The following is a 57,106-nucleotide window of genomic DNA, read 5'->3' as shown; positions in this document are numbered from 1 at the left end:
TTCGAGTCCTTCATGGCTCACTCATGCAGGACCTCTAAGAATGATTTTTTCTTTATTTTTAGGGGTCTTTTCTAATATAATGAAATCATGCGGAAGTAGTTCAGTGGTAGAATACAACCTTGCCAAGGTTGGGGTCGCGGGTTCGAATCCCGTCTTCCGCTCCAAAATGGGGCCTTAGCTCAGCTGGGAGAGCGCCTGCCTTGCACGCAGGAGGTCAGCGGTTCGATCCCGCTAGGCTCCACCATCACACTACATAAATACCATATCAGCCATAAATCCATTTGGATTTATGGCTTTTTTGTGTGCTTCAAAGGAATAAAAGGAATAAATTCAGGCTATTCCAAACCGTATATATATTCATGAAATTGTCCAGTTGAGTCATGTGAATGTAAGCGTTTAAAATAGGAGGAGAGACAGAGAAGGCTAGGGGGAGAAGTTTTATGAAGAAGCTATCGATTATCGGCATGCCAATGGATCTGGGGCAGATGAGACGGGGCGTGGACATGGGGCCAAGTGCCATCCGTTATGCCGGCATCAATGAAAGATTAAGAGTGTTATTCGATGAGATCGAGGATTTGGGAGATATCGCGGTCGGAAGGCCTGAAGTGAAAATAGACCCTAACAGCAATCTTCGCAATCTGGAGCTGGTCGCTGAAAAAAATAGTTTGCTGGCGGAAGAAGTAGATAAAATCATCGAGTCAGGGTCTTTCCCGCTTGTTTTAGGAGGAGACCACAGTATTGCAATTGGAACGCTGGCTGGTGTATCCAGGCACTATCAAAACCTGGGTGTCATCTGGTATGATGCTCATGGAGATTTGAACACGGCAGAAACATCACCATCAGGCAATATTCACGGAATGCCGCTTGCGGCCAGCCTTGGTCTTGGCCATGATATGCTGACCCAATTAGGCGGATACGGACCAAAGGTGAAGCCTGAGAATATCGTCATTATCGGTGCCCGTGCACTTGATGAGGGCGAAAAGGAATTGATCAAGGAAATGGGGATCAAGGTTTACACCATGCATGAGATCGATCGCATGGGCATGGCAAGGGTGATGGAAGAAACAATCGATTACTTAAAGGACAAGACAGATGGTGTCCACCTTTCTCTAGACCTGGATGGCTTGGACCCTACAGATGCACCGGGTGTAGGCACACCGGTAATTGGCGGCATCAGCTATCGTGAGAGTCACCTGGCTATGGAGATGCTGGCCGAGGCGAAAATCATCTCATCTGCTGAATTCGTAGAGGTCAACCCGATTCTTGATGAGAAGAACAAAACAGCCATTGCAGCAGTAGCTCTGATGGGATCATTGTTTGGAGAGAAGCTTTTGTAATTTTACCGTTGCAAAGGGAATAGGATAACTATGTGGAAAAGAAAATAAGAGCAGCGGCCAATTGATGGCTGCTGCTCTTTTATCATGAATATAGAACTGTCTTTTATGACGATAAGTGGTAATATTTATTTAGTAAATGGTCGAGTCTTGTACTGATGTCTACCACACGTTGATTGGACAGCGAGGTTTTGGCAGCTAATTCAACCATTTCTTTACGGCAATTTTCAATATCCTTCAGCAACGATTCCGCACACATAAAAAATTTGCCTCGCTTTCAATGAATATAGTCTATTTTTACCCCTGTCCAAAACTTTTTAAACCAATATGGGAATAATTTGTTAAAATTAACTTATCGACTTTTTTCGCATGACATGAAAAACACGTCAGTTTTAGCAGGATTGTGTCAGATACATATATTGTAAAGATTTTTATCATAAAAACGAAACCTTTTCCGGAATCGATTCGTATATCGATTAGCCGCATAAAGCGCGGAGGTAAAATTAATGGAAACGATCGTAAAACACAGAATAAAACAGGTAATCAAGGGAGACCAGAATGCCTATGGAGAAATTGTCGAGGTATACAAGGACAAGGTATTCCAGCTTTGCTACCGTATGCTTGGGAATCGGCATGAGGCAGAGGATATTGCACAGGAAGCCTTTATCCGTGCATATATCAATATCAACAGCTTCAATCAGAACTTGAAGTTTTCAACATGGCTGTATAGAATAGCTACAAATCTATGCATTGACAGAATCCGCAAGAAGAAACCAGATTATTTCCTTGATGCGGAGGTGCCTGGAACTGAGGGGCTGACAATGTATTCACAGGTTCCTTCTGAAACTCCATTGCCAGAGGACGAAGTAGAAAGTCTTGAGTTGCAGGACACGATTCAAAAAGAAATTTCGAAACTACCCGATAAATACAGGTCGGTCATCGTATTAAAGTATATTGAGGAGCTCAGTTTGAATGAGATCAGCGAAATACTCGATCTCCCGCTTGGCACGGTAAAGACAAGAATCCATCGTGGAAGAGAAGCCTTAAGGCAGCAGCTGCGACACGTATAAGGTGAGGTGAACGTAAATGAAATGTCCCGAACAATTAATAGACTATATGCATGAATACCTAGACGATGAAATTACGGAGGAGCACGAGAAGATATTAAGAGAACATCTGCAAAGCTGTACAGATTGCCAGGAATACTTCAGGGAACTGAATAAGGCGATCGCTCTTGTGCAAAGTACCTCCCATATCCATGCACCCGATGATTTTACATCAAAGGTGATGGCAGGCTTGCCGAAGGAAAAGAAACGAACAGGCGTCCAGCGCTGGTTCCGAAGCCATCCGCTGCTGACGGCAGCCTCGCTTTTCCTGGCATTAATGGCAGGCAGCATTCTTACTACCTGGAACGAAGACCATCAGTTTTCGGTCTCCAAACAGCCTAACCTGATCGTGGAAAACGATACAGTCATCGTGCCTGAGGGTGAGGTCGTCAAGGGTGATGTCGTTGTCCGGAACGGCAAGGTGAAGATCGAGGGAGAGGTCCAGGGGAATGTTACCGTCATCAACGGAGAGAAGTATATGGCCTCAGCGGGGAATGTCACAGGAGAAATAACAGAAGTCAATGAAGTGTTCGAGTGGATCTGGTATCATATCAAAAAGACTGTCAAGAACACAGCCAACCTTTTTGATCATGATGAGAAGGAACAGTCATTCCAATAGGAATGGCTGTTTTTTAAAGTGGCCTGTATCATTATTAGTTTGAACAGGCTTATGTTATAATGAAAAAGTTATATTCAATTATAGGCAGAGTGACTTTTGCTTTTTATATTTTTTATAAAAGGGCTCTCCCGCATCCTTTACAGTTGCGGAAAAGCCTTACTAAACTATTGGAGGAAGTGCAATGTCGTTTGCGGAATTCGACTTTATAGAATATCTGGCCAATATTGTTGACGTTCTCCTGGTTTGGTTCGTCATTTATAAGCTGATTGCGATCATCCGGGGCACAAAGGCTGTCCAGCTTTTAAAAGGGATCTTCGTCATCCTGATTGTAAAGTTTGTCAGTGATTTCTTCGGATTGAACACGCTCAGCTGGATGATGGAACAAGTGCTTACCTGGGGATTTCTGGCCATCATCATCATTTTCCAGCCTGAGTTGCGCCGGGCACTCGAGCAGCTTGGCCGTGGACGGCTTTTTTCAAGGTCTGGCTTGCAGGAAGATGAAGATGAGGAGAAAATGGTGGAAGCCATTATCAAGGCGACCGATTATATGGCCAAGCGCCGGATTGGAGCGCTGATCTCGATTGAAAGAGAAACAGGGATGAGTGATTACATAGAAACAGGCATTCCGCTTCAATCAAAACTTTCCTCTGAATTGCTGATCAATCTGTTTATACCGAATACGCCGCTTCATGATGGAGCCGTGGTCATACAGAAAAATATTGTTGCTGCGGCAGCTTGCTATCTGCCGTTGTCCGAAAGTCCGTTCATCTCAAAGGAACTGGGCACGAGGCATAGAGCAGCGCTGGGGATCAGCGAAGTGACCGACAGCATTACTATTGTTGTGTCAGAGGAGACTGGAAATGTATCTGTTACCCGGAATGGTGAACTGTACCGGGATCTGAGCGGGGAAACGCTAAGGGAACTGCTCACCGCCGAGCTGATTTCACCATCACGAATCAAACAGGCAGCTTCTACCCGCTGGAATTGGAGGGGGAAGAAAAATGGATAGATGGATGGATAATCCGTGGTTCATTAAAGCAGTGGCTCTGGTTCTTGCGATTTTGCTTTTCGGATCTGTCCCGAAAAACGAGCCTGGCAAGCCAGGCGATGTAAGTGTCCCATCTGATGAAAAGGTGGAGACGGTTGAAGAAGTACCGGTAAAGAGGATTTATGATACGGATACACTGGTTGTTTCAGGTGTGCCTGAAACGGTGTCGGTCACGCTGCAGGGGCCGAAAAACCTCGTTCAGCAGGCGAAGACATTAAGGAACTTTGAAGTGTTTGTTGATTTGACAGATGCAGAAATTGGGAAACAGCGGGTACCCATCACCATCAAAGATATTTCCGAACGGCTGACGGTGACGATCGAACCTGGTTACGCCAACGTTTCCGTCCAGGAGAAGGTAACCAAAGAATTCAGGGTAGATGCAGAATTCAGCGGCAACATTGTTGAGGATGGTTATATAGCCGAGAAGCCGACAGTTAAACCGAACAGGGTGCAAATAACAGGTGCCAAGGATATGATCGATAAAATCACTTATGTCAAGGCGACGGTTAATTCATCAGGCAAACTGACAGATACCATCACGCGTGAGGCAAGTGTACTGGCACTGGACAAAGACATGAACAAGCTCGATGTAATCATTGATCCACAGACCGTTGATGTGACCATTCCGGTTAAAAGCTCAAGCAAAAAAGTCCCGATTGATATAGTCCGTAAAGGAAACCCGCCTGGCGGGGTAACAATCAATGACATTAAATTAGAAACGAATGAAGCAGAAATCCTTGCGCCGCCTGATGTTTTGGAAAAGACCGAGAATGTCAGGGTCGAGGTGGACCTGAGCAAGATAGATGAAGATACGGAACTCACCCTCCCGGTCATTATCGGAAATGGCGTTTTAAAGGTATCACCTGAGTTGGTGAAAGTATCTGTCGATGTCACAAAGGAATCAGAGAAAACAATCTCCAATATCCCGATTGAAATAGAAGGGGTGGAGGATGACTATGAAGTCGGCTTCCTTAACCCTTCCAATGGGCAGACGAATATAACTGTTGCGGGACCGAATGACCTTGTTTCCCCTCTTGCTGCAGGCGATTTTAAAATCCTGATCGATGTATCCGGATTGGATGAGGGAAATCACGAGGTCGACATGAAGGTGACCGCGCCTCAAAATATTACATGGAAACTGGTGAGGCAAAAAGCCAGTGTAACGATTGCAAAAAAAGACGCTTAATTGACTGTAATTTTTCATACAAGGAGAGATTTTAAGAATGGGTAAATATTTCGGTACTGACGGAGTTCGTGGTGTGGCGAACAGCGAATTGACTCCAGAATTGGCTTTCAAGCTGGGTCGTTTCGGAGGGTATGTCCTCACAAAAGAACATGACCGCCCAAAAGTGTTGATTGGCCGTGACACGCGTATTTCCGGACATATGCTTGAAGGAGCTCTTGTAGCGGGGCTATTATCGATCGGAGCGGAAGTCATGCGTCTCGGCGTCATCTCTACTCCTGGTGTAGCTTATTTGACAAAGGCTCTGGGCGCACAGGCTGGTGTCATGATTTCTGCCTCGCATAACCCTGTTGCCGATAATGGCATCAAGTTCTTTGGCCCTGATGGCTACAAGCTTTCTGATGAGCAGGAAAATGAAATCGAGCAATTGATGGACATGGAAGCAGATGAGCTGCCGCGTCCGGTAGGCGGAGACCTGGGACAGGTGAACGATTACTTTGAAGGCGGACAGAAGTACCTCCAATTCCTGAAGCAAACAGTGGATGAGGAATTCACAGGGCTTCATATCGCACTGGATTGTGCACACGGAGCGACATCCTCGCTGGCAACGCATTTGTTTGCTGACCTGGATGCTGATACTTCCACAATGGGCGCATCGCCTAATGGCTTGAATATCAATGACGGTGTTGGTTCAACCCACCCAGAGGCATTGGCAGCATTCGTCAAGGAAAAGGGAGCGGACATGGGTCTCGCATTTGATGGCGATGGCGACCGCTTGATTGCAATCGATGAAAATGGAGAAATCGTTGATGGCGACCAGATCATGTACATCTGCGGAAAGTACATGAACGAGAGAGGACAGTTGAAGCAGGGTACAGTCGTTTCCACTGTGATGAGCAACCTTGGCTTCTACAAAGGCTTAGAGGCTAACGGAATCCAGAGCGTCCAGACGGCTGTAGGCGACCGTTATGTGGTGGAAGAGATGAAGAAGAATGGTTACAACCTCGGCGGAGAGCAATCTGGCCATATCATCTTCCTTGATTACAACACAACAGGCGATGGCCTTCTGAGTGGCCTTCAGCTTGCCAATATCATGAAGGCAACAAAGAAACCTCTATCCGAGCTTGCGAATGAAATGAAGAAATTCCCACAGGTATTGGTAAATATCCGTGTGACCGATAAGCACCACGTTACAGATAATGAAAAAGTAAAAGCTGTGATCGACCAGGTTGAAGCGGAAATGAACGGAAATGGCCGCATCCTTGTCCGCCCATCCGGAACAGAGCCGTTGGTGCGTGTTATGGCTGAAGCTCCTTCTGCCGAGCTTTGCGAGGAATATGTAAGCCGTATCGCAGCGGTTGTTGAAGAAGAAATGGGTTTGAAAGAATAGGATAGACGATAATATGCATAAGGGTATCCCGCACATAAAGGAGCTCTTATGCATATTTATTTAGGAAGGAAAGTTTTAGCCGGACTGTAAAGGGGAAATGTACGGGAAGGCTGTTTTCCTTTGTTTTCTATTGACGGATGTATCAGTATAATGTATGATAATCCTGTTTTTGTAAAAACAATCTGTGGAAAGGTGGGCAGAGGTTCAAAAATAGGAAAACTTAAAGCGCCAGGGCTAATCCTTGATCGGAATTAGGGTTAGTTGACGAGGTGGAGGTTTATCGAATGTTCGGCGGGTGCCTCCCGGCTGAAAGCACAGCCGCGAATTCCATCTTCAAAACATTAGGGCAACTTAATGCACAAAAAGATGGGGATGCTAAAACTAATGTATAAAATTATATGAGATAAGGGGGCAAGCTGCCCCTGTTTTTAAGAGGCTTCTTGCCCCCTGTCATTCAGGAGGAAAAGAAGTTATGTGTGGAATCGTTGGATATATTGGAAATAACGACTCGAAAGAGATTTTATTAAAAGGCCTTGAAAAGCTTGAGTACAGAGGATATGATTCTGCGGGAATCGCAGTCATGAACGAAAAGGGAGTTCACGTTTTTAAGGAAAAAGGACGCATTGCGGATCTTCGCAACGCAGTGGACAACGATGTAATGGCGAACGCTGGTATCGGCCATACTCGCTGGGCTACTCACGGTCCTCCAAGCAAGGTGAACGCTCACCCTCACCAGAGCACAACAGGCAGATTGACTCTTGTTCACAATGGCGTCATCGAGAACTACGATCTATTAAAGCGCGAGTACTTGCAGAATGTTGAATTGAAAAGTGAGACAGACACAGAAGTCATCGTTCAGTTGATCGAGCTGTTCGTTAACGAAGGTCTGAGCCTTGAAGAAGCGTTCCGTAAAACGCTGACACTTTTACATGGTTCATATGCACTTGCCCTTATAGATGAGCAAAACGAAGATACGATTTTTGTGGCGAAAAACAAGAGCCCGCTTCTTGTCGGCCTTGGCGACAACTTCAATGTTGTGGCAAGTGACGCAATGGCGATGATTCAGGTTACAAGCCAATATGTTGAACTGATGGACAAGGAAATGGTCATTGTCACAAAGGACGAAGTGACGATCAAGAGCCTTGAAGGAGAAGTGGTGTCACGCGCTCCTTACACAGCTGAGCTTGATGCAAGCGATATCGAAAAGGGAACATACCCACACTATATGCTCAAGGAAATCGACGAGCAGCCGCTTGTGATGCGCAAAATCATCCAGAACTATCAGGATGGCGAAGGTGCGCTTGAAATTGACTCTGATGTCGTCGCGGCTATGAAAGAAGCAGACCGCATCTACATTATCGCTGCGGGTACTTCTTATCACGCGGGTCTTGTCGGCAAGCAGTTCATCGAAAAATTGGCGAAGATTCCTGTTGAAGTCCACATCTCAAGCGAGTTCGGCTACAACATGCCGCTTTTATCTGAAAAGCCATTGTTCATCTTCATTTCCCAGAGCGGAGAAACGGCTGACAGCCGCCAGGTTCTGGTACAAGTGAAGGAAATGGGCTACAAAGCATTGACGATTACGAATGCTCCAGGTTCTACGCTTTCCCGTGAAGCAGATTACACACTGTTGCTTCATGCAGGCCCGGAAATTGCGGTTGCTTCCACTAAGGCATATACAGCACAGCTTGCTGTCCTTGCGATTTTAGCTGAAGTAACAGCACGCGGCCTTGGCCATGATGTAGATTTTGACCTTGTACAAGAATTAGGGATCGTAGCGACTGCAATGGAAGCTCTTTGCGACGACAAAGAAGAATTCGAAAGCATCGCACGCGAATACCTGACTGTGACAAGAAACGCATTCTTCATCGGACGCGGAATCGACTTCTATGTAGGCCTTGAGGGCGCATTGAAGCTTAAGGAAATTTCGTACATCCAGGCTGAAGGCTTTGCAGGCGGAGAATTGAAGCACGGAACAATTGCTTTGATCGAAGAAGGCACACCGGTCATCGCCCTTGCTACACAGGAATTCGTCAACTTGAGCATTCGTGGAAACGTCAAAGAAGTCGTTGCCCGAGGAGCCAACCCGTGCATCATTTCCATGAGCGGACTGGAAACGGACGAAGACCGCTTCGTCATTCCAGAAGTGCACAACCTATTAACACCTCTTATCTCAGTCATCCCGCTGCAGTTGATCTCATACTATGCAGCGCTGCACCGCGACTGTGACGTCGATAAGCCAAGGAACCTGGCAAAATCAGTTACAGTAGAATAAATTACAGGCTGTTTCCAAGGTCACAACCACCTCTGAACAGCTGGAAGAATAAATAATCGAAAAGGATTGGGAGACGTAACAATTGTTGCGCTTCCCGGTCCTTTTTTACATTGAAGGGGTAGATTGTTGCATCCGGGAGGTCTGCCGTTTGCTTGTAAGCCCCCACTAAGACTGGCAGGTCTTTTCCATCATAAATTACTCATGTTGAGAGACAATAACTCTGTATAGAACAGAGTTTTTTACGGAGGTATTTGGATGGAAATAGATAAGCAAATGAGCTATGGTAGTGACTATAAATTCATACCTGCCACTTCTATTGGAAGTGGTGTGGGCGTGGAACTCTTGCCAGACCTCTTTAATTATACTGTGCAAATCGTCAATCTTCATTTGGTCGGAAATCCGGAAACAGGGGATTTTGTTTTAGTTGATGCGGGAATGCCGGGATCAGCAGAAGAGATTATTTCGGTGACAGAAGAACGGTTTGGAGCAAACAGCCGGCCGAAAGCGATTATTCTGACACATGGTCATTTTGATCATGTGGGTGCGATTATAGAGTTAGTGCAGCATTGGGAAGTTCCTGTTTATGCGCATGAATTAGAAATCCCGTTCCTCACAGGTCAAAGGAGCTATCCTGAACCGGATTCAACCGTTGAAGGTGGACTGGTTGCGAAAATGTCACCTTATTTCCCGAACGAACCAATTGACCTGGGAGATAATATTGAACAGCTCCCTCCTGATGGAACCATCCCGCATTTGCCGGAATTTAAGTGGATTCATACACCGGGACATACGCCAGGACATGTATCCTTCTTCAGAGAAAGAGACCGGGCATTGATTGTGGGTGACGCATTTGTTACGGTCAAACAGGAATCACTGTATAAAGTATTGACACAGGAATTGGAAATAAGCGGACCCCCAAGGTATCTGACACCGGATTGGAAATCCTCCAAAGAATCAGTCATTAAACTGGAGGCATTGAAGCCTTCGGTTGCCATTACCGGGCATGGACTGCCGATGTCTGGCGAATTATTGTCAGAGAGCCTGGAAAAGCTGGTCCAGGAATTTGACACAATTGCCATCCCGGACTATGGAAAATATGTGGACAGGAATACGCATTAAACCGAAGGCTGTTGCTTTCGGTTTTTTTATGCAATAAAGAAAGTGGCGCTGCATTTACTAGAACTTTTATACCTCAATTCTGGCAAGGGATGATAGCCAGTGAACCCTTATAGATAAAATAACCTGCCGAAGCGCACGGCAGGTTACTTAGATTTAAAAGTAGTGGTTTGAGTACCCGAACTCACTCCTCCACCACGGGCAGCACAATCGATGACGGATACTTTGAGTTTGTTAAAATTGTCGCTATGCCGCCAAGCTGGCTGAGCAGCTGGGGGGCTGGCGACATGGAGTGAGGGAAGTCGCTTGGACCTATAGATACGCGGAGTCTGTGTCCTTCTTTGATGACGAAATTGCTTGGGAAGATCTCAACGTCCAGCTCCATTACTTCGTAAGGGTTGACGTCTTTTACCGCTGCCCTTGTGAATGGGTGCCACGGCTGGATATTCTCTCCATCGAGGAAGCGGCTCTTGCTTTCGTCGACGGCCCGGTGTGAGGCAGCGAGCCAGCCTGCAGTGATTTCACTGGAGCTTCCATCTGGCGCGACATCGGTGACCCTCACAGACAGGACGAGTTCTCTGGCAGTTGTTTTCGCAAAAATCTTAGCGGCGATCGGTCCGGAAACGCGCAGATCTGAATTGGCTGGTGCTGTCGTATAGGTGAGCTCTGTCATTTCGGTCAGGCGGTTGTCCTTCGTACATGGCAGGGCGTCCGGTATGCCGGCCATCCATTGGTTCGTGCTGCCTGAGCAGATGCCATTCAGCGGCTGCTGAAGCATACTGCGCGATGGCTCAATAGAGGATGGGGTATCCTTCGTCAATTGTTTACCGCTGCGCAGGTAAAACTTTTGAGCGGACGTTTGCTGATGAGGCCAGCCAGGCTGGACTTCAAAGGAGTCCTTGCCGAGTACATACTGGGTGACATCAGGGATTTTATTGATATTTGTATTGATGCCCATCAGATATTGGTCAAACCATCTCAACGCAAGCTGGTCGAGTGCAGGGATATTGTCGGCGGGCAAGCCGCTGCCATAGTTTCCGTGCGTCCAGTTTCCCATCAGGAGCTTGGTCGTGACGCCATTCGCTTTTAATTTTTCATAAAGAAGCGGTGTGCCGCGCTGGAACAGGTCATGAAGTCCGCCGGTGAAAAAGGCGGGAGCTTCAATCTGGTCGGCAACCGCCAGTGGAGAGCGCAGCTGGGCGGCTGGACCGTCGTAGGCAAAATCCCCGCCAGTGATTGCGGAGCTCAAGGTGCTGACAGGAAAGCCAAGCAGTTGTCCTGTATGACCTAACAACACCGTCGTGCCCATGATTGGGTCTGATAACGTGTAGGAAGGCGGAAGCAGGCCGCTGCCTGTTACAAGCCCGAGCCAGAGCGGGATGAAGCCGGTGTTGACTAGCCCGCCGGACATGAGGATGTCACGGTACATATCGCCCATCGGCACGATCGGAAAAATGGCTTCCAGTCCATGAGGCTGTTGTGCTGCTGTCAGCAGCTGGTTGATGGCACGATAGGATGAGCCATATAAGCCGACCTTTCCATTGCTCCATTGCTGGCTTGCAGCCCATTCGACGAGCTCCTTGCCATCGGCCTGCTCTGCCTCGCCGAATGAATCCCAGGCACCCTGGGAAGCGCCGGTTCCGCGGACATCGACTGTGACATGCACATAGCCTCGTTTGATGAAATACTCATTGAGATTCTCAGTGCTTCTGACGTTCTTGTTATACGGGGTTTGTGTGAGGATGACGGGGAAAGGCCCTGGTCCATCTGGTCTGTGGACATCGGCAGCTAAAATAACCCCATCCCTCATCGTGATGAAGACATCTTTTTCGGTTATGAAATTCGAAAATGATTCTGCCCGTTCGTAAATGGTTTCTTCCCAGCCTTGCCTGGGCGGGGCGGCCAGTGCAGAAGCAGGACCTGTAAAAAGACTGAACATAATCATGAGCGACAGCGCAGCAGGAAATAGTTTTATTTTCATCGGCATGCCTCCTTAAGTGTTTATAATCCAAGCATACGAAAAGAGGCCAGGTATTTTATATACGATAAATGTCGTGTCCTTGAAAATGACCACAAAAAAGCAGTGTGATCCGCCAGGGAATCACACTGCTGATATGTTTATTCGTCTGCTTCTTCGTTTTGTCTGTTCGTCTGGTAAGGGAGGGTATCCCAGAAGCTTGTGTCTGCTGTTTCAATGGATCCATCAGCAATTGCGCGTACTGTTGAATCAAGGGTAGTGATGGTTTGCTTGATCAAGTAGCCGTTGCTCTTCTGTCCAAGTGCATAGGACTCGATGAAATGGTCGGACATGCCGCGCATTTCGAATAGCAGAGTCGAAATATCATAGCGGACAGCCGCTCCGTTACGGCCGATGTTTTCACCGTCCCCGCCACGGTATTTGCCGATATGGCCCCAACCCTTGCTTTCAAGAGCGTTATACACCACGGCGCCAAGCTTTTTGGAGCCTTCAAGGACATCAGGCTTCACGTCAGGGTTCGTCGGGTGAAGGATGGAGCCGGAAACGAGCTCGCCTTCCGTCTCGCTGAGTGTTCCCTGGTGATGTAAGTCAATCATATAGTCGATTTGGTACTTTTCAAACACATTTTCATGAAGGGCGCGTGCCTCTGGTTCCATCTCGCTTGTTGCCTTGTCATGCTCGCGGTTCAAGTCAACATAGTTTGCATTATAGCGTGTCAGGTGGCGGTCTCCGTCAGCATGGTAGTCTTCGAGGGAGAAGTCGACATCGCCCATGGCTCCGTCCGCGTTCAGCATCGGGATGACCAGGATGTTGACGTTATCAAGGACTCCCTTTGTTTTCGAAGTGCCTAGGTGCTTGATGAACTCAAGAGCGCCTTCTGTCGTCAGCTGCTCGTTCCCATGCTGTTGCGTCAAGAACAGGATTGTCGGGTTCTCAGGGTTTGAGACGTACTTCGCCATGTAAATATCGCGGCCCTTGACGGTCTGGCCGATCACTTCCAGTTCCATAGCGTCCTGTTTGGCATCCTGAGTATTCAGGTATTCTACTAAGCTTTCATATGTATGCAAGATCGAAGTTTGTACAGAACCATTTCCGGCACTCGGGCCATTGCCAACAGCACCTGCAGGCAGGGCCACCGCAGTCACCGCACCCAGAGCCATCATGCTTGATAAAGAGACGGAAAGAACCTTCTTTTTCAAATTCATCATCATTCCTCCTATAAAACTAGTTTCTCAATCATTTTACTGAATTTTTAAACTACATTTAATAGAGTATGCTGCCTATTTTTCAGACAAATTTCGAGCTGCGAAATAAGTAAATAGGATAGAGTTTAAAAGTTGAAAAAAAGGGTTAGATAGGAAAAAAGTAATTAATTTAAGCGGAAATCCAGGAGCCACCTTTATAGTGACACAAGAGATGGGGAAGTAGGCCCAGCGGAGGAGGTAGGCTTTTAAAACTGAACGGTTATTTCGAAAGCACATCCGAGTTTACAGACTTTTTCCAATACGGACCTTGGAAACCATAAAAAAAGAGCAGAGGGACCGTACCCCGTGCTCTAGTTTTTCTCCAGTTCTTCCTCAAAATAGAAGGTGCTTGGATATTCTTTTACGGTATAGGAATACCGCTTCATGTTTTTTACGTACTGGGACTTTGTGATCGTCACAGTTTCCCCGGTTTCTTTGATATTGACCGACTGTCCTGCTTTATAAAGGTTGCTTGCGCTTTTCAATTACCCACGCCCTTTCATTTGTATTCATTATATCACAGTTTCGCCTTATATAACCCGTCTCGCCCTGCACCAATACAATTTCCTGAGCTCCAGGAGTGGCGCATCCATCGCGAAATTTTTTAAAAAAGCAGGATTGGCCTATATTTGCCAAATGCCATAACGCTTGCACTCTGATATCATTTCTGTTATTCTTAGGAAGAATTATTTTTGTTCGGTATGTAAGGGAAGAACATGCACTGCTTGATTCGCCTGGATATCACTGAGAGCAAGAATAGTAACAAATTGTGTGGATATCACACTAGGAGGCAACAAAAATGGAAAACGGTAAAGTAAAATGGTTCAACGCAGAAAAAGGTTTCGGCTTCATCGAGCGTGAAGGTGGAGAGGACGTATTCGTACACTTCTCAGCGATCCAAGGCGAAGGCTTCAAAACTCTTGAAGAAGGTCAAGAAGTTTCTTTCGACGTAGAACAAGGCGCTCGTGGACCACAAGCAGCTAACGTTACAAAACTATAATAACGAATTAGCACATACAAACAAGCTCTGAGTGATCAGGGCTTGTTTTTTTATTGCATAAAATAAAGATCACAATAAAAAACCCCACTCGTCTGAATGGGGTTTTATTGCGGTAAAGCAATGGTTGTTTTCATTATAGCATATGTTTTTCGTTTGCCGTACAAAAATATGCAATTGTAAACGATTAACAGGATCTTTGAAAAATCTGAATTTTCCATTGAAGAATTGAAACAGACAGTAGATAATAAAACTTAGGTAGATCTTCATAATTCTGGTACCCCTGGGGGAAGCAAAATGATAGAGTTCACTAAAGATTTGATCCTGCATTTTTCGATAATATTATCGCTCGGCTTCATGTATAACTTTCTCTGGATGCAGAAGCGTTCGATTTACAAGAAGCAGGTTTTCAAAGCTGCTATTTTAGCTACTCTATTGCTGACGATGGCGCTGCCTGTCAGGTTTGATGGCGGAATTCAATTTGATTTGAAGCTGATTCCTGTCTTCATTGCCTTCTTTTATTTAAGCAGGACCGATGGCTTTTTGCTGGTCGCTGTTCTCCTTTTACTGCAGAGCCTTGTGGGCATTGAGAGGCTTCCGGTCACTGCAGTAAATTACACCGTCATTTTGATTTTGTTTATCTCGATTGAAAGAATATATAAAGACACTACAATCAATAAAAAAATTGCCCTCGGGCTCTTCGTTTATGCATTGATTACCTCCACAAGACTAGCGGCAATGATCAATTCCGGAAATGGCCAGGATTATCTCTATTTGCTCGTCTTTTCAGTCGTTTCTTTCGTTGCATTATCCGTGTCGATTTATATCATCGAAATGACAAACCTGCAGCTGAAAATGATGCATGAACTGCACAAGGCTGAAAAATTCTCAGCCATCAGCCAGCTGGCTGCTTCGGTTGCCCATGAAATACGCAACCCGATGACCACCATCAGAGGATTCATGCAGGTGCTGCAGGGAGAAAGAAACTTAAACGATAATCAGAATATGTTCATCTCTATCTCTCTTCAAGAACTCGATAGGACCCAGACGATCATCGATAATTTTTTATCGCTGGCCAAGCCGAATACCGGCAGCATGGCGAAAGTTAATTTAAGCGGCCTTTTAAAAGAAACCGTAGATTTCATGAGATCCTACTCCCATCTTGCCAATACGGAATTGGTGGAAGGAATCGACAAGAACCTTTGCGTCAAAGGTGATGCCCATGAAATCAGGCAGGTGTTTATCAATATCCTCAAAAATGGCATTGAATCCATGCCCGGCGGCGGAAGTATGTACATCATCGCCAAGCTGGACAGGGATTATGTAAAAGTCCAATTCAGGGATGAAGGAGTCGGAATGAACCAGGAGCAGCTCGATCGCCTTGGCCACCCCTATTACTCTACAAAAGAAAAAGGCACAGGACTCGGAATGATGATTTCCTACGATATCATTCAGAGAATGAGAGGCAGGATCCTCGTCGACAGTGAAGAAGGGAAAGGCACTACCTTCACCATCCTGCTGCCATTCGGGTGATATATGGAGCTAAGTGATTGGATATTAAAAGAGCTATGAAACGATAAATGTGACCACCACAGTACCTAGTGCTGTGGAATTTTTTATGTCAAAAGGGTTTAAGGGAAAACATACGATCCACTTCGGACAAAAATAGAGAGAGCAGCCGCGAAAATGTCCGAAGTTAGGACCACTTCGGACAAAATGAGAGAGAGCAGCCGCGAAAATGTCCGAAGTTAGGACCACTTCGGACAAAATGAGAGAGAGCAGCCGCGAAAATGTCCGAAGTCAGGACCACTTCGGACAAAATGAGAGAGAGCAGCCGCGAAAATGTCCGAAGTCAGCATCACTTCGGACAAAATGAGAGAGAGCAGCCGCGAAAATGTCCGAAGTCAACACCACTTCGGACAAAATGAGAGAGAGCAGTCGTGAAAATGTCCGAAGTCAGCATCACTTCGGACAAAATGAGAGAGAGCAGCCGCGAAAATGTCCGAAGTCACTCCATCGCATGCACGAAAAACGAGATTTCCTACGATTCTTTCGTTTTGGAAGCAGTTTTTAGTCCCTCGAAATACAATCTTAAGCTATAATAATTTTTAAAAGATTTCTATAATTGTTTTTTGGGGAAAGGGGTCAAACCATCATGACAGATTTTAATTCTTATTTTTTGATGAATGCCGATGAGGTTGTTCAATATGTAAAAGCAAAGATGAACTATTTTACAGAGAATGCGGATTTAACATGCGCTGAGATTGGCGACGGGAATTTGAATTACGTTTTCCGTGTGGTGGATGAAAAGTCAGGCAAATCGCTGATCGTTAAACAGGCTGGCGATACGGCAAGGATTTCAGATGAGTTCAAGCTTTCAACAAACCGCATCCGGATCGAATCGAATGTATTGAAGTTAGAAGGAGAACTCGCACAGGGGCTGGTGCCTGATGTGTATTTGTACGATGACGTCATGAATTGCTGTGTGATGGAGGATTTATCTGATCATACAATTCTCCGTACTGCATTGAACGAAGGCCGGATTTTTCCGAAGCTTGCTGATGATCTGACGACGTTCATGGTCAATACGCTGCTGCTGACTTCTGACGTGGTCATGGAGCATAAGGCCAAGAAGGCGCTTGTCCAGGATTATATCAACCCTGAATTGTGCGAAATTTCAGAGGACCTCGTATACTCTGAACCTTTTACCGACCATAATAACCGGAACGATTTGTTCCCGGCCAACAAGGAATGGATTGAAGAAAATATTTACGGTGATGCCAGGCTGCGCTTTGAGGCGGCAAAACTAAAGTTCGCGTTCATGACTAACGCTCAGGCGCTCGTCCACGGTGACCTGCATTCGGGTTCGGTTTTTGTGAAGGAAGATTCGACGAAGGTGATCGATCCTGAATTCGCGTTCTATGGTCCGATGGGCTATGATGTCGGAAATGTGATTGCCAACCTGATGTTTGCCTGGTCACGTGCCTATGTAACCGATGCGGACGAAAAGTATGTTTCCTGGCTGGAGAGCACCATCGTCGAGACAGTGGACCTTTTTAAGGTGAAATTCCTGGCAAGCTGGAAGGAAAACGTAACAGAAATCATGGCGAAGGAGCAGGGTTTCGACCAATGGTATTTGGACAGCGTCCTCCAGGATACCGCTTCTGTGACCGGGATGGAGCTGATTCGCCGTATTGCCGGTTTGGCGAAGGTGAAAGACCTGACGACCATTGCCGATGAGCAGCAGCGCGTACAAGCAGAAAGAACCTGTTTGTCTGCAGCGAAGGAGTTCATCCTGAATGCACAAGGTTTCAGGACAGGCGAACAGTTTTTACAAGGATTAAAGAATTCAGCTTCTAGCCATAATATGCGATAATAAGACGTTCCTGATCTAGATTTTAGAGAAAGAGAGGCGCAGATTATGTTGCTTCTGGAAGAACGGATGAAAGTCGTAGAATACGGCAAGAAAATCATCACGAGCGGCCTGACGAAAGGCACTGGCGGGAATATCAGCATCTTCAACCGCGAAAAAGAGCTGGTCGCCATCAGTCCGAGCGGGATTGATTATTTTGAAACGAAGCCTGAAGATGTTGTGATCATCAACTTACAAGGCGAGGTTGTCGATGGGAGCAGGAAGCCATCAAGCGAACTTGATATGCATTTGATTTTTTACCAGCGCCGCGAGGACCTGAACGCGCTTGTCCATACGCATTCGCCATATGCGAAAACCATTGCCACGCTTGGGTGGGACATCCCACCGATCACCTATTTGGTCGCTTTTGCCGGGCCGAATGTGCGCTGCGCGCCATACGCGACGTTTGGCACGAAAGAGCTTGCGGAAAAAGCGTTTGAAGGCATGGTTGACAGGAGAGCGGTGCTGCTCGCGAACCATGGCTTGATTGCCGGTGCCCATAATATTGAAACAGCCTTTACGGTAGCCGAGGAAATCGAGTTCAGTGCCCAGATTTTCTACCAGGCAAAAGCAATCGGTGAGCCGACCATGCTGTCGGAAGAAGAAATGACAAGACTGGCGAAGAAATTCGAGAACTACGGCCAGAGATGATAGAGAACCCTCTTCTTAGAGGGTTTTTTCTTTGTTAAGGAAATTATAGAATTATTGAGTTGTGGATAACTCCAAGAATTTTTCTTAATCCAGCTCCAGCGCCTAGCCCCTCGAGTCGCTTCGATCCGCCCACTGAAGTCAAAGAACGACTTCACTGATCGGCCCTACAGCGCTTGTCGGGGCTTAACGAGGCGCTTGCGCTTTTTGTTCTTTGGATGGCTCCTATTACTTTCAACCTAAATTATAGGGCACAAAATCAATAGATTATGCTATGATTATTTATAAGAAAAAACTGGGCTGGATGGATAGTTTTACTAAGGAGGACGGGCTGGCTATGAGAGCAAGAACAAGAAAGAGTGAACCTTTTTCGTTTGAGAAACTGAAGGATTTTTTCACCACCGTACTGCTGCACATCAGTTTTTATGCCTTCATCGTTTTTCTCGTCATTTTTTTCATCGATAATTTCAGTTAAAATACATAAAAACACAGCTGCCGGGTATGCAGCTGTGTTTTATTTTTTACGGATTCAACGGGTTATTTTCGTTTCGAGGATCCATAGGATCGTTATCATTTCGCGGATCCATCGGGTTATTATTCAGGTTGTTCATGTTCGGTGGTGTTGCCAGGTCAGGATTCACCGGCTTGTTGTTTTTCATTTTCTGCTGCTGGACTGCAGTTTGATCGATGCTTGTCTTTTCGATTTTTTCATCGAGCTTGGTCAGGTATTTTGAAGCAAAGTTCTTCCCGCCAAGACCAAAGGCAAGTCCGAATGCGAGTGCCAAGCCGCCCAGTGTCAGGATGAACGCGGCATTGACGATTGCCGGAGCAACCCCAAGCTGGTCTAGTGCCATGAATACTGAAATCGTGATGATTGCATATTTCGCAATCGTTGCCAGGACGTTTGAAGATTCCCCTCGTAGAATGCTGCTGAGCACCTTCTTCACAACTCCGCCGAGCCACAGGCCAACACCTAGGATGACAAGCGCAGCGACAACATGAGGCAAGTATGCGATAACGCCTCTTGCTAGGTCGACGAAGAAATCAAGGTTCACGACGTTCAAGGCTTCGGCTACGAACAACAGGACGACGATGACCTGGACGATATAACCGACTAGATCAGAAACGCTTAATGAGGTCGGACGCTTGGCTGCGGTGCCGATGCCCATACCTTTAAAATATGAGTCAAAACCAATTCTTCTTAATAAATCAGCTGTAAAGTTCTTAAGCCATTTTCCTAGCCACAGACCAATCATGACAAGGATGATCGCAACAGCGATGTTTGGAATCATCGTCAGGATATCGTTCAGCATCGCGATGGCTGGACCGGAAATCCCTTCGACATCAAGTCGCTCCAGAGCGGCGATGACTGTTGGAATCAAAATCAGGACGAATGCAACCGTACCGATCACTCGGGACAGGCTTGTACCATCAAATAAGCGGGTCAGCCCAAAACGTTCAACCAATCTTTCCGTTCCAAGGCTCTGTAAAAAGTTCGTCAGAATATCGCGAACGATTTTAGCTACAAAGTAACCGACTAGTAAGATGATAGCGGCTGCGAAAAGTTTAGGGATAAATGCCAGGATTCCCTGAAGCATATTTTCGAACGGCTCAGAAACGCCGCGCAGGTTGAGTGCAGACAATACAGCCGGCAATGCCATCAGCAATACGAGATAGAAAACGATATTCGCCACTTTGTCGACTGCGTTCGTCGTCTGCTGGTTGTCGTCCGTCAGCTTGTACTTGCTCAGTTTCTCATGGACGCCAAGTGTCTTTCCGCCTTTCTGGATGAGGAATTTCAGTCCAGAAGCGATCAGCCAGGCAAATAGCAGAATCAATCCTGCTTTTAAAATATTCGGGATTGCTGAGGTGATCGTTGAAATCATGCCAACGAGCGGCTCAGTCAGAATATATAAATCTAAAATATTCAGGAACATGATGAAGACAAATACGAGAATGAGAATATAGACAATCTTGCTCAGAATTTTTTCTGCAGAATATTTCTTATTGTTCATATTTGAGAAAAGCCTGTTATCGAGGCTCGTTTTCTGAAGCCCTTTGTAAACCGCCTTTTCAATCAGTTTCGCGACGAGCCATCCGACCAGAAGGACAGCGAGCGCAATCAGCACATTTGGCAGTTTGCCAAGGATGCTATTCCAGCCATTATAAAAATTATTGTACAAACTCCTCACTCCTTATTAAAATTGGATTTTATTCAAGTTGTGCTGCAGGTGCTAAAGTATGAGTGCATGGTTCCAAGCTGCAGTAAAAAATCATAGTTAGCCAGCAAGCATACTTTAATCTACCCAAAAGAAATGGAGATAAACAAAGTGGGGCACATCGATAGAATGGAATGAACAGGGAGGGGTGACAATGAGATTCTGAATCTGAAAAAGAAAAAAACCGCTGCTTTTATGCAGGCAGCAGATAAAAAACAAAACCGGGCAAAGGGCCCGGTCTGGTATTCTGCTATTATGCTTTCTTGGATTTCTGCAAGTATACGTAAATAAGGTAGCCGACAATCATGACGACGCCAAGGACGACCGTCAGAAGGGCAAAGTTTTCTTCAATGAATGGCATCGCTCGATCGCCTAGCGCTACAATGATCGCCGCTTCGAGGAAGAAGCGCAAGCCTCGTCCAATGATCGACCAAATAAGCAAAGTAGGTATCCTTACATTGGTGATTCCAGAAAAGATCGTAAATACTTTATATGGAATCGGCGTAAAGCCGGCAATCAAGATGGCCATCGCGCCATATTTTTCGAAGTATGCTTCGACTAGTGCAATTTTTTCCTCTTTTATAAAATATCGAAGGATGGGGCGGCCGACCTTCTTGCCGATATACCAGCCCAAAAGCGCGCCCAGTACAGATCCGGTAGTCGTGATGAACGCGTACCATAGCGCCCGGTCAGAGTTCGCAATCCCCATCGGTATCATCAAAACATCAGGCGGAATCGGAAAAAAGGAAGATTCCAGGAAAGACACAAAGAAAAGTCCCCAAGAACCAAATTCAAGCAGCCATTCTTCAATCGCATGAATCCATTCAGACATGAAAGTTTCTCCTTTAGCTTGTTGTTTCGTTTTTCAGTTGTCTTCTCATGGAAAAGCAACTAGTCAAAAGTATACCATTAATGATTCAACGAGAGCCAACTATTTCAAAAACAGAGGGACGGTTCTCCTGTTTTTGGAAATTAGCTTAAGGAGTTCGAATGAAGCCACCATTTCATTCCGGCACAAAAGTGGTATCCTATTAAAGACGACTAGATGAAAAGGATGTTATACAAATGGAATATATACTTTTTTTCCTGCTGGGAGGACTGATCAGTGTCCTTTCTGGATTTTTCGGGGTGGGCGGGGGCTTTATCCTGACGCCGATCTTGCTATTGATTGGGTTTTCGCCGCTTGAGGCGATTACAACGAGTTTGCTTTTTTCTGTAGGAACGTCTCTTTCTGGAATTGCTGCGCATATCCGCATGAAGAATATTCTGTGGAAAGAGGGGCTGATCATGGGGGCGAGCGGGATTGCTGCGACCCAGCTGGCCCGTCCGCTGGTTTATTCCCTTGAGGAGCGGGGCTGGGATGAAATCGTCATTCCGTTCCTGTACATTCTTCTGCTTGCGTATTTTGCTGTGACAATGATACGCCAGGGCAAAAAGAAAGAGGAAGAGATCACTACAGGTCATACTTTCTCGCTGGCTAAGTTATTGGGAGTAGGGTTCGTCGGGGGTTTTGCTTCGGCTTCAATGGGAGTGGGCGGCGGATTCATCATCGTTCCTTTGCTCATTGCCTTCCTCGGCTTCAATCCGAAAAAAGCAGTGGGTACAAGCTTGTTTGCCGTACTGATGATTGTCACTGTCGGCTTCGTGTCCTATGCGCTTCAAACACCAATCGATTATTTCATTGGCCTGTTATTGATCGGCGGCGCACTCATTGGGGCGCAATTCGGGGCGAGGATGACGAGTTATTTTAGAAACAAGGAAATGAACGCCATGCTTGGAATGCTCTATGTTGCGACTCTGACAGGCGCCGTAATGAAACTCTTCAATCTGAATGAACCGGGGTTGGCCATCATTGGTGTTTTCATCCTCTATTTCTTCATCAGGTCCATTTTAAAGATCACAAGAGCCAGGCAAGCAGCCCGGACCCATTAAAAAAGGAGCAGACTCTTCTGCTCCTTTTGCTTATGCCTCTGAAGTGACAGGATGCTTCACCCCAAAAGGAAAATCCATCCCCGATCCCTTTTTGACAAAAAAGGCTCCATCCCGCTTATAGGGACTAAGCTCAAAATCCATTCCATCCGGAGTAAGATGGAACACGACATCAGCTTCAGCATCTTCCAGGATGTTTTTAAGGTTTACTGGTGTCCTGCTGATGACATCGTAGAGGTGGAACACGTCGTTTTCCTTCGAGAACATAACCACCGCATCCTCTTCGTCATGATAATATAGATGCTCGTTAAAAACGTTGAGGACATGGTACATTGTAATTCCTCCGGAGTTGGCGGTGGAGAACTTCCTCGACACCAGCACTCGCTCATATACAAGTCTTTGAATGAGTTCAATGTCGCGTGCCACATTCAGTTTCCTTAAAGCAGACTCATTTACTGAAGCACCACTTGCTGTATATTGATATTCCTCAACAAGTTCAAACCCGAACTTTGGATAAAATTCGAGCACACTGCTGTTCGCGAACAAATACATGAAATCGTACTTGCCATGATACACATCCAGAACATGGTTCATCAGCCTGGCAGAAAGCCCCTGGTGCCGGTAATCAGGGTGGGTCATGACCGTGCCGATTTGCAGGGCCGTGGCTTTTTCCTTCCATGACCAAATCAAGCTCATTGACGGATACATTCGCAATGATGTTCCCGCCTTCCTCATAGGAAAAGGGGGTGTAGTGCTCTCCCCAATATCCTTTTGCATGCCAGCTTGTAAAATCAACCCCAAACACATTTGCGGCCAGCTGCATGAAGCTATTCCTTAATGATTCATTGTCACGATATTGGCTGACTAGTTTCATATACTAAAACTCCTGTCCTTAGAGGCAAACATATAGGTTTTATGGTGGAAACGGATGCCGTAAATGAGCCCCATCGCGAGCATGTTTCCCATCAATGAACTGCCGCCATAGCTGATAAAGGGCAGCGGGATGCCAGTGATCGGCAAAAGCTGGATCGTCATCCCGATATTCTGGAAGACGTGGAAGGTAATCATGCTGATGACACCGGTGCTGATATAAGTGTTAAAAGGATCATTCGTATCAAGGGCTGTCTTCGTTAAATGGTAGATTAACAGGAAGTACAGGCCGATGACAAAGCTGCCGCCCACGAAGCCGTATTCCTCCCCAATCACGCTGAAAATAAAATCCGTATGGCTCTCGGGAATGTAAACCTCGCTGCCATTGAGTCCTTTTCCGGTCAGCATCCCGGAGCCGATGGCGCTAAGCGACTTTAATAGATGGTAGCCGAACTCAGGATAACTTTCGGGATCCAGCCATGCATAGATCCGCCCAAACTGATAGGTTTTTACATTCAAATATTTCTTGAGAAGCTCAGGCTTCCAGATGACTAGATACAAAATTCCCGCTCCCAGTCCTGCACCGCCGCCGTATAAAGGCAATATGATTTTCCAGCTGATTCCGGACACCAGGATGAGACCGGAGAATATCGCGATCACGACGAGGGAGGTGCCCAGGTCAGGCTGCAACATGATCAATCCGAGCGGCAAGGCGGTCACTAAGCCAAGTTTGACCAGGAGAAGAAAATCGGTTTGAAGTGTCTTTCGTATGTATTTATTATGGTGGGCGTAGATCGTGCTGCTGAGGGCGAGAACGAGAAAGACCTTCATGAATTCAGAAGGCTGGATCGAGCCGAATGGTTCGATGAAGAACCAGCTTTTCGCTCCATTTCTTTCTTCAGCGATGCTCGAAGGTGCAAAGAAAAGGAAGACGAGCAGGAAGACTCCAAAGCCATATAAATACCAGGAAAGCTTCCGGTACTGCTCACTGTCGAACATCATCACAACCCCGATGATCCCCGACCCGACGACATACCAAAAAATTTGTTTATATAAGAAATTCTGTCCATATTGCCCGGTTTTTTGCGCACTGTAAATCGCTACGCAGCTTGTCAGGAAAAATAACAACAAGAGGAATGTCAGCGTCCAATCAAACCGGTCATGTTTTTTCATCGTTTTCGCCATCATTTTGCACCCTGTCCTAAGTGTTTTTACAAATTTATGCTAGCAAAGAAAATTTATCCTTACAATGCCCCTGCAGGAAACAAATTCCTCTTCTTTTATAGACGTAAAAGAGAGGGCTTTAGTTTCTTTTCGGCAGTCAGGATTCTTTTAATAGCGAAGGTTTATAATAATTATGTTTTTAAGATTTTGTGAAGGGATATTTTTGACGATATTTGTTAGAATGGAAAGAGCGTTATTCAGAACGGAAGCGGGGAGCCGTTGACCATATTTTTCAGCCGAGAAACTGTCCGGGAGGTTTTGTCTTTGAAAAAGCACCATCCTTATAGCCGGGATTTACTATATGTCCATTTGAACGACCGCGATCAGTATGTGCTCTCATATGGAATCGAATTCTTTGAGTTTGCAAGGTCATTGACTGACTCGCTCAATAACCTGCTGTTATTGAGGCATCGCTATGAAGATGGCGATTTCAACAGGCATACTTTATTTGACTATGTCCCGGAAGACAGCCTCGAAAAGCTTGTTGCGGACAATGTCCATGCCTACGGCGATTTTTGCTGGATAGATTTCGAGGAAGTGGAGGCGCTGAATGTGCTCTCAGCCCAGGAGATTGCCGAACTTCTATATCTTGGCCACATCAAGCATCATCTGAAGCTGCCTTTCTACAATCAGCTCAACAACCGCTTTGTCTACCTGGCCCATGAAGATGGCTGGTTCAATAAAACGTATTATCGCAATTTCAATGAATTCTTCCGGATGCTCGGGAATGTTTTATCCGGTAAGCTGGGCGAGTTAAAGCCGGAAAAAACGCTGCTTGGCATCAGGAAAAAGAAAGCGTATCCTCCCGTCAGCAAGGAGATTTTAAAATCCCTGACCCCGGCGTTGAAGGAAGGGGCCGTTTTTTCGCTGAAAAACATCCAGCAAAACCGTAATAAAATTGAAATTCCCATCTGGATCATTGGGGATTTCGCCAATATGGACGACATGTATGATGAATACAAAGAAGCGAGCCGCAGCCAGCCGGATGGTCGGATCATTTTTGATAAAAAGCTGAAGGAATGGAGTCTCATTGCCCAATAATGTCGAAACCGATAAAATTTTGAAGCAATTTTTGGCATATCGTGTATAATGGGATTTAGCGGAAAATTACATATCGAAGTGAATAGGTGTCTTTTAAAACAAGACTTAATAGGGAAGTTGGTTAAAATCCGACGCGGTCCCGCCACTGTAAATGGAAGCAAGCTGCACAGTGCCACTGTACAAAGTATGGGAAGGCGCAGCAAGCGATTGACCATGAGCCAGGAGACCTGCCTGTTCATTGCACCATCAAACCTACGAGGATAGGGAGGTGCCGACAGGCTCTATGTCTTTTCATTTTAAAAGTACATTTGCTTTTTCGGACATCTCCCCATCAGGTGGAGATGTTTTTTTATTTTAGTAACATGACGGAGGAGAAGCAGATGAAGAAAATAGTATGGTTAATGATAGCGGCTGCCATGATCCTGGCTGGCTGCGGTACAGAAGCACAGCCTGAGAAAAACGAAAATCAGCAGGCTGTAGAGGAGCAAAAATCGGATTTTCCGGTCACCTTGACTGACGCAATCGGTGAAAAAGTGGTCATTGATAAGAAACCAGAGAAGATTATTTCCTTAATCCCAAGTAACACGGAAGTGGTTTACGCCCTGGAAAGCGGTGATGCCATCGTCGGCGTGACCGATTTCGATAACTATCCAGAAGAAGCGGCATCGAAGGAAAAAATCGGCGGCATGGAAATCAATATTGAAAAAATGATCTCCCTGAAGCCTGACCTTGTCCTTGCCCATGAGTCAACGGCAGATACCGTGAAGGCCGGTCTCCAGCAGCTGAAAGATGCAGGAATCGATGTGGTTGTCGTGAATGATGCCCAGTCATTCGATAAGGTGTATGAATCCATCCAAATGATTGGAAAATCGATTGGTGAAACAGAAAAAGCAGGCAAACTTGTCGATTCGATGAAAGCCAGCTTTGCAGAATTGAAGAAACAGGCTGAAGCCATCAAACCGGAACAACAAAAATCGGTGTTTGTTGAAGTGTCACCTGCACCAGAAATCTATACGGCCGGTAAAAATACATTCATTAACGAAATGCTTGAACTGATTGGCGCCAAAAATGCGGCCGGCGATATGGATGGATGGGCAAAGGTGGACCCTGAAGCCATGGTCGAGCGTAATCCGGATGTCGTTGTGACAACCTATGGTTACTACACAGAAAAACCGATTGAGCAGGTGCTTGCGCGACAGGGCTGGAATAATGTGAAAGCGGTCAAGGACCAGCAGGTTTACGATGTCCACTCCGACCTCGTCACCCGTTCTGGCCCAAGGCTAGCTGAAGGAGCAGAGGAGCTTGCAAAAGCCATTTACCCGGACGTATTTAAATAAAAAGGGATTTGCCTATACAGCTGGGGCATCCTTCCTGGTCATTTCCATGCTGCTTGGCATATCGATTGGAAGTGTTTCCATCCCTGTACGTGCCATTGTTAACATTATTGGTTCTGAGATTTTCCGCTTACAGGGCGAGGGAATCGACCCGATGCATGCCAGCATTGTCATGGAGATCAGGCTTCCGCGCGTCTTACTTGCCGGCCTTGTCGGGGCTTCGCTCGCGATTGCCGGAGCAGCATTCCAGGGACTCCTGCGCAACCCGCTGGCGGACCCTTATACACTGGGCATATCGTCCGGTGCGTCAATCGGCGCGGTGATTACCCTGTTTTTCGGGATTTCACTTCCGGTTGCTGGTGCTTTTACCCTGCCCGTCTTGAGCATCCTGTTCGCCTTCGGAACCGTGCTGTTCGTGTTGTTTTTCGCGCGGAAAGTCGACAGGCTGCTCAAGGTGGAAACGATTATTTTGACGGGAATTATCCTAAGTTCATTTCTCGGCTCTTTTATCTCATTGATGATTGCCCTTTCCGGTGAAGAGCTGCGGCAAATCATTGGCTGGCTGCTTGGAAGCGTATCAATGCGCGGCTGGGAATATATCAAGATTATTCTCCCATTCTTCATCATCGGGCTGCTGATTTTGCTTACGAACACAAGAGAGCTCAACGCGATGTCGTTTGGGGAAGAGCGGGCACAGCATCTTGGCGTCAATGTCGAACGCCGAAAGCTGCTGATTTTATTGTCCGGCTCTCTTTTAACAGGTTCGGCAGTTGCTGTTTCAGGGACGATTGGCTTCGTCGGCCTGGTCATCCCGCATCTGGCACGAACCATCTGGGGACCGGACCATAGGCATTTATTGCCTTTATCGATCTTGATCGGCAGCGGCTTCCTGATTCTTGCCGATCTAGTCTCGAGGACGGTGATCGCTCCATCTGAACTGCCGATTGGCGTCATAACGGCATTGATCGGGGCTCCTGTTTTTGCGCTGATTTTAATGAAAAATCGTAAGGAAAGAAGTGCTGGCTGATGATTACAGTGAAGGACCTGACAGGCGGATATGCAGGAGGCGAGGTGCTGAAGAGCATCTCCTTCGAGGTTGGAAAAGGGGAGCTGTTCGGCATTCTCGGCCCTAATGGCAGCGGCAAGACGACTCTGTTAAAAATGATCAGCGGCGCTTTGAACTCCAGAGAAGGATTGATCGAGCTGGATGGCCGGCCGTTAATCCAGTATTCACCAAAGCAGCTGGCGAGGATGATGGCCGTTCTGCCTCAGCATGCGGACCAAGCATTTCCCTATACCGTCAAAGAAACTGTATCACTCGGCCGCTATGCCCATCAGAAAAGCTGGTTCAACAGCTGGAACGATGAGGACGAGCAGATTGTCCAGAAGGTGATGAAGCAGACAGGCATCGTGCATCTCGAGGAAAAATCGATTGTCGAACTGTCAGGAGGCGAGAAGCAGCGTGTGTTCCTTGCCCAGGCATTGGCACAGCAGCCGAAGATTCTGCTGCTGGATGAACCGACGAATCACCTGGATTTAAGCTTTCAAAAAGAGCTGCTGGATCTGCTGAAAAAATGGGCCGCTGAAGCGGAGTTGACCGTCGTCTCGATCTTCCATGACTTGAACCTGGCTTCTCTGTACTGTGACCGCCTGCTGCTGATGGAAAACGGCGAGGTATTGATCGTTGACACCCCTCTGGAAGTTTTAAAAGAAGAGCGGATCAGGAAAGTCTATAAAACAGAAATCAAGAACCATCCGCATCCGGAAATTGCCAGGCCGCAGCTGCTGTTGGTTCCAGAAACAGACAGCACGGCGCAGGTGAAAATTGACGAACGGTTTCTTGAGATAAGCAAGGAGAGGATTGTCCTTCAGACACCGCTGAAAATGCGCACGATGTCATCGGGAATTACCGGGGCCGGAATTGGCTGGCACCGTTCGTTCGTCAACCGGATTGTGCCGATGGATTATGATTGCAGCGACCATAAGGCAGAGATGGCAGATTACCTGGACTCCTACGGGTTCCAGCCTGGTGAGACAGTGGGGATGATGACAGCTGTTCCTGCCGATACCGCATGCTACCGGTTATTTGAAAATGAGGCACATTCGATTTTTGTCATCGTGTCAGCGGGCAGCACACACCGGGACAGACCGCGTAACATCAACACCTGGCTGTTCATAAATGGGCGGATTTCCGAAGAGGCATTTATCCAGAGCGCAATGACCGCGGCAGAGGCAAAGGCCAGCGTACTCCAGGAGCTTGAAGCGAGCGTCGTATCCTCAGGGGTCCATTCAGCGGGCATCTCGACTGACAGCATCTGCATCGCTGCCACCCAGCAGGGCGAGCTGATTTCGTATGCCGGAACCGCGACCCCGCTCGGAAAGCTGATCAGTGAAGGGATTTACAGTACTACTAAGGAAGCAATCATGAAATACCGTGAAATGCAGACTACATTAATCAGAAGGAATTAGCTGTTTCATCGCGAATGGTATATATACGAGGTGATGAAGATGGAACTGAAGATGGGCTACGTTATTTTATACGTTTCAGACCTGGAAAAAACGAAACACTTTTACGGAGAGCTGCTTGGCCTGAAGCTCCGCAATGAATTTGGCACCTATATCGAATACGAAACAGGAAACACCATCCTGTCGATGAACACCAGGGAAAGCGGCCGCGAAATCACGAAGCTTCCGATTCCCGATGGAGTCAGGAATGACCAGACATTTGAGCTCGGCTTCGTGACAGAAGATGTCAACGGCACTGTCGAAAAACTCCGGACAGCCGGCGTGCCAATTCTGCTCGAACCAACCGAAAAACCATGGGGCCAGGTCGTCGCCTACGCAGCCGACCCCGATGGACATTATATTGAAATATGCACCCCGATTGGGTGAACTAACAAGCCCTGCGCTATTGAACTGCAGGGCTTTTTTTTTTGCTGAGGAGAGCCTTTTTTAGAGTTTCTATAATGCCAAACAGCGAGGGAATTCTCAAAAAGGTCCTAAAAAAGCATTCGCTAAACCAAAACAGTGTGAAATTCTCTAAAATGTCCTATAGAGCGTGTGAAATGTAAATAATCCACTTAAGGCACATCAGGAAGAATAAGATATCAACCACATTCCTGAATATATCAACCACATTCCTGAATATATCAACCACATTTTCGAATATATCAGCGGATCCTCCAATATATTAACCACGTTTTTCCAATATATCTATTGCATTCAGCAATATATCGATCAAATCTAAATTCACGCGAGAGCAATGAGTTTCACTTCAGGGACTGAGGATGAAGGTGACTTCCGCCGTGAAAAAATCAGCAGCGACATATTCGTAGAATCAGGTCTTTTACATTATAAGGGTTTTTACTATATCTATATGAAAAATGGAGGAAAACGTCGATTTTCAAAGAAAAACATCTATTTCATCGCTTACAGTCGGAGTTGCTTGTTTTCGTAAATATGTTATGATAAATCCTGTTTTTATCGGACCCGGCTTGCTTGAGAGTAGGAAGCCACAAAAATATATTAAGGGGTGTTTCTTTGAATACAATGACAATTAAAGAACAATGGTTTGGCAACGTGAAAGGAGATATCCTTGCTGGAATCGTCGTGGCACTTGCTTTGATTCCTGAAGCGATTGCTTTTTCGATCATTGCTGGTGTTGACCCGATGGTAGGACTTTACGCATCATTCGCGATTGCTGTGACAATCGCTTTTGTAGGCGGCCGTCCTGGCATGATTTCAGCTGCGACCGGTGCGATGGCGCTGTTGATGGTGACGCTTGTTGCTGACCATGGTTTGCAATATTTATTGGCTGCTACGATTTTGACAGGTATCCTGCAGATCCTGTTTGGTGTGTTTAAATTAGCGAGGTTCATGAAGTTCATTCCGCGTTCAGTCATGATTGGCTTTGTTAACGCGCTGGCTATTTTGATTTTCATGGCACAGCTTGAACAATTTGTCGGTGCAACATGGGTAATGTATGCGATGGTAGCTGGTGCGCTGGCGATCATTTATCTGTTCCCGCGCATTACGAAAGCTGTTCCATCACCGCTTGTTGCGATTATTGTGATCACATTGATTGCAATTATGACAAGCAGCGGAGTCAAGACAGTTGGCGATATGGGTACACTGACGTCCACATTGCCTGCATTCCTGATTCCTGATATTCCTTTTAACCTTGAGACATTAAAGATTATTTTTCCGTATTCTATTGCTTTAGCGATTGTCGGCTTGCTTGAATCACTGCTTACTGCGTCAATCGTTGATGATATGACAGACACTGCTAGTGATAAAAACAGAGAAAGCCGCGGTCAGGGAATCGCGAATATTGTTGCCGGATTTTTCGGCGGCATGGCAGGCTGCGCAATGATCGGTCAATCCGTCATTAACGTTAAATCTGGCGGCCGAGGCAGACTGTCTGCGCTGGTAGCTGGTACCTTCCTAATGTTCCTGATCATCGTCCTGGGTAACGTCGTCGTCCAAATTCCGATGGCTGCACTAGTTGGCGTCATGATCATGGTTTCGATTGGTACATTTGACTGGTCATCGATCAAAGGAATGGCCAAGACTCCTGTAACCGATTCAATCGTTATGGTCGTTACTACCGTAACAACAGTGTTCACACACGATCTCTCTAAAGGTGTGTTTGCCGGGATTATCCTTAGCGCGATTTTCTTCGTCGCGAAAATCTCAAAAGTGAAGGTAACATCCACTCTCGATGTTTCTTCTGAACGCCGTACGTACTTTGTAACCGGGCAGGTATTCTTCGCGTCCGTTACAGACCTGATTGAATCATTCGATTTGAAGGAAACAGCGAAAGAAGTCGTAATTGACCTGACTCATGCCCATGTATGGGACGACTCAGCTGTCAAGGCTATTGATAAAATCGTCATCAAACTGAGGGAGAACGGAACTGTAGTCCGCCTGCATGGCTTGAATGAGCCAAGCTCTCACTTGATCGACAAGCTGGCTGTCCACAAGCAGGAGGGCGCCAAGCTTTCCGGACATTAATATATTTCTAAGGAGCACGTTGACTTGTCAGCGTGCTTTCTTTATATATAAAAGAAAGAATAGTTGCAGGGGGAAGAGTATGTTCAAAAGAATTTTGCTTGCTGCTGATGGTTCCGGCCACTCAGTAAGAGCGGCGAAAAAAGCGGTTGAGTTGGCTAAGCTTAGCGGTGACAGTGAAATTACAGTCGTTTATGTGGTCGATGGACAAACATCAAAGGAAGATGTTCTTCACAATGCAGATCGCACGGTAGTCGAGGAAAAAAGGAAGATGAGACTACAGCCAGTAACAAATTTACTTGAAGAAGCAAAGGTAAACTTTACATTAGAAAAATTGCTCGGAGAACCAGGACCGGAAATAGTAGGCTTTGCAAACAAGAACGACTTTGATGTCGTGGTAGTCGGCAGCCGTGGCTTGAACGGCCTTCAGGAAATGGTACTGGGCAGTGTCAGCCATAAAGTAGCAAAACGAGTGAAGGCACCGGTGATGATCGTAAAATAAATGGCACTCAGGGTAACCTGGGTGTTTTTACTATATCGAAATTTAAATAAACCGGGCTGCACAGACCGGTTTATTTAAATTTCACCTTTACCGCTGAGTTTGTCCGCGATTACGGTGAGTGCGCCGTCACCGGTGACATTTGTGGCCGTTCCAAAGCTGTCCTGGGCGAGGTAAAGGGCGATCATCAGCGACAGCATGGTGCTGCTGAAGCCCAGCATCGTTTCCAATAAACCAAGTGCGGCCATGACGGCTCCGCCAGGCACACCTGGGGCCGCAATCATCGTGATTCCCAGCATCAGGATGAACGGCAGCATTTCAGCGAAAGCTACTTCCTGTCCCTGAAGGAGCATGACCGCCATTCCGCAGCTGACCAAAGTGATCGTACTGCCGGATAAGTGGATCGTCGCGAGCAGCGGCACGGAGAAATCAGCCACTTTCTCACGGGCGCCAAGCATTTTCGCTTGCTTTAAGGTGACGGGAATCGTCGAAGCAGATGACTGTGTGCCAAGCGCTGTCATGTAAGCGGGCGCCATCGCTTTGAGCATTTTAAAAGGATTGCGCTTTGCCGCTGTGCCGGCAACACTGTATTGGATCAGCAGGTAGATTAGATGAAGAGCAATGATCATCACAAAAACTTTAATGAATACGCTCATGATCGCGGATACCTGGCCGCCTTTGGTCATGTTCGCGAAAATCCCGAAAATGTGGAACGGCAGTAAAGGGATGATGATCTTTTCGATGACCAGTTCAATAATTCCCCTGAAATCAATCAGGACGTGCTGAAGCGCATTGCCCTTGATGTAGGCCATACCAAGACCAAGCGTGAACGCAAGCAGGAGCGCTGTCATAATGCCCATAAGCGGAGGCATTTCCACTGTGAAGAGGGGTGACAGCAACGCTTCTTCCGGATTCTCGAATTCTTGCACGCTTTGTTTTTTCAAAAGAACAGGATAGAGCACAGAAGCGGCGAAAAACGCCAACAACCCAGCGGCGACAGTAGAGACGTATGCAATCGTGGCTGTGATGCCAAGCAGTTTCCCGGCGCCCCTTCCTAATGAAGCAATGCCTGGAGCAATGAAGCCGATGATGATGAATGGAATGGCAAATCCTAAGAAGTTGCCGAACAATCCATTGAAAGTAGCGAATACGCGGACCACTACTTCCGGAAAAATCAGGCCCGCAACGATGCCAAGGGCGATGGCCAGTATAATCTTTGGCAATAATCCAAATTTCCTCATGATGTCCTCCCTGATAAATCCTTTGTTTTATAGATGATCAATTGGTGTTAAATGGTTTTGGTATTCACGGAATGAACACTGAATTCATATGGTAAGATAGGCGGTATATTGGGTTGAATGCCTAGTGATGGCCCTTTTTTTAGTTATTCTTCCCTATGAAGGTTTCATCCAATCAAAACAGGAAATAGTATAGCTGGAGAATGAATATTAAAAATTGATAACAATTCCTTAATTAAAAAATAAAGTGGTAAAATAAAAAGCGGATTGAATTTTATTGGAGGTCTATTTTTATGAAGACAAGAATCGGGCTGCTGTACGGCGGCAAATCGGCTGAACATAAAGTATCGATGCAAACAGCACTGGCTGTAACGAAGGCATTGGATTATGAGAACTTTGAGATTTACCCTATATACATAACGGAGGAAGGAGAATGGGTCAAGGGTCAGCAGTTGAACGCGCCAGCTGAGAGTGTAAAGGCACTGGAATTCGCGGACACTACGAACCTGCCTGCCCCTTCATTCACACCAGCATTATTCCAGGCGGGCAGTGCGGAATCCAGCAAGACTCTTGATGTTATTTTCCCATTGCTTCATGGTCCGAACGGAGAAGACGGAACGGTGCAGGGCTTGCTGGAGCTCTTGAATTTGCCGTACGTCGGCAATGGCGTTCTTGCGTCAGCGGCAGGAATGGATAAAATCGTCATGAAGAATATTTTCGCACAGGCAGGACTGCCACAGGTGGATTACGTGTCAGCTCTTCGCAGTGAGTGGGAAAAGGACAGCGACACCATCTATGGTCTTGTTGAAGAAAGGCTTGGTTATCCTTGCTTTGTAAAGCCTGCAAACCTTGGATCAAGTGTCGGGATCAGCAAAGCCTCCAACAAACAAGAACTGGAAGAGGCCTTCAAGGAAGCGTTCCAATTTGACCGTAAAATCATCATCGAACAGGGCGTCGTGGCGCGTGAAATTGAAATCGGTGTACTTGGCAACAATGAGCCGGAATGTTCTGTAGTCGGTGAAATCGTCCCGAAGAAGGATTTCTATGATTACAAGGCGAAGTACGAAGACGGCGATACGGCGATGATCATCCCGGCAGAAATCACGGAAGAACAATACGAGGAAGTCAAAGAAATGGCGGTCAAAGCGTTTAAGGCGCTTGATTGTTCAGGACTTGTCCGTGCGGATTTCTTCCTGACAAAGGATGGCCAGCTGTTGATCAATGAAGTCAACACGATGCCTGGCTTCACGCCATTCAGCATGTTCCCGCTGCTTTGGAAGCATACCGGCGTCGAATATCCGCAGCTGATCGAGAAGCTCGTGAACCTCGGAATCGAACGCCATGCTGAAAAACAAAAAATTAAATATACTTTTTAACATCAGGTAAAAACCAACCAGAAGGAGAGACATCTCCTTCTTTTTTGATAATCACTCAGGGCCCAGGCTATCTTTTCATAGACGGCATGGGCTTCGGAGCAAATGTATCTCGTTATTTTTAGGAGGATCTCAGTATGATTCAAAAATCGTTAACAGAAATTGCCCAAATGGCCGGCGGCTTGAATGATGTGAGCAAGTTTGCTGACGTGTTGGTCAAGGGTGTTTCAATCGACACGCGTAAAATTGAACAAGGCAATCTTTTTATCCCTTTTAAAGGCGAAAGGACGGACGGGCATAAGTTTGTTGAAGATGTAATCAGGAACGGCGGCGCTTCAGCAGCGCTCTGGCAAAAAGATGTCCCGAACCCGCCGGAGGATTTGCCGGTCATCGTCGTTGAAAACACGACATCGGCCCTTCAGGAGCTGGCGCGAAGCTACCGCAACTCGCTGGATGTGAAGGTTGTCGGGATCACTGGCAGCAATGGAAAAACAACTACGAAGGACATGACAGCGAACTTATTGGCGCAAAAATACAAGGTGCAAAAGACAGAGGGGAACTTCAATAACCACCTGGGCCTGCCAATCACGCTTTTGCGCTTGCGTGAGGATACCGAAGTGGCTGTCCTCGAAATGGGCATGAGTAGCAAAGGAGAAATCGAGTTTCTAACCGAGATGGGCCGCCCGGATGCGGTGATCATCACCAATATCGGGGAATCCCACCTGCTTGACCTTGGTTCAAGGGAAGCGATCGCCGATGCGAAGCTCGAAATCATCAGCGGCCTGAAGGATAATGGGCTGATCATTTTCCATGGAGACGAGCCGCTTCTTCAGGAAAGGCTGAAGGACTACAAAGGAACCGGCGAGCTGAAGACCTTTGGTGTAAGCCATGACAATGATGTGTATCCAGTCAACGTCGAGCCGATGGAAAATGGAAACAAATTCACGACCAATCTTGGAGACCAGGTATTTGAACTCCCGGTCCTCGGGAACCACAATATTTTAAATGCGCTGGCCGCGATGCTGGCAGCGGACTTCTTCAGCGTGCCATTCGATAAAATGAACGACGGCTTCGCTGGTTTGAAGCTGACCAATATGAGGATGGAGCTATCAGAAGGAGCACACGGTGAGAAAATCATCAATGATGCCTATAACGCCAGTCCAACCTCGATGAATGCAGCGATCGACCTCGTTGCCAACCTGTCTGGCTACAGCCGGAAAATCCTCGTGCTGGGCGACATGCTTGAGCTCGGGCCGCTAGAGGAAGAATATCATTACAAAGTAGGCTCATCCCTGGATGCCGGAAAAATTGATTATGTGTTCACCTTCGGCAAGCTTAGCGAATCCATCGCAATGGGAGCGAAGGAGGTGCTCGGTGATGACCGAGTCTTCGCCTACCAGGACAAACAGGAACTGAGCAATGAACTGAAAAAACATGTTAACGCCGAAACCATCGTACTCGTAAAAGCATCCCGCGGCATGGCGCTCGAAGAAGTCGTCAACGCCTTGCAGGAATAGTAGATCCCACAAATAGATGTCCTGCAAATAGAGGGCATCTTTTTGTGTTTAAAAGAAGTGTATTATGTGATTATGTGGGTTAAATGATTTAAAATGGGGAAAGATTAAATACGAGAAAAACTAATGGGTGATAGGTTATGATAGGTTGTCTTTTAATTCATGGATTTACCGGGTCCCCATATGAAGTGGAGCCACTTGCCCAGTCGCTAAAAGAAAGAACCGATTGGAAAATTGTCGTTCCCACCCTGCCAGGCCATGGCGATGAACTCCGTTTGAAGGGGATCAAGCATAATGAGTGGATTGACCATGCCGAAAATCAACTGAAGGCGCTTCTGAAAGAATGCGACACCGTCTACGTCGTCGGTTTTTCGATGGGCGGTTTGATCGCCAGTTTTCTTGCCTCAAAGTATCCTGTACAGAAGCTCGTCCTGCTCAGCGCTGCGGCCTACTATGTCAATCCAAAGCAGCTGGTAAACGACATCAAGGAAATGATGAGGGATACCGTAAAAGGAAAGTTGAAGGAAAATGAAATGTTCAGGCGTTATACCCGCAAGTTCAAGGAAACACCCATGACCGCTACCTTGCAGTTTCGCAGGCTTGTCACCAAGATCAAGCCTATTCTCAACGATGTGAAAGTCCCTACGTTGATTGCCCAGGGAGAAAGCGACGGCATCGTCCCTCCAAAGAGCGCCCGTTATTTATATGAGAATATAGGCGCTGCAGAAAAACGGCTGATTTTTTATAAGAACTCCAAACATCTGATCTGTCATTGCGATGAAAAAGAGCATCTTTTTGACGAGGTGTATGACTTTTTGACCTCCAAGCCAAGGGAAAGGATCAGCAGCTAATCATTTGGCTCAAAAATTGCTTTTCTTTCCTAAAGATGGTATGATGAATATTGAGTGTCTAACTGAGAAAATCCTTTAAGCGGACATACTCCCGTGCTGGAGAATGTCTTTTTTTGCTAATATTTCAGGTTCTGTGCTTCAGCATGGGAACGCGATGCTGATTCAGCCCTGCTTAAAACACAAGGTGCAAACACCTATTTTGCCGCATAGGTACGATAAAATTGACCAGAATCAGAAATGGTTTGGATCCTTAAACAGCCACTTAAAATAAACGAAGCATCGGTGAGAAGCCGATGCGGGATAATAAATGTGAACATAAAGGAGAATGAGCAAAGTTGACAATGTTCCAAGACATGGGCATTAGCCCCGCAACATTAAAAGCTGTAAAGAATATGGGTTTTGAGGAAGCAACTCCGATTCAGGCAGAGACGATTCCAATCAGCCTTCAGAATAAAGACGTGATTGGCCAGGCGCAGACAGGTACTGGTAAGACTGCTGCTTTCGGTATTCCTCTAGTGGAAAAAATCAAGAAAGAAAATCATAACATCCAGGGAATCATCATCGCGCCAACTCGTGAATTGGCAATCCAGGTTTCCGAGGAATTATACAAAATCGGTGCTGGCAAGAGAGTCGGCGTACTTGCAATCTACGGTGGCCAGGATATCAACCGCCAGATCCGTGCATTGAAAAAAGGGCCTCACATCATCGTCGGAACGCCAGGACGACTTCTTGACCACATTAACAGAAAGACAATCCGTCTTGATAATGTCGAAACAGTAATCCTTGACGAAGCAGATGAAATGCTGAACATGGGCTTCATTGAAGATATCGAATCAATCCTTGCGAAAATCCCTAGCGAACGCCAGACACTACTGTTCTCGGCAACAATGCCAGGACCAATCCGCAAGATCGCTGAGCGCTTCATGAAGGATCCGGAAGTTGTTCGTGTAAAAGCGAAGGAAATGACAGTTCCTTTGATCGAGCAATACTATGTTGAAGTACAGGAGAAGAACAAGTTCGATGTGTTGACTCGTCTTCTTGACATCCAGTCTCCTGAGCTAGCGATCATCTTCGGCCGCACGAAGCGCCGTGTTGATGAGCTTGCTGAAGCATTGAACCTGCGCGGATACACTGCAGAAGGAATTCACGGAGACCTTACACAGGCGAAGCGTATGTCTGTTCTTAGAAAGTTCAAGGAAGGTTCAATCGACGTGCTTGTTGCGACAGACGTGGCAGCTCGTGGACTTGATATTTCTGGTGTAACGCACGTTTACAACTTCGACATCCCGCAGGATCCTGAAAGCTATGTACACCGTATTGGACGTACGGGCCGTGCAGGTAAAGAGGGTATGGCAATCACGTTTGTCACGCATAGAGAGACTTCATACCTTCATGTCGTGGAAAAAACGACTAAACGCCGCATGGAAAAAATGACTGCTCCAACCTTGGACCAAGCGCTTGAAGGCCAGCAAAGAGCAGTTGTTGACAAGATTACACAAACAATCGAGTCAAATAACCTTCAATACTACCGCCAGGCTGCAGATGAGCTATTAAAAAATCATGATGCTCAAACAGTTGTTGCTTCCGTATTGAAAATGCTGACTAAAGAGCCTGATACGACTCCTGTTAAGCTTACTGAGGAAAAGCCTCTTCCAAACAGAAGAGACAAAAAGCCTCAAGGCGACCGTAGAAGATACGATAACAGAGGCGGCGACGGACGCAGCAAGAAGCCTTACAAGCCAAGATCTGGAACAAAACGCACAGGTGGCGGCAGCAGAGAAGGCGGCGGCTTCAAATCAAGATCACCACGCTAAAAGAATGAACAAATCCCCGGTTCCGGAATGGAAACCGGGGATTTTTTTGTGCCTGGAGCACCAACTTGATGAATTTGCTGTTTAATGCGCATGAAATAAGGAGATGTAGTTCGCGTTTTGATGATAGATCGACCACATTTCGGAACATATCATCGACTTTTTGATTATATCGACCACATTTCATAATATATCAGCGGATTTTCCAATATTTCGACCACATCCCGCAATATATCGAACAGCCCGAGATTTTCTCCTATGCAAAACGAACTTGGGCATACTACCTGTAAAAGAGGGGGAGTGTGTGCAATGACAATCGTTAGGCTTGGTTATGTAGCGATGAGCGAGGAACTGAAAAATGCCTCTCCTTCGCAGACGATGACCTTTAAGCAGTTCCAGGCAATCAAGGACAGGGAAGGAGCCATCAACAAGCTCGAAAGGATCGCTATTTCCAATCTGGAAAATTGCCTTCGCCTCTTGAGACACAGCAAAGCGAACGAGATTCACTTTTTCAGGCTGAGCTCTAGGCTGATCCCGCTTGCGAACCATGAGGAACTTGCGGATTGGAAGTATATGCGGGCGATAAAAGAACCACTGAAAGAAATCGCCACCTTCTTAGAAGCCAATCCGATGCGAGTTGATTTTCATCCAGATCATTTCGTCCTGCTCAATACCCTGAAAACGGAGACGCTCAATAATTCAGTCAAAACCCTGGCGATGCACCATGCTTTGCTGAAGGGGATGGGAATCGATCCAGAGCATCGATGTGTTCTTCATGTTGGCGGTGTTTATGAGGACAGGGAGAAGGCGCTGGAACAGTTCATCCATAACTGGGGCCTGATTTCGGCCAGGCTGCAGAATATGATCATCCTTGAAAATGACGACACTTCTTTTACATTGCATGACACCTTGTACCTGTGCGAGAAATTGGGTATCCCGCTTGTATTAGATTATCATCATCACCTTGCCCACCATGATGAGATCAACTGGCAGGAACAGTGGGAGCGGGTCGTCGGAACCTGGGAGCATTCCAAATTGCCTGTGAAAATGCATATATCCAGTCCGCGGTCAGAAAAAGATTTCCGTGCACATGCTGAGTATGTTGATGCCGACATGTTCATGGATTTCCTCAACGGTATAAAAGGCTCGGTCCCGGAAATCCACTGTATGATCGAAGCGAAAAAGAAAGATCTCGCCCTGTTCAAGCTGGCTGAGGACCTTTCACAGCTTCCTTCCATTGAAAAAATTGACGGGAGCAGCTTCCTCCTACAATAATCAGTGCACTTTCGCTCGACAAAATTTGGGGATTGTTAAGCACCTGCCGAAATCGTTTCTTTTTCAATTTAATGCCTCATGCTGGCACTGTTGTTGTATACTAGAAGGTGCTATTAATTGGAAAAGAAAACGGGTGGGTGCTTTATGACGATTTCTGAGCCGCAAAAGCGGATTTCGGAGCGGGCGTTGACTGTCTGGAAAATAGCTGCCGGCCTCCATTCCCTTGTAGTCTGGGTTATAGCAGGTGGACTGGTCGCCCTGAAGATACTATTTGATTTTCCTTACTGGGTCATCGCCGCAGCTCTTGGTGCAGCTGCTTTATATAGTTATTTATTCATTTTTTTACTGCCGAAAATGCGCTGGAAACGGTGGCGCTATGAGGTGCGGGAGCAGGAGATTGAGCTGCAATACGGGGTGTTCATTGTGAAGAGGACGCTGATCCCGATGATCCGTGTCCAGCATGTTGATACCCAGCAGGGACCTCTTTTGCGGAAGTATCATCTATCGACAGTGACGATTTCGACGGCGGCAACAGTCCATGAAATACCGGCGCTTGATATGGAGGAAGCGGAGCATTTACGGACTTCGATTTCCAGATTGGCAAGGGTGGCGGATGAAGATGTCTGAGTCAAAAAGACTGCATCCAGTCGCGGCTGTCGTCAATGCGCTTCGCCAGCTGAAAGAAATGATCATCCCTTTCCTGATTTTCGTCGTCTTCGGAAGCAGGGGAACGAACTGGGATTTATTTTACCTGTTCGGCTCGATCGGGGTTGTTGTTCTCGTGCTTGTATATGGCGTACTGGCCTGGTACAGGTTCACCTACCGGATTGAACAAGGTGAGTTGAGAATCGAATACGGAGTGATCGTCAGGAAAAAACGCTATATTCCTTTTGACAGGATCCAGAGCCTGGATTTATCTGAGGGGATTTTACAGCGGCTGTTCGGTCTGGTAAAAGTTAAAGTCGAGACAGCGGGTTCCGGCGGAATGGGCCTCCAGGATGGCGAGGCGGTCCTGACAGCCATATCGAAGCAGGATGCAAAGGAAATCCATGAGTATTTGGTTTCCATCAAGAAAAAGGAAGTGCTTGAAGAGGATCTCAATGAACAGGAGATAAAGGAAGATCTGCTATATAAAATGTCACCTGGGGAACTGCTGCTGCTAGCGTCTACCTCAGGCGGTGTCGGCGTCGTTATCTCCGCCGTGATGGCATTCGTCTTTCAGTTCGAAGAATTCATCCCTTATGAACAGATTTTCGATGGAGTGGAGCATTTCGTTCAAAGTGGCGTTATTTTTGTCAGCATCGTTGTCTTTATCGGATTCTTGCTGGCATGGTTGATTGCGCTGCTTGGTACTATGCTGAAATACGCCCATTTTACCGTGAGGAGGGTGGATCAGGACCTTGTGATCACAAGAGGCTTGCTGGAAAAGAGGCAGTTTACGATCCCGCTGAAACGGATCCAGGCTGTCCGTATCAGCGAGAATCTGATCCGTCAGCCTTTGGGATTTGCATCTGCCTACGTCGAGAGTGCGGGCGGATCGGCGCTTGACCAGGAAAGCTCGAAGGTTATCATCCTGCCAATTGTTAAAAAAAGCAAAATACCAGGTTTGCTTGAACCCCATTTGACGGATTACCATTTTCGGGTTGATGTATCACCTGCACCGGCACGGGCGTACCGCAGGTATCTGCTGAGAGGCTGGCTGTTTGTGCTCCCTGTCATCATTGCTGCCATTTGGTTTTTAAGGCCGTGGGGCTATAGCGCTCTGGTCCTGCTGGCGATTTCGGCGCTCTGGTCATACCTGGTCTACAAAGACGCCGGATGGAGTCTTGATCAGGGAATGCTGACGTTGCGGTACCGGAACATTGTGAAGAATACAGTTTATATGAGGAAAAATAAAGTCCAGTCTTTCAGTGTCAAGGAGGGCTTGTTTCAAAGGAAGAAGAAGCTTGCAACCGTCGAGGCGATTGTGAAATCAGGCCATGGCGGAGCAGGCGGAAAAGTAGTGGACCTGGAAAAACAGCATGCTGGCCTGATTTATCAATGGTACTCACACGAGGAAAAAGGAAAAAGCGCCGAGTAGGGCGCTTTTTCACTTTCTATAGGCGGCGGTCCCGGCAAGAAAGCCGGCGAGCATGCCGAAGATATGGGCGGTAATATTGATGTTTGACTGGACGAAGGTCATGATGACGGCAATGATCGCGATGGTCATGATCGTCTGGGAATTTTCACGCGACAGCATCGCTTTGCGGAAGATGACGATTGAGATATAGAAACCGAACAGTCCGAAAATCGCTCCACTAGAACCGACATGTGTGTACGTCAGCGGTTCTAGGATCAGTGTCGCGAGGTTGGCCGCGATGCCTGTTCCAAGGTACAGCAGGATGAATTTTGTCCTGCCAAGCAGCCGTTCAAGTGCAGGACCGAACAAAACGAGCGAGAAGCTGTTGAACAGCAAATGCGCAAATCCGGCATGCATGAAGATTGGCGTTACGACCCGCCAATACTCGCCGTTGACAATGTACAAGTTCACACCTGACAGAAGCTCGAATGCAGATCGGCTCGGGAGAACTGGCATTGAAGTCAGCAAATATAATAAGATATGAATGGAGATAATCAATGAAATGACCGGATAGAATCGGATGAAATCGCGCAAGCTTTCGGTTCTTGTAAACATGCAAAACCTCCTGGGTACTAATACATAAAGGATAGCCCTATTAGGCAAAAGTTGTACACTATTTTGTATGCTGCATGCATCTTTTTTAGAAGGGAGCTGGAAAAATGATCATCGGAACAGGGATTGATATTGTAGAGATCGGCCGGATATCCAAGCTGGTACAGTCGCAGCCGCGGTTTCCGGATCGGGTTTTAACGGAAAAAGAAAAGGAAGTCTACAGCCGGTTTAATGAACGGAGAGGTATGGAGTTCCTTGCAGGGCGCTGGGCGGCAAAGGAAGCTTTTTCAAAAGCGAGAGGGACCGGGATCGGCAAGGAATTATCGTTCCAGGATATAGAGGTCGAAAACGATCCCCATGGACGCCCGATCATCACCAGACCGTATATGGAAGGGATTCATCTCTCGATTTCCCACAGTGAGCAATATGCGATTGCACAGGTGGTCATCGAAAAAATTTAAAATGCTTGTCAATCCCAAGGGCATATTCGCCCAGGTTGTCTCATATATTCATAATGCAGTAAGGGAGACAAGGTTAGGCGGCGGGAACATGGCTGCGCGGATTACACTTAAAGCAATATTGCAGCCAGTGTCTTAATCCTGTCCTTTCTTTCCCTTTACACGTTTAAATGAGACTAAAAGGGGTTGGAAGAATGAAGAAAAGGTTGTTGCTGCTTCTCGCCGGGCTCATGGTTATTTTTGCTCTGGCTGCCTGCGGTACGAAATCACAGGAATCTGTGGTTAAGGAGTTGGATGGAACGCTCAATGAGTTGAAGAGTTACAAGGCTAAGGCAAAGATGACGCTGCAGATGGGGACGGAGCCGCAAGTGTATGACGTGGAAATCTGGCACAAAGATCCGTCGTTCTACCGTGTGAACCTGAAGAATGCCCAGAAAGACCAGAGCCAGATGATCCTCAGGAATGAGGAAGGCGTATTTGTTCTGACACCTGCGCTGAACAAGAGCTTCCGCTTCCAGAGCGAATGGCCGAAAAACAGCAGCCAGGCGTACCTTTACGAATCTTTAATCACGGATATCCTCGAGGATAAGCAAGCGAAATTCTCGGCCACGAAAGAACACTATGTGTTCGAAACAAAAACAAGATACCAGAACAACAAAATGCTTCCGATCCAGGAAATCAAGCTGAACAAAAAGAACCTGGCGCCGGTCAGCGTCAAGGTAATGGATCCGGACCGCAACTCCCTGGTTACGGTCGAGTTCTCTGAAGTGAAATTCGACGCAAGCTTTGACAAAGACGCGTTTGATATGAAAAAGAATATGACGAGAGCACAGGTTGAGGTACCGGTAATGGCTGAAGTGGAAGATAATGAATTTACCGTTAAATACCCAGTCGCTGAAATCCCTGGTGTGACTTTGGTGGATGAAAAAGAAATCACCACAGAGAACGGCAAGCGCATCGTACTGACATATGACGGGGGAAAGTCCTTCACGCTGATCCAAGAAAAAGCAGACGCCATGCCTGCAATGTCCTCTTCGATCAACATGACAGGCCAGCCAGTTGACCTTGGCTTCACGATCGGCGCCATGAACGGGACATCGATTTCATGGACTCACCTCGGAGTCGATTATATGCTCGCTTCCACGAGCCTGACTCCGGAAGAATTGGAAATGGTTGCAAAATCGGTCCTCTCCGATATGGAAAAATAAGATTCCGAATGCAGGCTCAGTGTAACCTGGGCCTGTTTTTTTATTGCTTCTCGGCAGGAGATTTGGATTTTGGAATAAAAATCGATTTTAAGGAATATATACGGTTTTTACGGAATAAAATCATTTTTTAAGGAATATATTTAACTTTTAAGGAATATATCCATTTTTTAAGGAATATATATATAATTTCACCGTAAAATCAAGTCCGGCGCAAACGAGCATCAGCGGAAACATTGAATTACTGCGCTTCACCAATCAAAGGAAACACCAAACCCGTGCACATCACCAGCGTAAGCACCAAATTCCTGCACATCATCAAACAATAAACCCATTTCATAAACCCGCGCGCAACTTTCACCGACTCGAAATCCACGCAAATATTATCCATTTGACATTGAGTTCTTTCGGTTTGATAATAAAACAATAAAAAATGTTCGGATTGAAGGAAGTGGAGTTTCGTTGGAGGAGCAAGGATTTTTTTACCGTGATACATGGGCGGAGGTGGACATGGATCATATCGGGGCGAATGTGGAGGCGATCAGGTGCCATTTGCCGGAAGATGTCGAATTTATTGCAGTGGTGAAGGCGAATGCTTACGGACATGGGGATTCGCAGGTGGCGGAAGCGGCTTTGAAGGCGGGAGCATCAATGTTGGCTGTCGCGTTTATGGACGAGGCCCTGGCGCTAAGGAAGAAAGGGATCACCGCGTCGGTGCTCGTGCTTGGTGCCAGCAGGCCGGAGGATGTGAACATCGCAGCAGAGGAAGGAATCATTCTTACGGTTTTCCAGGAGGATTGGCTCGTTAAGGCCCGTGAAGTCCTGAAAGCAGATGCGCTTCTTTTGCTTCATATAAAAATAGATACAGGAATGGGCCGAATCGGGATCCGTACCGTAAGAGAATTGAAGGCAGCGGAACAATTGATCAACGAGGATGAAAGACTTCAGCTGCATGGAATTTATACCCACTATGCGACAGCGGATGAACGGGATGACACGTATTTTACCAAACAGCTCGCTCTCTTTAAGGAAATGATTGGCGCATTGGATAAGCTGCCCCCTGTCGTTCACAGCAGCAATAGTGCCGCAGCCTTGATGCACGCGGATGCCCGTTTCAACGCGGTGAGGGTAGGGATCGCCATGTACGGGCTGGCACCGTCGATGGAGATCGCGCCGGAATTGCCAGTCGAGTTAAAAGAGGCATTTTCGCTCCATTCGAGACTTGTGCATGTGAAAAAGCTCGAGAAGGGTGAAAAGGTCAGCTACGGTGCAACCTATGAAGCGCCCGAAGAAATTTGGGTAGGGACGCTTCCAATTGGGTATGCTGATGGATGGATACGAAAGCTTCAAGGACAGGAAGTGCTGGTCGATGGCAAGAGATCGCCGATTATCGGCCGAATCTGCATGGATCAGTGCATGATCAGGCTGCCGCAGGAGGTTCCGGTCGGTACGATCGCGACCCTGATTGGCCATCAGGACGGAGAGACCATCTCGATCAACGAGATTGCCAAGAAGCTAGAAACGATCAATTATGAAGTCCCTTGCATCATTTCGTCGAGGGTGCCGAGACTGTACAGACAGGACGGCGAGGTAGTAGGCCTTAATAATTCACTGTTATAAGCGGAGACTGCGAAGAGATATTTGTTATAAAACACATCCAGTAATTAACAATCCTGTTTATTTCGGCTAAAAACATGCATAAAACCCTATTTTTTTGGCCGATAATACTGAAGAATTGCTGATTTACCTTTGCATCTTGCAGAAATAGTGATAATATTAGTAATGGTAGAGAGATAAAGAATTTAATAACGGTATGTAGTGATGATGGTGGAGGTGTATGTTTGTGTCTGAATCCAGCGCAACAACTGAGATTTTGGTAAAATTACCGCAGCATCTATTGAGTGAACTTGATGGATTTGTCAAGCAGGAGAACGTAAACCGCAGCGAATTTATTTATCAGGCAACAAAAATGTTTTTGCGTGAGAAGAAAAAGAGACAAATTCGTGAATCCATGAGACGAGGCTATATGGAAATGGCCAAAATCAATCTGACTATTGCATCTGAGGCATTTCAAGCAGAATACGAGGCAGAACACACAGTCGAACGTCTAGTCAGCGGAGGATAATCCTTTGATTGTCAAACGTGGTGACGTCTATTTTGCGGACCTATCCCCAGTTGTTGGTTCGGAACAAGGCGGAGTGCGCCCTGTCCTGGTCATCCAAAACGACATCGGGAATCGGTTTAGTCCCACAGTCATTATCGCAGCGATCACAGCTCAAATCCAAAAAGCAAAGCTTCCTACCCATGTAGAAATCGATGCGAAGCGGTATGGTTTTGAACGAGATTCGGTTATCTTATTGGAGCAAATACGCACTATCGACAAACAGCGCCTAACCGATAAAATTACCCATCTCGATGACGAAATGATGGAAAAAGTGGATGAAGCCCTTCAGGTAAGTTTAGGTCTTATTGAATTCTGATAAAAGCACGCTCTATAAAAGAGCGTTTTTTTGTAACCGAAGCAAGCGGCCTGCCAGCAGGCCTTTTACATACCATAAAATAAAAACGGATGTGTTCTGTGTGGAGGCAAGCTAATCGCTTGCCTCTTTTATTTTTTTTGTGGATTGGACGAAATATGAAATCATACTTCGTATAGTATGTAGAAACAAGGGATGGACAGTCGTATCTTTCTTTTGCCAACTTGGAAGGAAAATAAACAGTAATATTCATCCTCTAAAATAGAAAATCGATTTGTAAGGAATATTAAAAATAGCTGGATGCGATTTTCGTGGAAACATGTCGATAAGTTGATTTTATTTGACGAAGAGAAACTGTTATCATTAAATGGAGTTAGATATATACAGGAAATTATGAATATTTATTTACAGTTTTAAAATTGGTTTACAACTGGACAGAAAAGGGTAATGTAAAATTTTGTTGTGATAGAATGGGGAGGATGGAATGAATAAAACAATTTCGAATTACATCCAGGCTCACAAACAGGATATCCTGGATCAGTGGATAGATAGAACAAAAGAAGAAGCAGATGAAAGGGTCATACGCCTTGTATCAGATCGGGTTTTCAATTCGACCAGCAAGGAGTTTATCGATCTGATCATTTCTAATTTCAAGGGCACGAACGAGGAATACACTGAAAGGCTGACGGATTTCGCGGAAAAAGTCGTCCGGCTTGGCTGGCCTCTGACCTTTGTCACAAAGGGTCTGCACACCTTTAACTTGATTGTTTTTGAAGGTATGCAAAAAGAAGGCCTGGTGAATGCCGAGAACCAGATGGACATGGTATATGAATTTGATCGCTGGTCAACTCCGATGAATAACGAAATCGTCAGTGTGTATTCATCAACATGGGAAAGGACCGTTTCCCTGCAAAAGATAGCCCTGCAGGAGTTGTCAGCCCCATTGATTCCAGTGTTTGAGGGGATCACCGTCATGCCGTTAGTCGGGACAATCGATACCGAACGTGCCAAGCAAATCATGGAGAACCTGCTGAAAGGCGCGGTGAAACACCGTTCCGAGGTTGTACTTATTGATATAACAGGTGTGCCTGTTGTAGATACAATGGTTGCGCACCACATCATCCAGGCTGCAGACGCGGTAAGGCTGATTGGAGCCAAGTGCATGCTCGTCGGAATCAGGCCGGAAATTGCACAGACCATCGTCAATCTGGGCATTGATTTGAACCAGTTTACCACGAAGAACAACCTGAAAAAGGGAATTGAAGCAGCGCTAGAGCTGACAAATAAAAAAATCGTTTCAATGGAGGGAGCAAAGTGAGAATACCAATCCTTAAACTGAATGATTGTCTGTTGGTTTCCATTCAATGGGAATTGGACGACCAAACGGCACTTCAATTCCAGGAGGACTTGCTCCATAAGATTCACGAGACAAGCGCCAATGGTGTCGTTATTGATTTAACCTCAATCGATTTCATCGACTCTTTTATCGCCAAAGTTCTTGGAGATGTCATCAACATGTCCAAGCTGATGGGCGCAATCGTTGTCATTACTGGAATCCAGCCTGCTGTAGCCATAACGCTAATTGAATTAGGAATCGGCCTAGATGATGTCCTAACTGCATTAGATTTAGAAAAAGGTTTGGAGAAATTACAACAGGAATTGGGGGAATAGGTGAATGGACATCCAATCCTGCGTTACGATCATAAATGAATGGGACATCGTGGCAGCGCGCCAGCTTGGCCGTAATGTTGCGAAAGAGCTTGGGTTTGGCACCGTTGACCAAGCGAGAATCACCACCGCCATCAGTGAATTGGCCAGGAATATTTACTTATACGCCGGAAAAGGGCAGATTTGCATAGACAAGCTGTATGACGGCGGAAAAGCGGGATTGCGAATCAATGCAGTGGATAGCGGCCCAGGAATTAAGGAAATACGCCAGGTCATGGAAGATGGTTTTTCAACATCAGGAGGACTTGGAGCCGGCCTTCCCGGAGTGAAACGTCTTATGGACGAATTCGAAATAGACTCCTCACCCGGTCAAGGAACACAGATTAAAGCGACTAAATGGCTCCGTTAGGGGGAAACAGTATGGATTTCCGAGAAATGATGGAATCAAAGTATCGGGATATTCTTGACAATTATATTAAAGAGCAATCAGAACAAGCTTTATATGCAGGGCAGAAGTTCAGCCGCAAGTCGATTGAGCATAAGATCGCCCCGGAGGAAATCATCAGCCTGCATAAAAGCATCCTGCTTGAGATGTATCCTGAACTTCCAGAAGATATCATGCATTCCTTTGACATTCTCCTTGAGGTCATGATTGCTTATGGCATTGCCTACCGGGAACACCAGAGCCTGAGGCATATGCAAGAGGAATTGCGATCTGAAATGGAAATCGCCGCAAATGTACAGCAAACGCTGCTCGGGACAAAAATCCCGACAGTGCCTGGCATTGATATCGGTGCGATTAGCGTTCCGGCAAAACATATGAACGGGGACTATTTCCACTTCGTCCAGGATGAGAATAATAATATCAGCGTTGCGATTGCGGATGTTATCGGGAAAGGGATTCCGGCGGCACTCTGTATGTCCATGATCAAGTATGCGATGGACAGCCTTCCGGAAAATCGCCTGGACCCTAGCAGCATATTGGAAAATCTGAACAGAGTAGTCGAGCAAAACGTCGACCCAAGTATGTTCATCACGATGTTTTATGGAATGTTCAATCCTTCCAATAATATCTTCTACTATGCTTCCGCCGGACATGAGCCTGGTTTCTATTATGATTCCAAAAAGAAGGGATTCTCAGAGCTGACAGCAAGAGGCTTGCTGCTTGGTGTAGACAAGCGGACGAAGTATACCCAGTATGAAAAAGAAATTCATCCTGGGGATATGGTGATCCTGATGTCAGACGGGGTAACTGAATGCAGGACGGAAGAGGGCTTCATCGAAAAGGAAACATTAATCGGATATATAAATAAATATATTCACTTAAATGCTCAGGAAATTGTCAATAATATCTTTAGGGAACTCGAAAAGCTTCAGCATTTCCAGTTGCGTGATGATTTTACCTTAATCATTTTAAAAAGAAATGTTTAACAGGGTTCCGAACCGGGTAAATCAAAAGAGCAATTGAATTGTAAAGGGTGGGTCATTTATGAATATTTCGATAGATGTTAAAGAAACAGAATCTATGTTAGCAGTTAAAGTCAGCGGCGAAATTGATGCATATACAGCTCCACAGCTACGTGAAAAGCTTTTCCCGATGTCCGAAAAAGAGGGCATAAAGATGGTTGTCGATCTTTCCGAGGTCAATTATATGGATAGTACTGGGCTTGGAGTGTTTGTTGGAGTGTTCAAGAATGTCCGGGCCCATAACGGGGAGTTCAAAATCGTCGGTTTATCCGAACGGTTGCAGAGACTTTTTGAAATCACCGGCTTGGCCGATATTATCGATATAAACAGCCAGATTGAGGGTGGAGTGCAATGAACCAGTCATTTGACTATATTGAAATGAAAATCCCGGCAAAACCGGAATTCGTGGGTGTCATTCGTTTGACCCTCTCCGGAATCGCAAGCCGCATGGGTTTTTCCTATGACGAAATAGAAGATCTGAAAATCGCTACCAGCGAGGCATGTACAAACGCTGTGCAGCATGCTTATAAAAACAATGAAAATGGCGAAGTCATCATCGGATTCGGTTTATATGAAGACAAGCTTGAGGTAATGGTCGCAGACAATGGCTAAAGCTTCGATTTCCATTCAGCACGTCAGGGACTTGGTCCGTATGATCAGAATAGTTCCGTGGAATTCCTTCGCGAAGGAGGCTTGGGACTGTATCTGATCGAAACTCTGATGGACGAGGTTCGAATCCATCACAAAGAGGGTGTCACGGTCTTTATGACCAAGTACCGAGAAGGAGAGCAGGTGGAGAGAGATGCAGAGACAATCTCAACCTAAGCAACGTCCAAAAGAAGAAATCAATGAATTAATCAAAGCGTACCAGCTCCATGAGGATGCGGAAGCCCAGAATGAGCTGGTTCTTCATTACCAAAACCTTGTTGAAACAATCGCAAGGAAATACTCTAAGGGAAGATCGTTCCACGAGGATATTTTCCAGGTTGGGATGATCGGTCTTTTAGGCGCGATCCGCCGTTACGATGAATCATTCGGCAAAAGCTTTGAAGCATTTGCTGTACCGACCATTATTGGTGAGATCAAGCGATTTTTAAGAGATAAAACGTGGAGCGTCCACGTACCGCGGAGAATCAAGGAGCTTGGTCCGAAAATCAAGACGACCGTCGAAGATCTGACCACCCAGCTTCACCGCTCCCCAAGAGTGGATGAGATTGCAGAAGCACTCCAGGTTTCCGAAGAAGAAGTGCTGGAAGCCATGGAAATGGGCAAAAGCTATCAGGCATTATCTGTCGACCATTCTATTGAAGCCGATTCTGATGGAGGAACAGTCACTCTGTTGGATATCGTCGGAAACATTGATGAGGGCTATGAAAAAATCAATCAAAGATTGGTCCTCGAGAAGGTATTGCATGTCCTGAGCGACCGCGAGAAGTTAATTATCCAATATACTTACCTTGATAACCTTAGCCAGAAAGAGGCGGGTGACAAGTTAGGGATTTCACAGATGCATGTATCAAGACTTCAAAGAAGAGCCATCAAGAAACTTCAGGAAGCGATCCATGCCGAAAACAACAATTCGGAGTACATTACATGATCCAACAGTTCGAAGACAAAATAGAACTTTATGCTTACCAGACAATCAAAGAAGGTAAATTAGAGTGCGGTGACAGCTACTTTTTCACAGCCACCGAAGAATATTTTGTCTGTGTACTAGCTGATGGATTAGGGTCAGGGCAATACGCCCATGAAGCTTCTGCGGCGGTTGTGTCTGTGGTAGAGCAACACCATCACGAAGACGTCGATACACTCATGAAATACTGCAACAACAGCCTGGTGCAAAAAAGAGGTGCAGCCGTATCGATTTTCAAGGTCTACTTCGAGAGCCGCGAATTCGTTTACAGCTGTGTCGGGAATATCCGCTTTTTCCTCTATTCACCCAATGGCAAGCTGACATATCCCCTGCCCGTAACAGGCTATCTGTCAGGCAAGCCGCAAGTATTTCACACCCAGCGATTCGTTTACGAACCAGAATCGAAATTCCTGATCTATTCAGACGGATTTGATAACATTCATGGAGCAAAAACGATCCTGAAGGGATATCGATCCATCGCAGCCATCGCAGAACAAATCAAAAGCGACTATGAAAACTCAATGGATGATGCAACTTTTATTGTGGGAAGTCTACTATAGCCGGTGGGCTTCTTTTTGTTTTGTTAAAAATTGCTGTATAAACTTTGCGAGGGAAAACTTTAGTTGGTCGATATAATCTATGTCGCGGAGTAACGCATTGGAAAAATGAACTCCTGCCCGGAGGTTCTATCCTCACTGTAAAGCTTCCGCCGATTTTGGTACACTGTAATGAGTGACAAGCAATACAATAAAGATTATGGAGGATTGGCTCTTGACTCAAACAATGGAAAAGCAAGATCAATACGTAAAAATCATTGCCAAAGAGCAATCATTATCATCAAAGCAAGTGCAAAGTGTGATTTCACTGATTAATGAAGGGAACACGGTTCCGTTCATTGCCCGTTACCGAAAGGAAATGACAGGCGCGCTTGATGAAGTACAAATCCGTGACATCGTAGAAAGATGGCAATACATACAGAACCTCGAGCAGCGCAAAGAGGAAGTCATCAGGCTGATCGAGGAGCAGGGAAAGCTGACGCCGGAACTGAAAGCGAACATTGAAAAAGCGATCAAGCTGCAGGAAGTAGAAGACCTTTACCGTCCCTACAAGCAAAAAAGAAGAACGAAAGCGACTGTTGCGAAGGAGAAAGGCCTTGAGCCGCTTGCCCAATGGATGCTCGAATTTCCTGTGAATGGCAGCCTAGAAGAAAAAGCTGGCGAATTTTTATCAGAAGATAAGGGCGTCGAGTCTGTAGAAGATGCGATTGCAGGTGCGAAAGATATCATAGCCGAAATGATCTCTGATGACGCAGACAGCCGCAAGTGGATCCGGGCAGAAACTTTTAAAACAGGCTCAATCGAATCCTCGGTGAAAAACGAAGAGCTTGATGAGAAAAATGTATATGAGATGTATTATGAGTATGCAGAACCGGTCAATAAAGTCGTGCCTCACCGGATTCTTGCGCTCAACCGCGGAGAAAAAGAAGAGATACTAAGAGTATCCATTAAGCCGAAAACAGATGTGGTCATGAGCTACATGCAGCGGAAATGGATCACAAAAAGCAATTCTGTGACAGCTTCAGCCGTAATGGAAGCAATTGAGGATGCTTATAAACGTCTGATTCAGCCATCCATCGAACGTGAAATCAGAAATGAACTGACGGAAAAAGCAGAAGAACAGGCAATCCATATCTTCTCAGAGAACCTTCGCAAACTGCTTTTGCAGCCGCCTTTGAAAGGGAAGGTTGTACTTGGTGTAGACCCTGCCTTCCGAACAGGATGTAAATTGGCGGCTGTCGATGAAACAGGAAAGGTACTTTCTATCGGTGTGATCTATCCTCATACCTCCGGCGCAAAAAATACGGAGGCGAAGGATAAGTTCATTCGCTTCCTAAAGGATTACAAAGTAGAGATGGTTGCGATCGGAAACGGAACCGCCTCCAGGGAAACCGAGCAATTCGTATCCGATATCCTGAAGGAACTAAATGAAGAGATTTATTATCTGATTGTAAATGAGGCTGGAGCGAGTGTGTATTCAGCTTCTGACCTTGCCCGAGAAGAATTTCCGAATTACCAGGTTGAAGAGCGAAGTGCAGTATCGATCGCCCGCCGTTTGCAGGATCCGCTGGCCGAGCTCGTTAAAATAGATCCGAAATCCGTGGGGGTCGGGCAGTACCAGCATGATGTCAGCCAGAAGAAGCTATCGGAATCATTGACTTTCGTCGTCGAGACAGCTGTTAACCAGGTTGGGGTGAATGTCAATACAGCTTCGTCTTCCCTTTTGCAATATGTATCAGGCCTGTCAAAAACGGTTGCCAACAATATTGTGAAAAAGCGTGAGGAAGAAGGGAAGTTCACAAGCCGTGCACAGCTGAAGAAAATTCCTCGCCTAGGTGCCAAGACTTACGAACAGGCGATTGGCTTCCTTCGTGTCATAGATGGGAAAGAACCACTGGATCGTACTGGTATTCACCCAGAAAGCTATGGAGAGGTAAAGCAGCTCCTTGACAGCCTCGGTTTCAAGACAACCGATCTGGGAACACCGGCTTTAAAAGAAGCGTTAGCTAAAATAAACATCGACCAAACTGCAGATGAGCTTGAAATCGGTAAACTGACCCTGAAAGATATCATTGATGCACTCGTGAGACCGGAGCGGGATCCGCGTGATGAACTGCCTGCACCGCTACTGAAAAAAGATGTCCTGAAATTGGAGGACTTAAAAGCCGGGATGGAGTTACAAGGAACTGTACGAAACGTAGTCGACTTCGGAGCATTCGTCGACATCGGGGTGAAACAGGATGGCCTTGTTCATATCTCGAAGCTGAGCAACAGATTTGTTAAGCACCCATTGGATATTGTCTCTGTTGGAGATGTCGTAACGGTATGGGTGGACAGTGTTGACCATAAAAAGGGACGTGTAGCCCTGACAATGCTGAAGCCGGATCAGGCATAATGAAAAAAGACTGCAGGGCAGCCTGCAGTCTTTTTATTCATTCAAGCCCTGTTTATTTCTATAAAAGTACCAGCATTGGTTTAAAAGTTTGATTTGATAGCGATTTTTTTCATAGAAGGCTCGTTTCATTTGATTCTGGAACCAGACCGGCATAACAATACCTCCTTAAAATAATGCGTTAAAAGGTAACATTAATATATGCTATAATGGGTTGTCATGTTTCTATAAAAGGCAGGCGAATGACAGATGACGGATCAGGAATTGCATGATCTTGTGGTTAAGATTTCAGATGATTACTTTAAAAAGCCATTCAGGCATAAAGCATTCTTCAATCCTAGGCTTAGGACGACCGGCGGCCGCTATATGCTGAGAAGCCATAATATAGAGATAAACAAGAAATACTTTGAGCAGCTTGGCGAAGACGAACTCATAGGAATCATCAAGCATGAACTCTGTCATTACCACCTTCATATAGAAGGTAAAGGATATAAGCATCGCGATAAGGATTTCAGGGACTTACTAAAAAGAGTGGGTGCGCCCAGGTTTTGCTCGACACTGCCCGAAGAGAGAAAAAGAAAGTCCAGACAAAGAATCATTTTCTATCAGTGCACCAGCTGCAAGCTTATTTACCGACGTAAAAGATCAATCAACACAATAAAATATGTTTGTGGAAAATGCAGGGGGAAACTTGCGAAAGTCAAAGATATGACGGTAGAATAAGCATTCGCAACCGATTTGAAAAGAATAAAAAACTTATCAAAAACATGCTTGACTTTTCGTGGGTACCTCCCTATAATAGTAAGAGTCGACAAGACATCGACGCGAAAAAATAAAGTTATTCCGCAGTAGCTCAGTGGTAGAGCACTCGGCTGTTAACCGAGCGGTCGTAGGTTCGAATCCTACCTGCGGAGCCATTGATTTTTAAGGTATGGGGAAGTACTCAAGAGGCTGAAGAGGCGCCCCTGCTAAGGGTGTAGGTCGGGTAACCGGCGCGAGGGTTCAAATCCCTCCTTCTCCGCCAGGACATTTTAAATACGGCCCCTTGGTCAAGCGGTTAAGACACCGCCCTTTCACGGCGGTAACACGGGTTCGAATCCCGTAGGGGTCACCAAGATATTTTCGCTCCAGCGAAAATAATCATCCTTAATTCACGCCAGCGAAAAAATAAATAACTAAATGGTCCCGTGGTGTAGCGGTTAACATGCCTGCCTGTCACGCAGGAGATCGCCGGTTCGATCCCGGTCGGGACCGCCATTTTATTGGGCTATAGCCAAGCGGTAAGGCAACGGACTTTGACTCCGTCATGCGTTGGTTCGAATCCAGCTAGCCCAGCCATTTTTTGAGCCATTAGCTCAGTCGGTAGAGCATCTGACTTTTAATCAGAGGGTCGAAGGTTCGAGTCCTTCATGGCTCACCAGTTTTTCTTTCTACTTTAATATGCGGGTGTGGCGGAATTGGCAGACGCACCAGACTTAGGATCTGGCGCCGCAAGGCGTGGGGGTTCGACTCCCTTCACCCGCACCATTAATTACCTGTTGATTAATGAAAGTGAATTGGTTATTATATAAACCTGTCATGTTTTTGCGGTCGTGGCGGAATGGCAGACGCGCTAGGTTGAGGGCCTAGTGGGGGTTAACCCCGTGGAGGTTCAAGTCCTCTCGGCCGCACCAAAAAAGTCATTGACATCTTCCGGTGGAAATGATAATATATAAAAGTTGTTATTAAAACATATGCGCCCGTAGCTCAATTGGATAGAGCGTCTGACTACGGATCAGAAGGTTATGGGTTCGACTCCTTTCGGGCGCGCCATTATTTTTTCTCTAGTAACGGGGAGTAGCTCAGCTTGGTAGAGCACTTGGTTTGGGACCAAGGGGTCGCAGGTTCGAATCCTGTCTTCCCGACCATTAGCGACCAATTTTATATGCGGGTGTAGTTTACTGGTAAAACCTCAGCCTTCCAAGCTGATGTAGTGGGTTCGATTCCCATCACCCGCTCCAGTATATTTGCTCTTTGAAAACTAAACAAACAAGCGTCAAC

54 protein-coding genes, 14 tRNA genes, 1 pseudogene and 1 riboswitch (1 of these 70 cut by a window edge) are annotated in these 57,106 nt (G+C 46.3%); of the genes and pseudogenes, 57 read left to right on the top strand and 12 right to left on the bottom strand.

Annotation, left to right across the window (positions count from 1 at the left end):
• The 4 genes from EJA10_RS22280 to rocF form a co-directional block, all read left to right on the top strand.
• Window positions 1-20 (top strand) — tRNA-Lys (locus tag EJA10_RS22280); it begins 53 nt to the left of the window's first position.
• 69 nt (window positions 21-89) lie between these two features.
• A tRNA-Gly gene (locus EJA10_RS22275) sits at window positions 90-164 on the top strand.
• A gap of 4 nt (window positions 165-168) precedes the next feature.
• Window positions 169-244, top strand: a tRNA-Ala gene (locus EJA10_RS22270).
• Between the two features lie 196 nt (window positions 245-440).
• A complete protein-coding gene (gene rocF / locus EJA10_RS22265; RefSeq protein ID WP_125482213.1) occupies window positions 441-1,337 on the top strand; it encodes an arginase in 897 nt (298 codons plus the stop codon).
• 103 nt (window positions 1,338-1,440) lie between these two features.
• On the opposite strand, the gene EJA10_RS22260 is transcribed toward rocF, so the two are convergent.
• A complete protein-coding gene (locus EJA10_RS22260; RefSeq protein ID WP_125482212.1) occupies window positions 1,441-1,593 on the bottom strand; it encodes an aspartyl-phosphate phosphatase Spo0E family protein in 153 nt (50 codons plus the stop codon).
• Between the two features lie 247 nt (window positions 1,594-1,840).
• Here EJA10_RS22260 and sigW point away from each other — a divergent pair, with 247 nt between their 5' ends.
• From sigW to EJA10_RS22225, 7 genes are all read left to right on the top strand, one after another.
• Window positions 1,841-2,404: an RNA polymerase sigma factor SigW gene (sigW, locus tag EJA10_RS22255; RefSeq protein WP_125482211.1), complete on the top strand. Its 564-nt coding sequence runs from the start codon at window positions 1,841-1,843 to the stop codon at window positions 2,402-2,404.
• Window positions 2,405-2,420: 16 nt separating this feature from the next.
• Window positions 2,421-3,059 carry an anti-sigma factor family protein gene (locus tag EJA10_RS22250; RefSeq protein ID WP_125482210.1) on the top strand — a complete coding sequence of 213 codons (639 nt, stop codon included), beginning with the start codon at window positions 2,421-2,423 and terminating at the stop codon, window positions 3,057-3,059.
• Between the two features lie 181 nt (window positions 3,060-3,240).
• A complete protein-coding gene (gene cdaA, locus EJA10_RS22245) occupies window positions 3,241-4,068 on the top strand; it encodes a diadenylate cyclase CdaA (RefSeq protein WP_125482209.1) in 828 nt (275 codons plus the stop codon).
• Window positions 4,061-5,293, top strand: coding sequence for a CdaR family protein (locus EJA10_RS22240; RefSeq protein WP_125482208.1), 1,233 nt, complete (start codon window positions 4,061-4,063; stop codon window positions 5,291-5,293). Before cdaA ends, EJA10_RS22240 begins: the two co-directional genes overlap by 8 nt.
• A gap of 37 nt (window positions 5,294-5,330) precedes the next feature.
• Complete coding sequence (gene glmM, locus EJA10_RS22235; RefSeq protein ID WP_125482207.1) at window positions 5,331-6,680, top strand: phosphoglucosamine mutase; 1,350 nt, start codon at window positions 5,331-5,333, stop codon at window positions 6,678-6,680.
• 472 nt (window positions 6,681-7,152) lie between these two features.
• Window positions 7,153-8,955 (top strand): glutamine--fructose-6-phosphate transaminase (isomerizing), encoded by a 1,803-nt coding sequence (gene glmS, locus EJA10_RS22230; RefSeq protein WP_125482206.1) that lies wholly within the window; start codon window positions 7,153-7,155, stop codon window positions 8,953-8,955.
• A 261-nt stretch (window positions 8,956-9,216) separates the two neighbouring features.
• On the top strand, window positions 9,217-10,074 hold the full coding sequence (locus EJA10_RS22225) for an MBL fold metallo-hydrolase (protein ID WP_125482216.1): 858 nt from the start codon (window positions 9,217-9,219) through the stop codon (window positions 10,072-10,074).
• A 181-nt stretch (window positions 10,075-10,255) separates the two neighbouring features.
• Here the strand turns inward: EJA10_RS22225 and EJA10_RS22220 are convergent, their stop codons facing one another.
• The 3 genes from EJA10_RS22220 to EJA10_RS23605 all read right to left on the bottom strand — a co-directional run bounded on the left by EJA10_RS22220 (window position 10,256) and on the right by EJA10_RS23605 (window position 13,778).
• Entirely contained in the window at window positions 10,256-12,052 is a 1,797-nt protein-coding gene (locus tag EJA10_RS22220; protein WP_170169221.1) for a CocE/NonD family hydrolase, read from the bottom strand.
• A 137-nt stretch (window positions 12,053-12,189) separates the two neighbouring features.
• Window positions 12,190-13,254, bottom strand: coding sequence for a M14 family zinc carboxypeptidase (locus EJA10_RS22215; RefSeq protein WP_125482215.1), 1,065 nt, complete (start codon window positions 13,252-13,254; stop codon window positions 12,190-12,192).
• A gap of 350 nt (window positions 13,255-13,604) precedes the next feature.
• Complete coding sequence (locus EJA10_RS23605) at window positions 13,605-13,778, bottom strand: hypothetical protein (RefSeq protein ID WP_170169220.1); 174 nt, start codon at window positions 13,776-13,778, stop codon at window positions 13,605-13,607.
• A 314-nt stretch (window positions 13,779-14,092) separates the two neighbouring features.
• Here EJA10_RS23605 and EJA10_RS22210 point away from each other — a divergent pair, with 314 nt between their 5' ends.
• The 5 genes from EJA10_RS22210 to EJA10_RS23600 all read left to right on the top strand — a co-directional run bounded on the left by EJA10_RS22210 (window position 14,093) and on the right by EJA10_RS23600 (window position 18,825).
• On the top strand, window positions 14,093-14,293 hold the full coding sequence (locus tag EJA10_RS22210; protein ID WP_023626356.1) for a cold-shock protein: 201 nt from the start codon (window positions 14,093-14,095) through the stop codon (window positions 14,291-14,293).
• A 294-nt stretch (window positions 14,294-14,587) separates the two neighbouring features.
• On the top strand, window positions 14,588-15,823 hold the full coding sequence (locus tag EJA10_RS22205; protein ID WP_125482204.1) for an ATP-binding protein: 1,236 nt from the start codon (window positions 14,588-14,590) through the stop codon (window positions 15,821-15,823).
• Between the two features lie 622 nt (window positions 15,824-16,445).
• A complete protein-coding gene (gene mtnK, locus EJA10_RS22200; protein WP_125482203.1) occupies window positions 16,446-17,666 on the top strand; it encodes an S-methyl-5-thioribose kinase in 1,221 nt (406 codons plus the stop codon).
• Window positions 17,667-17,711: 45 nt separating this feature from the next.
• Complete coding sequence (locus EJA10_RS22195; protein WP_125482202.1) at window positions 17,712-18,353, top strand: L-fuculose-phosphate aldolase; 642 nt, start codon at window positions 17,712-17,714, stop codon at window positions 18,351-18,353.
• A gap of 334 nt (window positions 18,354-18,687) precedes the next feature.
• The gene (locus EJA10_RS23600) at window positions 18,688-18,825 is read left to right on the top strand and encodes a hypothetical protein (RefSeq protein WP_170169219.1); all 138 of its coding nucleotides are present in this window, start codon (window positions 18,688-18,690) and stop codon (window positions 18,823-18,825) included.
• 46 nt (window positions 18,826-18,871) lie between these two features.
• Here the strand turns inward: EJA10_RS23600 and EJA10_RS22190 are convergent, their stop codons facing one another.
• Window positions 18,872-20,533 (bottom strand): mechanosensitive ion channel, encoded by a 1,662-nt coding sequence (locus EJA10_RS22190; RefSeq protein ID WP_125482201.1) that lies wholly within the window; start codon window positions 20,531-20,533, stop codon window positions 18,872-18,874.
• A 289-nt stretch (window positions 20,534-20,822) separates the two neighbouring features.
• Window positions 20,823-21,401: a YqaA family protein gene (locus tag EJA10_RS22185; protein WP_125482200.1), complete on the bottom strand. Its 579-nt coding sequence runs from the start codon at window positions 21,399-21,401 to the stop codon at window positions 20,823-20,825.
• Window positions 21,402-21,634: 233 nt separating this feature from the next.
• Between EJA10_RS22185 and EJA10_RS22180 the strand changes: the two genes are divergently transcribed.
• Entirely contained in the window at window positions 21,635-22,501 is an 867-nt protein-coding gene (locus EJA10_RS22180; protein WP_125482199.1) for a sulfite exporter TauE/SafE family protein, read from the top strand.
• A 30-nt stretch (window positions 22,502-22,531) separates the two neighbouring features.
• Here the strand turns inward: EJA10_RS22180 and EJA10_RS22175 are convergent, their stop codons facing one another.
• The 3 genes from EJA10_RS22175 to EJA10_RS22170 are packed head-to-tail and all read right to left on the bottom strand — an operon-like array spanning window position 22,532 to window position 24,553.
• Window positions 22,532-23,206, bottom strand: a complete 675-nt coding sequence (locus tag EJA10_RS22175; RefSeq protein ID WP_246017924.1) for a GNAT family N-acetyltransferase — start codon at window positions 23,204-23,206, stop codon at window positions 22,532-22,534.
• Complete coding sequence (locus EJA10_RS23595) at window positions 23,124-23,372, bottom strand: hypothetical protein (RefSeq protein WP_170169217.1); 249 nt, start codon at window positions 23,370-23,372, stop codon at window positions 23,124-23,126. Before EJA10_RS23595 ends, EJA10_RS22175 begins: the two co-directional genes overlap by 83 nt.
• The gene (locus EJA10_RS22170) at window positions 23,369-24,553 is read right to left on the bottom strand and encodes an FtsW/RodA/SpoVE family cell cycle protein (RefSeq protein WP_125482214.1); all 1,185 of its coding nucleotides are present in this window, start codon (window positions 24,551-24,553) and stop codon (window positions 23,369-23,371) included. Before EJA10_RS22170 ends, EJA10_RS23595 begins: the two co-directional genes overlap by 4 nt.
• A gap of 303 nt (window positions 24,554-24,856) precedes the next feature.
• Here EJA10_RS22170 and EJA10_RS22165 point away from each other — a divergent pair, with 303 nt between their 5' ends.
• From EJA10_RS22165 to EJA10_RS22135, 7 genes are all read left to right on the top strand, one after another.
• Window positions 24,857-25,633 (top strand): hypothetical protein, encoded by a 777-nt coding sequence (locus tag EJA10_RS22165; RefSeq protein WP_125482197.1) that lies wholly within the window; start codon window positions 24,857-24,859, stop codon window positions 25,631-25,633.
• Window positions 25,634-25,700: 67 nt separating this feature from the next.
• Window positions 25,701-25,882: riboswitch (cobalamin riboswitch) on the top strand.
• Between the two features lie 131 nt (window positions 25,883-26,013).
• Window positions 26,014-26,970: an ABC transporter substrate-binding protein gene (locus EJA10_RS22160; protein WP_125482196.1), complete on the top strand. Its 957-nt coding sequence runs from the start codon at window positions 26,014-26,016 to the stop codon at window positions 26,968-26,970.
• On the top strand, window positions 26,936-27,994 hold the full coding sequence (locus tag EJA10_RS22155; protein WP_125482195.1) for a FecCD family ABC transporter permease: 1,059 nt from the start codon (window positions 26,936-26,938) through the stop codon (window positions 27,992-27,994). Before EJA10_RS22160 ends, EJA10_RS22155 begins: the two co-directional genes overlap by 35 nt.
• A complete protein-coding gene (locus EJA10_RS22150; RefSeq protein ID WP_125482194.1) occupies window positions 27,994-29,436 on the top strand; it encodes a heme ABC transporter ATP-binding protein in 1,443 nt (480 codons plus the stop codon). Before EJA10_RS22155 ends, EJA10_RS22150 begins: the two co-directional genes overlap by 1 nt.
• A 39-nt stretch (window positions 29,437-29,475) precedes the next feature.
• The gene (locus EJA10_RS22145) at window positions 29,476-29,859 is read left to right on the top strand and encodes a VOC family protein (protein ID WP_125482193.1); all 384 of its coding nucleotides are present in this window, start codon (window positions 29,476-29,478) and stop codon (window positions 29,857-29,859) included.
• Window positions 29,860-30,516: 657 nt separating this feature from the next.
• Window positions 30,517-31,980 (top strand): SulP family inorganic anion transporter, encoded by a 1,464-nt coding sequence (locus EJA10_RS22140; protein ID WP_425462115.1) that lies wholly within the window; start codon window positions 30,517-30,519, stop codon window positions 31,978-31,980.
• A gap of 79 nt (window positions 31,981-32,059) precedes the next feature.
• A complete protein-coding gene (locus tag EJA10_RS22135; RefSeq protein ID WP_125482191.1) occupies window positions 32,060-32,479 on the top strand; it encodes a universal stress protein in 420 nt (139 codons plus the stop codon).
• A 74-nt stretch (window positions 32,480-32,553) separates the two neighbouring features.
• On the opposite strand, the gene EJA10_RS22130 is transcribed toward EJA10_RS22135, so the two are convergent.
• Window positions 32,554-33,717: a dicarboxylate/amino acid:cation symporter gene (locus tag EJA10_RS22130; RefSeq protein ID WP_125482190.1), complete on the bottom strand. Its 1,164-nt coding sequence runs from the start codon at window positions 33,715-33,717 to the stop codon at window positions 32,554-32,556.
• A gap of 290 nt (window positions 33,718-34,007) precedes the next feature.
• Here EJA10_RS22130 and EJA10_RS22125 point away from each other — a divergent pair, with 290 nt between their 5' ends.
• The 7 genes from EJA10_RS22125 to EJA10_RS22095 all read left to right on the top strand — a co-directional run bounded on the left by EJA10_RS22125 (window position 34,008) and on the right by EJA10_RS22095 (window position 42,618).
• Entirely contained in the window at window positions 34,008-35,090 is a 1,083-nt protein-coding gene (locus tag EJA10_RS22125; protein ID WP_125482189.1) for a D-alanine--D-alanine ligase, read from the top strand.
• A 134-nt stretch (window positions 35,091-35,224) separates the two neighbouring features.
• On the top strand, window positions 35,225-36,604 hold the full coding sequence (locus tag EJA10_RS22120) for a UDP-N-acetylmuramoyl-tripeptide--D-alanyl-D-alanine ligase (protein WP_125482188.1): 1,380 nt from the start codon (window positions 35,225-35,227) through the stop codon (window positions 36,602-36,604).
• Window positions 36,605-36,741: 137 nt separating this feature from the next.
• The gene (locus EJA10_RS22115) at window positions 36,742-37,452 is read left to right on the top strand and encodes an alpha/beta hydrolase (protein ID WP_125482187.1); all 711 of its coding nucleotides are present in this window, start codon (window positions 36,742-36,744) and stop codon (window positions 37,450-37,452) included.
• A gap of 335 nt (window positions 37,453-37,787) precedes the next feature.
• The gene (gene cshA / locus EJA10_RS22110) at window positions 37,788-39,266 is read left to right on the top strand and encodes a degradosome RNA helicase CshA (protein ID WP_125482186.1); all 1,479 of its coding nucleotides are present in this window, start codon (window positions 37,788-37,790) and stop codon (window positions 39,264-39,266) included.
• A 306-nt stretch (window positions 39,267-39,572) separates the two neighbouring features.
• A complete protein-coding gene (gene uvsE / locus EJA10_RS22105) occupies window positions 39,573-40,538 on the top strand; it encodes a UV DNA damage repair endonuclease UvsE (RefSeq protein WP_125482185.1) in 966 nt (321 codons plus the stop codon).
• A gap of 144 nt (window positions 40,539-40,682) precedes the next feature.
• A complete protein-coding gene (locus tag EJA10_RS22100; protein WP_125482184.1) occupies window positions 40,683-41,165 on the top strand; it encodes a PH domain-containing protein in 483 nt (160 codons plus the stop codon).
• Window positions 41,158-42,618, top strand: a complete 1,461-nt coding sequence (locus EJA10_RS22095; protein WP_125482183.1) for a PH domain-containing protein — start codon at window positions 41,158-41,160, stop codon at window positions 42,616-42,618. The genes EJA10_RS22100 and EJA10_RS22095 overlap by 8 nt, the downstream gene beginning before the upstream one ends.
• A 9-nt stretch (window positions 42,619-42,627) precedes the next feature.
• Here the strand turns inward: EJA10_RS22095 and EJA10_RS22090 are convergent, their stop codons facing one another.
• The gene (locus EJA10_RS22090; RefSeq protein ID WP_125482182.1) at window positions 42,628-43,212 is read right to left on the bottom strand and encodes a rhomboid family intramembrane serine protease; all 585 of its coding nucleotides are present in this window, start codon (window positions 43,210-43,212) and stop codon (window positions 42,628-42,630) included.
• 104 nt (window positions 43,213-43,316) lie between these two features.
• Between EJA10_RS22090 and acpS the strand changes: the two genes are divergently transcribed.
• From acpS to EJA10_RS22020, 14 genes and pseudogenes are all read left to right on the top strand, one after another.
• Entirely contained in the window at window positions 43,317-43,670 is a 354-nt protein-coding gene (gene acpS, locus EJA10_RS22085) for a holo-ACP synthase (RefSeq protein WP_125482181.1), read from the top strand.
• 191 nt (window positions 43,671-43,861) lie between these two features.
• The gene (locus EJA10_RS22080; RefSeq protein WP_125482180.1) at window positions 43,862-44,875 is read left to right on the top strand and encodes a LolA family protein; all 1,014 of its coding nucleotides are present in this window, start codon (window positions 43,862-43,864) and stop codon (window positions 44,873-44,875) included.
• Between the two features lie 459 nt (window positions 44,876-45,334).
• Complete coding sequence (alr, locus tag EJA10_RS22075; RefSeq protein ID WP_125482179.1) at window positions 45,335-46,492, top strand: alanine racemase; 1,158 nt, start codon at window positions 45,335-45,337, stop codon at window positions 46,490-46,492.
• A gap of 223 nt (window positions 46,493-46,715) precedes the next feature.
• Window positions 46,716-46,997, top strand: coding sequence for a CopG family ribbon-helix-helix protein (locus EJA10_RS22070; RefSeq protein WP_031308192.1), 282 nt, complete (start codon window positions 46,716-46,718; stop codon window positions 46,995-46,997).
• 4 nt (window positions 46,998-47,001) lie between these two features.
• Window positions 47,002-47,352, top strand: a complete 351-nt coding sequence (ndoA, locus tag EJA10_RS22065) for a type II toxin-antitoxin system endoribonuclease NdoA (RefSeq protein WP_041967053.1) — start codon at window positions 47,002-47,004, stop codon at window positions 47,350-47,352.
• A gap of 481 nt (window positions 47,353-47,833) precedes the next feature.
• The gene (locus tag EJA10_RS22060; RefSeq protein ID WP_125482178.1) at window positions 47,834-48,667 is read left to right on the top strand and encodes an RsbT co-antagonist protein RsbRA; all 834 of its coding nucleotides are present in this window, start codon (window positions 47,834-47,836) and stop codon (window positions 48,665-48,667) included.
• Window positions 48,664-49,020 (top strand): STAS domain-containing protein, encoded by a 357-nt coding sequence (locus EJA10_RS22055; RefSeq protein WP_125482177.1) that lies wholly within the window; start codon window positions 48,664-48,666, stop codon window positions 49,018-49,020. Before EJA10_RS22060 ends, EJA10_RS22055 begins: the two co-directional genes overlap by 4 nt.
• A gap of 4 nt (window positions 49,021-49,024) precedes the next feature.
• Window positions 49,025-49,426, top strand: coding sequence for an anti-sigma regulatory factor (locus EJA10_RS22050; RefSeq protein WP_125482176.1), 402 nt, complete (start codon window positions 49,025-49,027; stop codon window positions 49,424-49,426).
• An 11-nt stretch (window positions 49,427-49,437) separates the two neighbouring features.
• Window positions 49,438-50,448 carry a PP2C family protein-serine/threonine phosphatase gene (locus EJA10_RS22045; protein WP_125482175.1) on the top strand — a complete coding sequence of 337 codons (1,011 nt, stop codon included), beginning with the start codon at window positions 49,438-49,440 and terminating at the stop codon, window positions 50,446-50,448.
• A 58-nt stretch (window positions 50,449-50,506) separates the two neighbouring features.
• Window positions 50,507-50,839, top strand: coding sequence for an anti-sigma factor antagonist (locus tag EJA10_RS22040; protein WP_125482174.1), 333 nt, complete (start codon window positions 50,507-50,509; stop codon window positions 50,837-50,839).
• Window positions 50,836-51,309 (top strand): annotated as a pseudogene (rsbW, locus tag EJA10_RS22035) (anti-sigma B factor RsbW). The gene EJA10_RS22040 and the pseudogene rsbW overlap by 4 nt, the downstream one beginning before the upstream one ends.
• On the top strand, window positions 51,287-52,081 hold the full coding sequence (gene sigB, locus EJA10_RS22030) for an RNA polymerase sigma factor SigB (protein ID WP_125482173.1): 795 nt from the start codon (window positions 51,287-51,289) through the stop codon (window positions 52,079-52,081). The pseudogene rsbW and the gene sigB overlap by 23 nt, the downstream one beginning before the upstream one ends.
• Window positions 52,078-52,677: a PP2C family serine/threonine-protein phosphatase gene (locus EJA10_RS22025; RefSeq protein ID WP_125482172.1), complete on the top strand. Its 600-nt coding sequence runs from the start codon at window positions 52,078-52,080 to the stop codon at window positions 52,675-52,677. The genes sigB and EJA10_RS22025 overlap by 4 nt, the downstream gene beginning before the upstream one ends.
• Before the next feature lie 223 nt (window positions 52,678-52,900).
• Complete coding sequence (locus EJA10_RS22020) at window positions 52,901-55,069, top strand: Tex family protein (RefSeq protein ID WP_211340611.1); 2,169 nt, start codon at window positions 52,901-52,903, stop codon at window positions 55,067-55,069.
• A gap of 33 nt (window positions 55,070-55,102) precedes the next feature.
• Here the strand turns inward: EJA10_RS22020 and cmpA are convergent, their stop codons facing one another.
• Complete coding sequence (gene cmpA, locus EJA10_RS22015; protein ID WP_125482170.1) at window positions 55,103-55,222, bottom strand: cortex morphogenetic protein CmpA; 120 nt, start codon at window positions 55,220-55,222, stop codon at window positions 55,103-55,105.
• Window positions 55,223-55,315: 93 nt separating this feature from the next.
• Here cmpA and EJA10_RS22010 point away from each other — a divergent pair, with 93 nt between their 5' ends.
• From EJA10_RS22010 to EJA10_RS21955, 12 genes are all read left to right on the top strand, one after another.
• Window positions 55,316-55,789 carry a SprT family protein gene (locus EJA10_RS22010; protein ID WP_125482169.1) on the top strand — a complete coding sequence of 158 codons (474 nt, stop codon included), beginning with the start codon at window positions 55,316-55,318 and terminating at the stop codon, window positions 55,787-55,789.
• Window positions 55,790-55,908: 119 nt separating this feature from the next.
• Window positions 55,909-55,983, top strand: a tRNA-Asn gene (locus EJA10_RS22005).
• Between the two features lie 16 nt (window positions 55,984-55,999).
• Window positions 56,000-56,090: transfer RNA gene (locus EJA10_RS22000), tRNA-Ser, on the top strand.
• Window positions 56,091-56,105: 15 nt separating this feature from the next.
• Window positions 56,106-56,180, top strand: a tRNA-Glu gene (locus tag EJA10_RS21995).
• A 67-nt stretch (window positions 56,181-56,247) separates the two neighbouring features.
• A tRNA-Asp gene (locus EJA10_RS21990) sits at window positions 56,248-56,323 on the top strand.
• 6 nt (window positions 56,324-56,329) lie between these two features.
• A tRNA-Gln gene (locus EJA10_RS21985) sits at window positions 56,330-56,404 on the top strand.
• A 6-nt stretch (window positions 56,405-56,410) separates the two neighbouring features.
• Window positions 56,411-56,486 (top strand) — tRNA-Lys (locus EJA10_RS21980).
• A gap of 22 nt (window positions 56,487-56,508) precedes the next feature.
• Window positions 56,509-56,593, top strand: a tRNA-Leu gene (locus EJA10_RS21975).
• 59 nt (window positions 56,594-56,652) lie between these two features.
• Window positions 56,653-56,739: transfer RNA gene (locus EJA10_RS21970), tRNA-Leu, on the top strand.
• 62 nt (window positions 56,740-56,801) lie between these two features.
• Window positions 56,802-56,878: transfer RNA gene (locus EJA10_RS21965), tRNA-Arg, on the top strand.
• A gap of 18 nt (window positions 56,879-56,896) precedes the next feature.
• Window positions 56,897-56,973: transfer RNA gene (locus tag EJA10_RS21960), tRNA-Pro, on the top strand.
• A 19-nt stretch (window positions 56,974-56,992) separates the two neighbouring features.
• Window positions 56,993-57,066 (top strand) — tRNA-Gly (locus tag EJA10_RS21955).
• The last annotated feature ends 40 nt before the right edge of the window (window positions 57,067-57,106 follow it).

It is taken from the genome of Mesobacillus subterraneus, assembly GCF_003937825.1.
Classification (GTDB): Bacteria; Bacillota; Bacilli; order Bacillales; family Cytobacillaceae; genus Mesobacillus; species Mesobacillus subterraneus.
This window is presented reverse-complemented; position numbering and strand designations above follow the sequence as displayed.

Excerpts from the sequence above, each read along its gene's own strand:
- EJA10_RS22175 (WP_246017924.1), bottom strand. The coding sequence starts at position 23,206 with ATGTATCCGTCAATGAGCTTGATTTGGTCATGGAAGGAAAAAGCCACG.
- cdaA (WP_125482209.1), top strand. The coding sequence starts at position 3,241 with ATGTCGTTTGCGGAATTCGACTTTATAGAATATCTGGCCAATATTGTT.
- EJA10_RS22205 (WP_125482204.1), top strand. The coding sequence starts at position 14,588 with ATGATAGAGTTCACTAAAGATTTGATCCTGCATTTTTCGATAATATTA.
- uvsE (WP_125482185.1), top strand. The coding sequence starts at position 39,573 with ATGACAATCGTTAGGCTTGGTTATGTAGCGATGAGCGAGGAACTGAAA.
- mtnK (WP_125482203.1), top strand. The coding sequence starts at position 16,446 with ATGACAGATTTTAATTCTTATTTTTTGATGAATGCCGATGAGGTTGTT.
- EJA10_RS22020 (WP_211340611.1), top strand. The coding sequence starts at position 52,901 with ATGGAAAAGCAAGATCAATACGTAAAAATCATTGCCAAAGAGCAATCA.
- EJA10_RS22025 (WP_125482172.1), top strand. The coding sequence starts at position 52,078 with ATGATCCAACAGTTCGAAGACAAAATAGAACTTTATGCTTACCAGACA.
- EJA10_RS22010 (WP_125482169.1), top strand. The coding sequence starts at position 55,316 with ATGACGGATCAGGAATTGCATGATCTTGTGGTTAAGATTTCAGATGAT.
- EJA10_RS22150 (WP_125482194.1), top strand. The coding sequence starts at position 27,994 with ATGATTACAGTGAAGGACCTGACAGGCGGATATGCAGGAGGCGAGGTG.
- EJA10_RS22050 (WP_125482176.1), top strand. The coding sequence starts at position 49,025 with ATGGACATCCAATCCTGCGTTACGATCATAAATGAATGGGACATCGTG.
- EJA10_RS22185 (WP_125482200.1), bottom strand. The coding sequence starts at position 21,401 with ATGTCTGAATGGATTCATGCGATTGAAGAATGGCTGCTTGAATTTGGT.
- EJA10_RS22125 (WP_125482189.1), top strand. The coding sequence starts at position 34,008 with ATGAAGACAAGAATCGGGCTGCTGTACGGCGGCAAATCGGCTGAACAT.
- EJA10_RS22180 (WP_125482199.1), top strand. The coding sequence starts at position 21,635 with ATGGAATATATACTTTTTTTCCTGCTGGGAGGACTGATCAGTGTCCTT.
- EJA10_RS22135 (WP_125482191.1), top strand. The coding sequence starts at position 32,060 with ATGTTCAAAAGAATTTTGCTTGCTGCTGATGGTTCCGGCCACTCAGTA.
- EJA10_RS22210 (WP_023626356.1), top strand. The coding sequence starts at position 14,093 with ATGGAAAACGGTAAAGTAAAATGGTTCAACGCAGAAAAAGGTTTCGGC.
- cmpA (WP_125482170.1), bottom strand. The coding sequence starts at position 55,222 with ATGCCGGTCTGGTTCCAGAATCAAATGAAACGAGCCTTCTATGAAAAA.
- EJA10_RS22220 (WP_170169221.1), bottom strand. The coding sequence starts at position 12,052 with ATGAAAATAAAACTATTTCCTGCTGCGCTGTCGCTCATGATTATGTTC.
- EJA10_RS22045 (WP_125482175.1), top strand. The coding sequence starts at position 49,438 with ATGGATTTCCGAGAAATGATGGAATCAAAGTATCGGGATATTCTTGAC.
- EJA10_RS22260 (WP_125482212.1), bottom strand. The coding sequence starts at position 1,593 with ATGTGTGCGGAATCGTTGCTGAAGGATATTGAAAATTGCCGTAAAGAA.
- glmS (WP_125482206.1), top strand. The coding sequence starts at position 7,153 with ATGTGTGGAATCGTTGGATATATTGGAAATAACGACTCGAAAGAGATT.
- EJA10_RS23595 (WP_170169217.1), bottom strand. The coding sequence starts at position 23,372 with ATGAAACTAGTCAGCCAATATCGTGACAATGAATCATTAAGGAATAGC.
- EJA10_RS22115 (WP_125482187.1), top strand. The coding sequence starts at position 36,742 with ATGATAGGTTGTCTTTTAATTCATGGATTTACCGGGTCCCCATATGAA.
- EJA10_RS22100 (WP_125482184.1), top strand. The coding sequence starts at position 40,683 with ATGACGATTTCTGAGCCGCAAAAGCGGATTTCGGAGCGGGCGTTGACT.
- EJA10_RS22195 (WP_125482202.1), top strand. The coding sequence starts at position 17,712 with ATGTTGCTTCTGGAAGAACGGATGAAAGTCGTAGAATACGGCAAGAAA.
- EJA10_RS22130 (WP_125482190.1), bottom strand. The coding sequence starts at position 33,717 with ATGAGGAAATTTGGATTATTGCCAAAGATTATACTGGCCATCGCCCTT.
- sigW (WP_125482211.1), top strand. The coding sequence starts at position 1,841 with ATGGAAACGATCGTAAAACACAGAATAAAACAGGTAATCAAGGGAGAC.
- EJA10_RS22060 (WP_125482178.1), top strand. The coding sequence starts at position 47,834 with ATGAATAAAACAATTTCGAATTACATCCAGGCTCACAAACAGGATATC.
- EJA10_RS22215 (WP_125482215.1), bottom strand. The coding sequence starts at position 13,254 with ATGAATTTGAAAAAGAAGGTTCTTTCCGTCTCTTTATCAAGCATGATG.
- EJA10_RS22170 (WP_125482214.1), bottom strand. The coding sequence starts at position 24,553 with ATGGCGAAAACGATGAAAAAACATGACCGGTTTGATTGGACGCTGACA.
- EJA10_RS22140 (WP_425462115.1), top strand. The coding sequence starts at position 30,517 with ATGACAATTAAAGAACAATGGTTTGGCAACGTGAAAGGAGATATCCTT.
- EJA10_RS22250 (WP_125482210.1), top strand. The coding sequence starts at position 2,421 with ATGAAATGTCCCGAACAATTAATAGACTATATGCATGAATACCTAGAC.
- EJA10_RS22145 (WP_125482193.1), top strand. The coding sequence starts at position 29,476 with ATGGAACTGAAGATGGGCTACGTTATTTTATACGTTTCAGACCTGGAA.
- EJA10_RS22095 (WP_125482183.1), top strand. The coding sequence starts at position 41,158 with ATGTCTGAGTCAAAAAGACTGCATCCAGTCGCGGCTGTCGTCAATGCG.
- EJA10_RS22090 (WP_125482182.1), bottom strand. The coding sequence starts at position 43,212 with ATGTTTACAAGAACCGAAAGCTTGCGCGATTTCATCCGATTCTATCCG.
- EJA10_RS22080 (WP_125482180.1), top strand. The coding sequence starts at position 43,862 with ATGAAGAAAAGGTTGTTGCTGCTTCTCGCCGGGCTCATGGTTATTTTT.
- EJA10_RS22240 (WP_125482208.1), top strand. The coding sequence starts at position 4,061 with ATGGATAGATGGATGGATAATCCGTGGTTCATTAAAGCAGTGGCTCTG.
- acpS (WP_125482181.1), top strand. The coding sequence starts at position 43,317 with ATGATCATCGGAACAGGGATTGATATTGTAGAGATCGGCCGGATATCC.
- EJA10_RS23600 (WP_170169219.1), top strand. The coding sequence starts at position 18,688 with ATGAGAGCAAGAACAAGAAAGAGTGAACCTTTTTCGTTTGAGAAACTG.
- EJA10_RS22160 (WP_125482196.1), top strand. The coding sequence starts at position 26,014 with ATGAAGAAAATAGTATGGTTAATGATAGCGGCTGCCATGATCCTGGCT.
- EJA10_RS22040 (WP_125482174.1), top strand. The coding sequence starts at position 50,507 with ATGAATATTTCGATAGATGTTAAAGAAACAGAATCTATGTTAGCAGTT.
- sigB (WP_125482173.1), top strand. The coding sequence starts at position 51,287 with ATGCAGAGACAATCTCAACCTAAGCAACGTCCAAAAGAAGAAATCAAT.
- EJA10_RS22120 (WP_125482188.1), top strand. The coding sequence starts at position 35,225 with ATGATTCAAAAATCGTTAACAGAAATTGCCCAAATGGCCGGCGGCTTG.
- glmM (WP_125482207.1), top strand. The coding sequence starts at position 5,331 with ATGGGTAAATATTTCGGTACTGACGGAGTTCGTGGTGTGGCGAACAGC.
- rocF (WP_125482213.1), top strand. The coding sequence starts at position 441 with ATGAAGAAGCTATCGATTATCGGCATGCCAATGGATCTGGGGCAGATG.